Annotated in this window: 49 protein-coding genes and 1 pseudogene (1 of these 50 running past the window's edge); 12 read left to right on the forward strand and 38 right to left on the reverse strand. The window is 30.9% G+C overall.

Annotation, left to right across the window (positions count from 1 at the left end):
* Positions 1-118: 118 nt before the first annotated feature.
* Together LGK95_RS15690 and LGK95_RS15695 are read right to left on the reverse strand one after the other, a co-directional pair.
* Positions 119-1,204 (reverse strand): ABC transporter ATP-binding protein, encoded by a 1,086-nt coding sequence (locus LGK95_RS15690; protein ID WP_226125718.1) that lies wholly within the window; start codon positions 1,202-1,204, stop codon positions 119-121.
* Positions 1,205-1,590: 386 nt separating this feature from the next.
* Entirely contained in the window at positions 1,591-2,808 is a 1,218-nt protein-coding gene (locus LGK95_RS15695; protein ID WP_226125719.1) for a PucR family transcriptional regulator, read from the reverse strand.
* Positions 2,809-3,511: 703 nt separating this feature from the next.
* Here LGK95_RS15695 and LGK95_RS15700 point away from each other — a divergent pair.
* A complete protein-coding gene (locus LGK95_RS15700; RefSeq protein ID WP_226125720.1) occupies positions 3,512-4,903 on the forward strand; it encodes an amino acid permease in 1,392 nt (463 codons plus the stop codon).
* A gap of 183 nt (positions 4,904-5,086) precedes the next feature.
* On the opposite strand, the gene LGK95_RS15705 is transcribed toward LGK95_RS15700, so the two are convergent.
* The 9 genes from LGK95_RS15705 to LGK95_RS15745 all read right to left on the reverse strand — a co-directional run bounded on the left by LGK95_RS15705 (position 5,087) and on the right by LGK95_RS15745 (position 13,478).
* Complete coding sequence (locus LGK95_RS15705) at positions 5,087-5,224, reverse strand: hypothetical protein (RefSeq protein ID WP_226125721.1); 138 nt, start codon at positions 5,222-5,224, stop codon at positions 5,087-5,089.
* 43 nt (positions 5,225-5,267) lie between these two features.
* Positions 5,268-6,758: a nicotinate phosphoribosyltransferase gene (locus LGK95_RS15710; protein ID WP_226125722.1), complete on the reverse strand. Its 1,491-nt coding sequence runs from the start codon at positions 6,756-6,758 to the stop codon at positions 5,268-5,270.
* A gap of 44 nt (positions 6,759-6,802) precedes the next feature.
* Positions 6,803-7,171 (reverse strand): hypothetical protein, encoded by a 369-nt coding sequence (locus LGK95_RS15715; RefSeq protein WP_226125723.1) that lies wholly within the window; start codon positions 7,169-7,171, stop codon positions 6,803-6,805.
* A 255-nt stretch (positions 7,172-7,426) separates the two neighbouring features.
* Positions 7,427-8,080, reverse strand: coding sequence for an isochorismatase family cysteine hydrolase (locus LGK95_RS15720; protein WP_226125724.1), 654 nt, complete (start codon positions 8,078-8,080; stop codon positions 7,427-7,429).
* 31 nt (positions 8,081-8,111) lie between these two features.
* On the reverse strand, positions 8,112-9,035 hold the full coding sequence (locus tag LGK95_RS15725) for an NUDIX hydrolase (RefSeq protein WP_226125725.1): 924 nt from the start codon (positions 9,033-9,035) through the stop codon (positions 8,112-8,114).
* A gap of 198 nt (positions 9,036-9,233) precedes the next feature.
* A complete protein-coding gene (locus LGK95_RS15730; RefSeq protein WP_226125726.1) occupies positions 9,234-9,932 on the reverse strand; it encodes a hypothetical protein in 699 nt (232 codons plus the stop codon).
* On the reverse strand, positions 9,919-11,301 hold the full coding sequence (locus tag LGK95_RS15735) for an AAA family ATPase (protein WP_226125727.1): 1,383 nt from the start codon (positions 11,299-11,301) through the stop codon (positions 9,919-9,921). The genes LGK95_RS15730 and LGK95_RS15735 overlap by 14 nt, the downstream gene beginning before the upstream one ends.
* 298 nt (positions 11,302-11,599) lie before the next feature.
* The gene (locus LGK95_RS15740) at positions 11,600-12,439 is read right to left on the reverse strand and encodes a pirin family protein (RefSeq protein ID WP_226125728.1); all 840 of its coding nucleotides are present in this window, start codon (positions 12,437-12,439) and stop codon (positions 11,600-11,602) included.
* A gap of 262 nt (positions 12,440-12,701) precedes the next feature.
* The gene (locus LGK95_RS15745) at positions 12,702-13,478 is read right to left on the reverse strand and encodes an EFR1 family ferrodoxin (protein WP_226125729.1); all 777 of its coding nucleotides are present in this window, start codon (positions 13,476-13,478) and stop codon (positions 12,702-12,704) included.
* Positions 13,479-13,758: 280 nt separating this feature from the next.
* Between LGK95_RS15745 and LGK95_RS15750 the strand changes: the two genes are divergently transcribed.
* Positions 13,759-14,442 carry a LiaF transmembrane domain-containing protein gene (locus tag LGK95_RS15750; protein WP_226125730.1) on the forward strand — a complete coding sequence of 228 codons (684 nt, stop codon included), beginning with the start codon at positions 13,759-13,761 and terminating at the stop codon, positions 14,440-14,442.
* Positions 14,443-14,600: 158 nt separating this feature from the next.
* Here LGK95_RS15750 and LGK95_RS15755 read toward each other — a convergent pair whose 3' ends face one another.
* The 7 genes from LGK95_RS15755 to LGK95_RS15785 all read right to left on the reverse strand — a co-directional run bounded on the left by LGK95_RS15755 (position 14,601) and on the right by LGK95_RS15785 (position 24,195).
* On the reverse strand, positions 14,601-16,076 hold the full coding sequence (locus tag LGK95_RS15755; RefSeq protein ID WP_226125731.1) for a 4Fe-4S dicluster domain-containing protein: 1,476 nt from the start codon (positions 16,074-16,076) through the stop codon (positions 14,601-14,603).
* 424 nt (positions 16,077-16,500) lie between these two features.
* Positions 16,501-17,550 (reverse strand): aldose epimerase family protein, encoded by a 1,050-nt coding sequence (locus LGK95_RS15760; RefSeq protein ID WP_226125732.1) that lies wholly within the window; start codon positions 17,548-17,550, stop codon positions 16,501-16,503.
* A gap of 47 nt (positions 17,551-17,597) precedes the next feature.
* Positions 17,598-19,580, reverse strand: coding sequence for a transketolase (gene tkt / locus LGK95_RS15765; RefSeq protein ID WP_226125733.1), 1,983 nt, complete (start codon positions 19,578-19,580; stop codon positions 17,598-17,600).
* Positions 19,581-19,596: 16 nt separating this feature from the next.
* Positions 19,597-20,244: a fructose-6-phosphate aldolase gene (gene fsa, locus LGK95_RS15770; protein ID WP_226125734.1), complete on the reverse strand. Its 648-nt coding sequence runs from the start codon at positions 20,242-20,244 to the stop codon at positions 19,597-19,599.
* A 74-nt stretch (positions 20,245-20,318) separates the two neighbouring features.
* The gene (gene araA / locus LGK95_RS15775; RefSeq protein WP_226125735.1) at positions 20,319-21,785 is read right to left on the reverse strand and encodes an L-arabinose isomerase; all 1,467 of its coding nucleotides are present in this window, start codon (positions 21,783-21,785) and stop codon (positions 20,319-20,321) included.
* Between the two features lie 19 nt (positions 21,786-21,804).
* Entirely contained in the window at positions 21,805-22,506 is a 702-nt protein-coding gene (locus LGK95_RS15780) for an L-ribulose-5-phosphate 4-epimerase (RefSeq protein WP_226125736.1), read from the reverse strand.
* A gap of 3 nt (positions 22,507-22,509) precedes the next feature.
* Entirely contained in the window at positions 22,510-24,195 is a 1,686-nt protein-coding gene (locus LGK95_RS15785) for a ribulokinase (RefSeq protein WP_226125737.1), read from the reverse strand.
* Positions 24,196-24,377: 182 nt separating this feature from the next.
* Here LGK95_RS15785 and LGK95_RS15790 point away from each other — a divergent pair, with 182 nt between their 5' ends.
* A complete protein-coding gene (locus tag LGK95_RS15790; RefSeq protein WP_226125738.1) occupies positions 24,378-25,463 on the forward strand; it encodes a GntR family transcriptional regulator in 1,086 nt (361 codons plus the stop codon).
* 183 nt (positions 25,464-25,646) lie between these two features.
* Positions 25,647-27,044 (forward strand): sugar porter family MFS transporter, encoded by a 1,398-nt coding sequence (locus LGK95_RS15795; protein WP_226125739.1) that lies wholly within the window; start codon positions 25,647-25,649, stop codon positions 27,042-27,044.
* A gap of 90 nt (positions 27,045-27,134) precedes the next feature.
* Here LGK95_RS15795 and LGK95_RS15800 read toward each other — a convergent pair whose 3' ends face one another.
* From LGK95_RS15800 to LGK95_RS15810, 3 genes are all read right to left on the reverse strand, one after another.
* Positions 27,135-27,356 carry a CsbD family protein gene (locus LGK95_RS15800; protein WP_226125740.1) on the reverse strand — a complete coding sequence of 74 codons (222 nt, stop codon included), beginning with the start codon at positions 27,354-27,356 and terminating at the stop codon, positions 27,135-27,137.
* A 297-nt stretch (positions 27,357-27,653) separates the two neighbouring features.
* The gene (locus tag LGK95_RS15805; protein ID WP_404814464.1) at positions 27,654-27,866 is read right to left on the reverse strand and encodes an iron-containing alcohol dehydrogenase; all 213 of its coding nucleotides are present in this window, start codon (positions 27,864-27,866) and stop codon (positions 27,654-27,656) included.
* A 45-nt stretch (positions 27,867-27,911) separates the two neighbouring features.
* Complete coding sequence (locus LGK95_RS15810; protein WP_226125741.1) at positions 27,912-28,550, reverse strand: lactate utilization protein; 639 nt, start codon at positions 28,548-28,550, stop codon at positions 27,912-27,914.
* A 293-nt stretch (positions 28,551-28,843) separates the two neighbouring features.
* Here LGK95_RS15810 and LGK95_RS15815 point away from each other — a divergent pair, with 293 nt between their 5' ends.
* Complete coding sequence (locus LGK95_RS15815; RefSeq protein WP_226125742.1) at positions 28,844-29,110, forward strand: hypothetical protein; 267 nt, start codon at positions 28,844-28,846, stop codon at positions 29,108-29,110.
* A 30-nt stretch (positions 29,111-29,140) separates the two neighbouring features.
* On the opposite strand, the gene LGK95_RS15820 is transcribed toward LGK95_RS15815, so the two are convergent.
* Together LGK95_RS15820 and aspD are read right to left on the reverse strand one after the other, a co-directional pair.
* Positions 29,141-30,049 carry an MBL fold metallo-hydrolase gene (locus tag LGK95_RS15820; protein ID WP_226125743.1) on the reverse strand — a complete coding sequence of 303 codons (909 nt, stop codon included), beginning with the start codon at positions 30,047-30,049 and terminating at the stop codon, positions 29,141-29,143.
* A 719-nt stretch (positions 30,050-30,768) separates the two neighbouring features.
* Positions 30,769-32,394 (reverse strand): aspartate 4-decarboxylase, encoded by a 1,626-nt coding sequence (aspD, locus tag LGK95_RS15825; RefSeq protein ID WP_226125744.1) that lies wholly within the window; start codon positions 32,392-32,394, stop codon positions 30,769-30,771.
* Between the two features lie 359 nt (positions 32,395-32,753).
* Between aspD and LGK95_RS15830 the strand changes: the two genes are divergently transcribed.
* Both LGK95_RS15830 and LGK95_RS15835 read left to right on the forward strand, forming a co-directional pair.
* Complete coding sequence (locus LGK95_RS15830) at positions 32,754-34,649, forward strand: sigma-54-dependent Fis family transcriptional regulator (protein WP_226125745.1); 1,896 nt, start codon at positions 32,754-32,756, stop codon at positions 34,647-34,649.
* Positions 34,650-35,040: 391 nt separating this feature from the next.
* Positions 35,041-36,096 (forward strand): NAD(P)-dependent alcohol dehydrogenase, encoded by a 1,056-nt coding sequence (locus LGK95_RS15835; protein WP_226125746.1) that lies wholly within the window; start codon positions 35,041-35,043, stop codon positions 36,094-36,096.
* Positions 36,097-36,138: 42 nt separating this feature from the next.
* Here the strand turns inward: LGK95_RS15835 and srtB are convergent, their stop codons facing one another.
* The 3 genes from srtB to LGK95_RS15850 form a co-directional block, all read right to left on the reverse strand.
* Positions 36,139-36,900, reverse strand: a complete 762-nt coding sequence (gene srtB / locus LGK95_RS15840) for a class B sortase (RefSeq protein WP_226125747.1) — start codon at positions 36,898-36,900, stop codon at positions 36,139-36,141.
* Positions 36,897-38,060, reverse strand: coding sequence for a YibE/F family protein (locus tag LGK95_RS15845; RefSeq protein ID WP_226125748.1), 1,164 nt, complete (start codon positions 38,058-38,060; stop codon positions 36,897-36,899). Before LGK95_RS15845 ends, srtB begins: the two co-directional genes overlap by 4 nt.
* Before the next feature lie 94 nt (positions 38,061-38,154).
* Positions 38,155-39,834 carry a purple acid phosphatase family protein gene (locus tag LGK95_RS15850; protein ID WP_226125749.1) on the reverse strand — a complete coding sequence of 560 codons (1,680 nt, stop codon included), beginning with the start codon at positions 39,832-39,834 and terminating at the stop codon, positions 38,155-38,157.
* Positions 39,835-40,164: 330 nt separating this feature from the next.
* Here LGK95_RS15850 and LGK95_RS15855 point away from each other — a divergent pair, with 330 nt between their 5' ends.
* Both LGK95_RS15855 and LGK95_RS15860 read left to right on the forward strand, forming a co-directional pair.
* Positions 40,165-40,812, forward strand: a complete 648-nt coding sequence (locus LGK95_RS15855; RefSeq protein ID WP_226125750.1) for a hypothetical protein — start codon at positions 40,165-40,167, stop codon at positions 40,810-40,812.
* Between the two features lie 166 nt (positions 40,813-40,978).
* Positions 40,979-42,169, forward strand: coding sequence for a pyridoxal phosphate-dependent aminotransferase (locus LGK95_RS15860; RefSeq protein ID WP_226125751.1), 1,191 nt, complete (start codon positions 40,979-40,981; stop codon positions 42,167-42,169).
* A 172-nt stretch (positions 42,170-42,341) separates the two neighbouring features.
* Here LGK95_RS15860 and LGK95_RS15865 read toward each other — a convergent pair whose 3' ends face one another.
* The 6 genes and pseudogenes from LGK95_RS15865 to LGK95_RS15890 form a co-directional block, all read right to left on the reverse strand.
* Positions 42,342-43,532: a glucose-1-phosphate adenylyltransferase gene (locus tag LGK95_RS15865; RefSeq protein ID WP_226125752.1), complete on the reverse strand. Its 1,191-nt coding sequence runs from the start codon at positions 43,530-43,532 to the stop codon at positions 42,342-42,344.
* A gap of 444 nt (positions 43,533-43,976) precedes the next feature.
* Positions 43,977-44,519, reverse strand: a pseudogene (locus tag LGK95_RS15870) (glutathione peroxidase); the annotation flags it as partial.
* A gap of 643 nt (positions 44,520-45,162) precedes the next feature.
* Complete coding sequence (locus LGK95_RS15875; RefSeq protein ID WP_226125753.1) at positions 45,163-45,909, reverse strand: nucleoside phosphorylase; 747 nt, start codon at positions 45,907-45,909, stop codon at positions 45,163-45,165.
* Between the two features lie 35 nt (positions 45,910-45,944).
* The gene (locus LGK95_RS15880; protein WP_226125754.1) at positions 45,945-46,091 is read right to left on the reverse strand and encodes a hypothetical protein; all 147 of its coding nucleotides are present in this window, start codon (positions 46,089-46,091) and stop codon (positions 45,945-45,947) included.
* Positions 46,092-46,116: 25 nt separating this feature from the next.
* On the reverse strand, positions 46,117-46,764 hold the full coding sequence (ppaX, locus tag LGK95_RS15885) for a pyrophosphatase PpaX (RefSeq protein WP_226125755.1): 648 nt from the start codon (positions 46,762-46,764) through the stop codon (positions 46,117-46,119).
* Between the two features lie 41 nt (positions 46,765-46,805).
* On the reverse strand, positions 46,806-47,150 hold the full coding sequence (locus LGK95_RS15890; protein ID WP_226125756.1) for a phenylpyruvate tautomerase MIF-related protein: 345 nt from the start codon (positions 47,148-47,150) through the stop codon (positions 46,806-46,808).
* A gap of 186 nt (positions 47,151-47,336) precedes the next feature.
* On the opposite strand from LGK95_RS15890, the gene LGK95_RS15895 reads away from it, so the two are divergent.
* Together LGK95_RS15895 and LGK95_RS15900 are read left to right on the forward strand one after the other, a co-directional pair.
* Positions 47,337-49,424, forward strand: a complete 2,088-nt coding sequence (locus tag LGK95_RS15895) for an ABC transporter ATP-binding protein/permease (RefSeq protein WP_226125757.1) — start codon at positions 47,337-47,339, stop codon at positions 49,422-49,424.
* A 12-nt stretch (positions 49,425-49,436) separates the two neighbouring features.
* Positions 49,437-51,500 carry an ABC transporter ATP-binding protein/permease gene (locus LGK95_RS15900; RefSeq protein ID WP_226125758.1) on the forward strand — a complete coding sequence of 688 codons (2,064 nt, stop codon included), beginning with the start codon at positions 49,437-49,439 and terminating at the stop codon, positions 51,498-51,500.
* Positions 51,501-51,528: 28 nt separating this feature from the next.
* Here the strand turns inward: LGK95_RS15900 and gpmA are convergent, their stop codons facing one another.
* The 3 genes from gpmA to LGK95_RS15915 form a co-directional block, all read right to left on the reverse strand.
* The gene (gpmA, locus tag LGK95_RS15905; RefSeq protein WP_226125759.1) at positions 51,529-52,260 is read right to left on the reverse strand and encodes a 2,3-diphosphoglycerate-dependent phosphoglycerate mutase; all 732 of its coding nucleotides are present in this window, start codon (positions 52,258-52,260) and stop codon (positions 51,529-51,531) included.
* Positions 52,261-52,573: 313 nt separating this feature from the next.
* Entirely contained in the window at positions 52,574-52,801 is a 228-nt protein-coding gene (locus tag LGK95_RS15910; RefSeq protein ID WP_226125760.1) for a hypothetical protein, read from the reverse strand.
* A 239-nt stretch (positions 52,802-53,040) separates the two neighbouring features.
* Positions 53,041-53,892 carry a DUF1186 domain-containing protein gene (locus LGK95_RS15915; protein WP_226125761.1) on the reverse strand — a complete coding sequence of 284 codons (852 nt, stop codon included), beginning with the start codon at positions 53,890-53,892 and terminating at the stop codon, positions 53,041-53,043.
* Positions 53,893-54,305: 413 nt separating this feature from the next.
* Here LGK95_RS15915 and LGK95_RS15920 point away from each other — a divergent pair, with 413 nt between their 5' ends.
* The gene (locus LGK95_RS15920; RefSeq protein ID WP_226125762.1) at positions 54,306-55,577 is read left to right on the forward strand and encodes a dicarboxylate/amino acid:cation symporter; all 1,272 of its coding nucleotides are present in this window, start codon (positions 54,306-54,308) and stop codon (positions 55,575-55,577) included.
* Positions 55,578-55,620: 43 nt separating this feature from the next.
* Here the strand turns inward: LGK95_RS15920 and LGK95_RS15925 are convergent, their stop codons facing one another.
* From LGK95_RS15925 to LGK95_RS15935, 3 genes are all read right to left on the reverse strand, one after another.
* Positions 55,621-56,112 carry a GNAT family N-acetyltransferase gene (locus LGK95_RS15925; protein ID WP_226125763.1) on the reverse strand — a complete coding sequence of 164 codons (492 nt, stop codon included), beginning with the start codon at positions 56,110-56,112 and terminating at the stop codon, positions 55,621-55,623.
* Positions 56,113-56,361: 249 nt separating this feature from the next.
* The gene (locus tag LGK95_RS15930) at positions 56,362-57,213 is read right to left on the reverse strand and encodes a sugar ABC transporter permease (RefSeq protein WP_226125764.1); all 852 of its coding nucleotides are present in this window, start codon (positions 57,211-57,213) and stop codon (positions 56,362-56,364) included.
* Positions 57,214-57,224: 11 nt separating this feature from the next.
* Positions 57,225-57,671, reverse strand: the 3' end of a protein-coding gene (locus tag LGK95_RS15935) for a carbohydrate ABC transporter permease (protein ID WP_226125765.1). Its footprint extends 483 nt past the window's final position; only the last 447 of its 930 coding nucleotides appear in the window; the start codon falls outside the window, past its right edge; it ends in the stop codon at positions 57,225-57,227.

A 57,671-nucleotide genomic window follows, 5' to 3' on the forward strand; every position in this document is an offset into this window, starting at 1 on the left:
CAAACAAAACTGCATTGTATTTCTTCAAAGTATTTTTTCACTTTTCAACGTGCAATTAAAACCCTAATATTTACATTCCTGTTTTTTCATAAGTTAGTTAACACTATCTTAAACTAAATTAATCTTTGATTATTGTGCAATTATTTGAATCCCATCCCAGTATTATTTTATTTCCTATTACTAATGTTTCCTTAATGGACGGTGATGCCTTTATCATAACTTCAGTACTATTGTTAATAATTACTTTTACTTTTAGTGTGTCTCCAACAAATATGATTTCTTTTATAACCGCTTGTGACGAATTTTCCCACTCATTAGGATCTTTAATTATTGCTATATTTTCAGGTCTAAATACCAGTAACATATCGTCGCCTACAGAAAAATCACTATCATGGTCTATTATTACTTTAATTTCATTATTATCAAAAGCTGTTACATAAGCAACTTCCTCCTCTAATTCAATAACTTTACAATTTACCATATTTATTTCTCCAATAAATTCAGCAACAAATCTAGTTTTTGGTCTTTGGTATATTCGCTCTGGTGAGTCAATTTGTTCAACTCTACCTTTATTCATGATACAAACCTTATCTGACATAGTAAGTGCTTCCTCTTGGTCATGGGTAACACTGATAGTTGTTATACCCACCTTTTGTTGAATATGTTTTATTTCAAGTTGCATCTTTTGTCTTAAGTTTTTGTCTAGTGCACCCAATGGTTCATCCAGAAGTAATAATGGAGGATTAAATACAATTGCTCTAGCAAGTGCTACACGTTGTTGCTGTCCACCGCTTAATTGTTTTGGATATCTTTCCTCAACATTTTCTAGATCCACCAGTTTCAAAAGTTCAGTAACCTTTTTCTTTATGTCTACTTTAGAATATTTTCTTATTTTAAGTGGATAAGCTATATTCTCGAAAACAGTCATATGCGGAAACAATGCATAGTTTTGAAATAACATACCAATATTTCTTTCATATGGCTTTTTAGTTTCAATATTATCTTTATTAAGAAGTATCTCACCGGAGTTAATCCTCTCAAACCCTGCAATTAATTTTAATAAAGACGTTTTCCCAGAACCACTAGGACCTAGAATTGTTAAAAATTCTCCTTTATTAATATTTATGCATACATCATCTACTGCTTTAAAATTCTTATAAAGTTTTGTAACATTGCTTAATAGTAAATTTGCTCCCATTGTCATTTTGATCCACCCCCACGTATATAATGACATATATAATATTTTAAAATTCATTATACGAAATTAATTGAATTGTTTTAATAGTTATAATTTATCATAAATTCATACACTTTCATATGTCCACCATACACAAACATCGTAACACTTACTTGTTCATTGAGGATAATTCTATTGATACTACTCATTTATAGTAGTTATAACTATAAATAAAAACTATAATTTTTATATTTTAAATCATTTTACGCAATATAAAACCCACTTATAACTATAATAATTACATATCCTAAATTATTCCCTTAGTGAATGAAATAATTTATAATCTTTCAAATGTCATTAATAATACACATAAAAAAAAAGCATAATAATCATTTTTGATTAATATGCTCTCTTTATATGTTTAGAAACTTTCTAATTTTAATGCATAAAGTGATTTGAAATATTATATTGTCATCTTTTAAATCACATCCTAATATCTCTTCTATTCTATTTATTCTATATTTCATAGTATTTCTATGGATATAAAGAAATTCTGCTGACAAACCAATATTTTTTTGCTTTTCTAAATACATTTCTAGAGTTTCTAACAAATTTGAAGAGTTTTTAGTATCATATCTCTCTAATTTGTGAAGAGTTTCTTCATATAAGTTTCGCATTTCATCATAGTTACTCATATCAAAAAATAATCTGTATACTCCTGTTTTTTTATAATCGCTTACGTAATCTATCTTACTATTACGCTTAGAAATATCCAGTGCTTTTTGAGCTGAAAATACAATCTTACTAAAATATTTAATTTCAGTTGTTCCTCCACCAAGCCCCACACTTACCGTTAATTCTTTTATTCTTTCCTTGATAGTAAGTTTAATTTCTTTTGCAATAACAATGATTTCATCCCTATTGTTGTTTCCTTTGTACATAGGAACTAAATTTATAAAGGAGTCACTTTGAATCATACAAAGAGCTTTTTTATTATGTTTGTACATTATGGAATCAATAAGTTGTTGAATGAAAGTCTTTAATTCCTCAATTTCTTTTTCCTCACGAATATTATTTTTCTTTAAATATACTTTAAAACTATCTATATCAACCACAAGTGAATGATAACACTTTTTAGAGTTATACCCATATATAACAGCCTTGTTTAACGTTTCTGTCGTAATTTTTTCATTTCCAAATATCACTGCCTTCATAAAACTATTCATGGATTCTTCTTTAATTCTTGAATTAAATATTTCCCTACATATACTTTGAATAACATCAATGAGTTTAACCTCAAAGGGCAGTTCAAATATTGGAAAATTCATGGCATTAGCTAAATCTACAACTTCTTTTGGTGTTTCTTTTATATACCGGCCAACGTTAATTACTAGCCCTGAAAGATTTCTCGCTTCTATATCTTTCACTAATTTGATAAGTGCATTTAGATCATTTTGAATTGATACTCCTGTTATAAATAGTAATTCTCCACCTTTAACCCAATCTGCCACATCATCCAATTCTATTACATGAGCCCATGTTATTATCCTTTTAATTCCACCCTTACCTGCTACCAGTTTAATTTTTTCTAAGTGCGATAACTTAACCATTTCTTCACAGGTTAAGAACATTTATTTTCACCTTCAATCTCTCTATATTTTAATTTTATGCACATTATTAAACTTCCTTTCCTTTCTTTATTGCCCTTTTTATATATTTCACTTCTTATATTTTATCTTATTATATTTTTATTATTATACCATATTTTCAGATTTTCATAGTATCTCTCTATATAAAATTATAAACTCAGACGCAGTATTTTTGAAATACTGCGGTATTTCAATAAAAGCAAAATAATTAATTTAAATTTCCCATCTTAAAGCAACCATCCCTTCCTAAATATTAGTCCTAAATATCAAAACATAATATTCTAACTTACAAGTCAACCTTAGTGATGAAGTTATGATGACTTGTCTATAATTTAGTACCTCAAGCAATCTAACTTATATTTTTAATTATCTTGTCAATATTAAGAATCTATCATAAAACTTAGAATATGATAAAGAAATATAGCATGCGACATTCTATCACTGTATTAAGCCTAACTTTCTAAATTTTTACCCTTTCAAATTTTCTAAATATTCTATATAATGATTATTAATACTATTGAATGTTCAAATTATAGTATTATATCTTACTAATTTAATAGATTCGAAATTAAGGAGGACAAGTTAATTAAGAAGATTGTAATATTACTAATAATACATATTACATATTACATAATTGTAATAATTAAAACGCAGCTAAAGTTTAGCTTAAGAAGGGAAAGATATTATGAATATATGGAAAAAGAAGACTCTAGAACAGATGTTACATTCAGCCGAAAAATCTGATTTAAAAAAGAATCTTACAGCGTTTGACCTTGCAGCACTTGGAATAGGTGCGGTTGTAGGAACAGGAATTTTTGTTTCAACAGGTGTTGGTGCCCATTTAGCAGGACCCGCAGTTGTTTTGTCATTTATCGTAGCAGCTATTGTAAGTGGACTTTGCGCCCTTACTTATGCTGAACTTGCAACTATGTTTCCAGTTGCCGGCAGTACTTATTCATATTCCTATGTTGCTTTTGGTGAATTAATAGCCTGGATTATAGGCTGGGACTTAATGCTTGAGTATTTAGTTTCGTCAGCTGCAGTTGCATCTGGTTGGTCAGGAACCTTTATAGGACTGCTAAGTTCTGCTGGAATAATTTTACCTAAAGCAATAACTAGCACACCTGCTGCAGGAGGAATAATGGACTTGCCAGCTATTCTTATAACTGTGCTTGTAACATGGATATTATTTGTAGGCATAAAAGAAAGTGCAAAATTGAACAATAAAATTGTTATAGTAAAAGTTGGCGTAATTATTTTATTTATAGTACTAGGCGTGTTTCATATTAATTTGATTAACTATAAACCATTCGCCCCATTTGGTTGGAGTGGCGTTATGGCTGGTGCATCAATAATATTCTTTGCTTATATCGGTTTTGATGCAGTCTCAACTGCTGCAGAGGAAACTATAAATCCAAAGAGAGATGTACCTCGCGGTCTTGCTATCTGCTTAGCAGTAGTAATTATACTTTATATTGCAGTTGCGCTTGTTATAACAGGCATGGTTCCCTATAAAGAAATAAGTGAAAATAATGCCGTTCCCGGTGCATTGGCACGATTCGGTATTAACTGGGGAGCTGCTTTAGTTGGAACCGGTGCAGTTATTGGCATGATTTCAACACTTATAGTAATGCTTTATGGACAAATAAGGGTATTTATGGTTATGTCAAGAGATGGATTACTACCAAAGATGTTTTCAAACGTACATCCCGTCCACAAAACTCCTACTCTTTGCACTATAATCACAGGTACTATAGCTGGTTTAATGGCAGGATTCTTACCGTTAGATGAAATAATAAAACTATGCAATATAGGTACATTATTTGCATTCGTTCTTGTTTCAATAGGAGTTATAGTACTTAGAAAAACCATGGCAAATGTTGTAAGAAAATTCAAATGCCCATGGGTGCCAGTTCTACCTATATTATCTGCTTTAGCATGTGTGTATCTGATGTCAGCCTTACCACTCGTAACATGGATTAGATTTGTAATTTGGTTATTAATCGGAATAGTAATTTACTTCATGTATGGTAGATATCATAGTATACTTCAAAAAGAAGATCCAAAAAAGAAATAAATAAATTATAATACTAAAAAAAGACTGCCAGAAGGTAGTCTTTTTTTTAGTATTATAATTTAAGCTATAGTTAATTTAAATTACATTATACCGAAATGCCTCTTCTGGGGTTTTACTCCATTCTAATATTTTCTTTCCCCAATACATCCTTAAAACTTAATGTTCATCAAATACTTCTAACTTTTAATATCTTGCAGATAAATGAGTTTTTTGACCTATGAACAAATCATTTACCCCATAAATTACCTGTCCATCATTTAATGAAGCTTTGGCCATAGTTACTTCTTTTATTTCTCTTTTATTGTTAAATACATCAGTCATCAATATTTTTAAATCTTCTACCTGAAAAGCGATTGCAATTAGTTTATTTGTTATTTTTATCTTCTAAATTTCTATATTTCTCAATTAGTTCCTTCTTAACAAACCATAATTCTTTAGATAGATCCACAAAGTATTTATGAGGATTAGAAAATCTCCTAACTTCCTCCCATATGCTGTCTACTTGAGTTTTACAATATGCTCTAATCTCTTCTATAGTTGGTAATGCATATACACATTCCCCTTTAATAAAAATTGGCTCTTGAAGTCTTTTAGCATAAAAATTGGTAACTATTTTCTTTTTCCAAATGAATACTGGATCAAAAATTGTATATGGTTTTGTTTCATCTATAACTTCGCCCGATAATGTAATAACATCGGCAATTGCCTTATGTGAATCTTTATCATATAATCTCCAACACATTTTATATCCAGGATTAATAATTTTTTCTTCACTTTCACTTAGTTTTATTCGTGGAACAACTTCTCCTTCTTCTTCCACAGCCACTAATTTATAAACACCGCCAAATACTGGTTCTGATTTTGCCGTTACTAATCTTTCTCCAACACCAAATATATCTATTTTAGCATCCTGGTTTAATAATTCAGTTATAATGAATTCATCTAAACTGTTAGAAGCTACTATTTTACAATCTGTAAGACCTGCTTCATCAAGCATAATCCTTACTTTCTTAGAAAGATAAGCAAGATCTCCACTATCAAGTCTAATCCCTTTTAACCTTTTTCCAATTGGCTCTAAAACATTTTTTGAAATTTTAATAGCATTTGGTATACCACTTTTTATAACATTGTAAGTATCAACAAGTAATGTACATGTATCTGGGTAGGTTTTTGCATAAGTTTCAAATGCTTTATATTCATCTCCGAAAAATTGTACCCATGAGTGAGCCATTGTACCAGTAGCAGGTATTCCATATAATTTTTCAGCTATAGTTGTAGCCGTTCCACTTACGCCACCAATGTATGAAGCTCTTGCTCCCATTATTGCTCCATCAGCGCCATGAGTTCTTCTTGCTCCAAGCTCTAGTATTGGTCTTCCTTGTGCAGCTCTTACTATTCTGCTTGCCTTAGTAGCTATCAAACTTTGGTGATTAATTGTTAGTAACAACATAGTCTCAACAAGCTGTGCTTCAATAACCTTTGACTTGACTGTTACAAGTGCTTCACTAGGGAATACTACTGTGCCCTCTGGAATTGCGTATATATCTCCTGAGAATTTAAATGTTAGTAGATATTCTAAGAACCTTTCTGATAAAACACCCTTGTTTCTTAAAAAATCAATATCACCCTGTGTAAAATTTAAATTTTTAATAAACTTTACAAGCTGTTCGAGTCCCGCTGCTATTGAGAAACCTGCTCCGTCTGGATTCTTTCTGTAAAACATATCAAAATACACTATTGTATCTGAAAATCCATTCATAAAATAACCGTTTGACATTGTTAATTCATAAAAGTCCATTAACATTGAAAGATTTCTTTCTTCTTTAATATTAAAATTATTATTTACGTTACTCATTTACATCATTCTCCTTTAAATTAATTATTTTCTAGATTTATTATTTAAGCAATCGATTCCTTTAAGTGTTGATTATTTTGACTATCTTCGTTTTTATATTTTAGTATTTTATTTATTATATACTCAGTAACATTTTTAACAGGTCTTCTACTAAATATTTTGCTTTCTAAGCTATAATGTTTTATTACTTCAATTTCAGAGCTAAATGAATTTGTTGTTATTGTAAATGCAATGGTTTTTTTAAATAAATCTCCTGTATCAACTAAGAATATTAAATCCATACTGTATTCTTGATACTCGCCGCCTTCAATATAAACTTTTCTATTATTATCCTTACAAATTCCATGGAGACTACTTATTCGCTCATCATTTATCAATTCATTTAATATTGTTATCATATAATAATTCATCATATACTCTCTCTCCTTCTATTTAGTATTATAATGATACAAAGGGTTATTAAAAAAATAATTTTCATTCTCTTTCACTCTATTAGTTAAAATGTACTTTGTACCTATTTGGTACTATCATTATAACATACACTTTTCCATTGTCAATGTAAATTTTTACTATATTTTATATACTATGACCATGTATTAAATTTAAAAGGACGTTCTCTTACTTTTACAAGAAAACATCCTTTTAAATTACTACTTATAAGTTACTTTTTATATTATAGTATCAACTACCTCTATACCATTCGACTTCATTTCCCATAGGGATATAACTTTCATTAAATCACCATCATGAGTTCCATAATCAAATGTTTCTACTGAGTCTATTGGTACAATAATTCTTCTATCTAGGTTTTTTTCGTTGAAATATGTTTTTAGTGTTTCTGTAAAATGCTTAACACATATATCAGTTGAACATCCTTCTATAATATAATTTTCAATTTGCGCTTCATTATCTTTAAGCCATACCTTGAATTCTGGTGCATGAAACCCATTAGTACTATTCTTGTGTATTATTGTGGTATTACTATGTAGCGTAGCTCCACAATTTAATGATGGAATAAGCTCTGCTTCTTCACTATTTTTTACGCAATGCCTTGCATATGTTTTAAACTCCGTAGAATCTTCATCATGTTGTTCTAAAAAGAATACCTTCTTATATCCATAAGTTCTCTCATTAATAGACACAACATTATCTATGATTTTTTCAACTCTTGGTGAAGACATTACTCCTACATGAACAAATCCATTTACCATGTCCATAACTATTAAAGCTGTCTTTTCTTTTGGAAGATCCGTTAAATTAACTACCTTACCTTTTATTTCATTTTGCATATCAAATATTTTATTTATCAGTAAATTTATCATATATATCTTTTCCCCCTCAAAATATTCTTAATTATTCATCCATAAAACTATGTTCCCAATTTTCATTAAACATATAACATGTTGCAGGTCTTCCAGCAGTTAGTTTTTCTTTGTCAGTTTCTATAACCATTTTCTTGATTTTCCTTCTAAAGTTAGCTCTTGATAAAGATTTTCCCGAATGGAGAATAGCTTCATATAATTTTTGAGCTTCTCTTAACGTAAAGTATTTTGGAAGTAATGAAAAGGCTATTGGAGTATATTCTATTTTATTTTTTAATCTCTCTAATGCACAATATACTTCGTCTATATGGTCAAAAGCAAGTTCATCTGTGCTCCAACCAAGTGGCTCATAAGTTGGTACTTTAATTGAAATAATACCATTTTTAACAAATCTCTCAGTCACAAGATATCCTATCTTAACCTCACCATCATCGGAATTCAAGGTCAAATTGTACATATCAACTCTTTCTATTCCTGAATTATTTGAGGATATGAATTCTTTTTTCACCGTAAACCATTGTGCATAAGTAGCGTCATCTCCCGCTACTGGTCTAATATTAGTTTTATCTGCTAAGGCTAAAAATGCTATTGAAATAACTCTCATTCTTGGATCTCTTTCTACTAGATCACCGAAAGTTTTTAACTGTTCAAAATATACACTATCAATACTAGTTTCTTCTCTTAACTCCCTATAGCATGCAGTGCTTAAGGCTTCGTCAATATTTACAAAACCTCCTGGTATTGCATAACATCCCATGTATGGATGATCTCCCCTTTTTATCAGGAGCATTTTTAGTGCTTTATCAGGATCCTTTCCATCTATTGGTACATCATCTACCGTAAAAAGCAACATATCCACTGTATTAGATGGTCTATCATAATTTCCTGGTACGTAACTATCTAAAAACTCCTTTTCAGTTAATCCATCTTTATCTTTTATATCCATATTTCTCATAATCATTATTCCTTTCTTATTTGTTATTATTATGACTATGTGCAGCTATTTATTCTTATATTGGTCTAATGCTTTTACCTTAGCACCATTACAGTACAAAGTCAACTAGTTTTGCATAAGTGATTTATTTAACCGTACCTTTAAATAAGAGACAACTTAAAATACCGTAAAATTCTAATCCTACGGTATTTTACTAATCTATTCTGTTTTTATTGTATTTAGATATAAATTGAAGTTAGTAAATCTTTTTAGAGAGTTTGTATCTTTTTTTATAAACTCCCAGGTATCCTTATATTGATCATTAAGTGCAAACTCTGTGCTATTCATAAATTCAATAAAACTAACAGGATTAATTACAAACTTATCTTCAAATTTCTCAGAATACTTACGTTTTTCCTCTGGGCAAACACATTGCTTGTTATGTATCACGTGTTCTAAATTGGAAGAAAAAAAATATATTCCATAAGGTAAATTAACATACACAGTATTTGTAGCTGATAGTTTACTAAGTATTTGTGACTTTTGTTTGTTTCGTCTTTTTATATTATCTATATTTCTAGCATATATATTTTGAGTATTATACTCAATATTTTCAACATCTTTTTTTAAAACTAAGTCGTCATTAATATATGCCCCATCTGTATCTACTAAATGAATAACATTTAAAATATCAGTTTTTTTATATATATTACCATCTATAAACTCTTTTATATAATTCGTAATTTTCTTATGTATATTACTTGCATTTACCCCGTTTTGCGCCGTAATATCACCATTAATAATCTTAAATTTTACAATTTTATCTTTTTCAATAATTTTAGAAAGTACCAAAGCCAATGAGTTTTTATCAGTAAACCCTTCAACAATAAATAAAACTATTTTCTTACTCTTCCCCAAAAATGTCACCTGCTTTTCTAAACGCATGTGCAATTTCAAAACTATTCGTTTCCTCATATATGCACTCATTAAGTCCACCCAAATCAACACCACGTAGATATACATTTCTAAGGTTATTATTACTCTTTATATTAGTTATTCTTATAAATCTATTCTGAGAATTGGCTGTACTAAATACTAATGATTCCTTCTCAAGCATTTCTAATGCACGTAAGTTATGCGATGTAAATATAAACTGACCTTTACCTTCTTGCTCAATTATCTTTAATAACTCCCCTAATAAATATTCAAATATACCAGCATCAAGCTCATCAACTATTAAACAAATTGATGGATTATTAAACATAGATATAAGTGTACTTAAAATAGAAATTATCTTTTTTATGCCCTCTGACTCATATTTAAGAGGAATTTTTATATCCTTTTTAATAGAAAGTAGTTGTATCTTAATCATTTCTTTTCCATTCTTAGATAATTCATTTCCTAAGTTATTGATTTCTAATTGTAAGTTAGGAATAATAGTGCTTAACACAACATTTAACTGTCTTATTATCCTAACAGCTATATCATATCTTTTTTTATCTATATTGGATGTACCTAATAAATTAATGGCAATATCTCCACTAGTTACGCCATCGTTATCTTCCATTCTAAAGCTTAAGGGCATAAAATTAAGGCTTATAGTGGCTGAATGTTCATTTGTTATTACAAACAAATTTACTCTAGCAAAACGTTTTATAGCATTAATGATAAAGAAATAATCAAGATTTGTAGAATTGCTTTTAAATATTTCTTCCACGCTATCGTTAAAGATAAAAGATGTCTTTTCCTTAATTGATAGTCTTTTACAGACTTCAAGATTGAATTCATTTTCCTTATTATTTTTTATCAATTCATTATAACGTAATTTAGGTAAAATAGAGGCATGGTCTGTTTCTATAACATATTCAATTATATCTATTTTTCTTTTTTTATTTTCTTCGTTTATTTGAGAATAACTTAATTTTTCATTATATAATTCTGCTCCATCATCTTTTTTCCTTAAAGAGAATTCATAATACACTAGAAATTTTTGTTCTTTTTTTTCAACATAGAAAATAAATTTAAGTGTCGCCTTATCTTCTAGTTCATGTATATAATTTTTAATATCATCTGGTAACTTTTCACCACTTGCAATTATTTTAAACAACCTAAAAGCTTCTATTATAGTTGTTTTACCTGAACCATTTTGTCCATAAATTCCAACTATATCTGACTTCCCAGTATAATATTTTTTCTGTCTATAACCTAGTAAATCAATAGTTCCCTTTTGTATATTCTTAAAACCCTCTAATTCAATACTCTGTATTCTTATAATTGTCTCTCTCATAAAGCTCACTCCCATATATATAAATCATACACTAACCAGTTTGATATATTAATATTTTCTATTATATTGATACAAAATGTTCTTTTTTTCTATTTATTTATATTATATCACAATCAAATTTTATTATTCATAATACTCTAAATTGGCAGTTTTAGGATAATATCTTTTTTATAAAAGGAAATTTGATAAAAATGTAGAATAAAATGATTACATATCAATAGGGAAAAAGGAGCAAGTAATAATTTATAATTATTACTTGCTCCTTAAATTAATAGGTTTTATATTGACTCATAGTTATTTACTTTACAAACGTTCCATCATCAATTTCTTTAAATGCTAGCTTAAGTTCCTCTTGTGTATTCATTACAATTGGGCCACCCCACGCAATTGGTTCATCTAACTTAACTCCTGAAAACAAAAAGAAACGAACTCCTTTGTCTGTTGCTCTGGCTAATAACTCATCACCATCATTGAAAAGCAACGCCCTTTTGCTAGAAATCAAATTCTCATCAGATTCTTCAAAAAAGCCTTCACCATCCACTATATATATAAAACAATTTGTGCCTTTATTGGTTTCTAATTGCCACCTTGCTCCAGCTTTCATATTTACATCCAAAAAAAGCATCTTTACATATTCTCCTTGAACTGCTCCTTCATTACCTCTATAATGTCCAGAAATAATCCGTATACTGCAACCTTCTTCCTCAATTATAGGGACCATGTTTGCTCTGATATCTCTGTATTTTGGAGTTGTCATTTTATCTTTTCTCGGTAGATTAAGCCAAAGCTGAACCCCCAACATTCGATTGCTTGGTAGTGGCATCTCTTGATGAAGTATTCCACTACCTGCTGTCATCCACTGACAGCAACCATCTAATATATTTCCTTTGTTCCCTATATTGTCCATATGCTCTATGTCTCCACTTATCAAGTAAGTAACAGTTTCAATTCCTCTATGAGGATGCCATGGAAACCCTTTGGTATAATCAGCTGGATCATAGGAGTCAAAGGCATCTAGCATCAAAAACGGGTCAAAATCTTTAACATCCGGTGCACTAATTACCCTAACAAGTTTAACTCCAGCTCCATCATATTGAGTGGTTCCAGTTACTACCTTACGTATTTTCCTAATTTGCATAATATCCATCCTCCCTACACAATTTTATGATTGTTATATTAGTAATTTTACTTCTTTAATAGGTTCTCAATGTCAGCTTTTATCTTTAATGTTGCTACTGTCGGTGCATATTTTATACAATTTATATTTTATGTAACTTATATAAACTTGTGCGTTACTTAAGTACATATTCCTTAAAATGACTTATGACAATCAGCTGTTTTTTTTTGCAATTCCTTTTCCTATTTTCATTTTCTAGATTGAATCAACCAATAAATCTACCTTACAAATGAAATAGTTCCTTCGCCGATATATCTGGATGATGATAACGGCCCCTTTTTACTGTTACTTTTTTATATTGAATTGATTTTTGTGGACACCATTGCATACAAGCAACACATTGCTCACATTTATGTTGCCATTGTGGTTTACCCTCATTCATTTTTATATTACTCGCAGGACACACCTTTACGCATGTACCACAACTATTACATTTTTCATTAGTCCAAAAATCTTTATCTTTTTCATAAGGTTTAAAACTACTGTAAATCATGCCACCAATAGTCTTCATTATATTTTCTCCAACTCCACTAAATTTAACTATTTCGTTATTATTTATGCTTTTAACAATTTCAGTAATTTTTTCTTTTTCATTTTCAAAACATTTTTTTTGTTTCTTCTCTGAGTAAGGCGCGTAAATCACTTGATAATTTCCTGGCATCTTCATTTTAAATGCTGCTGAAAGCTTAAGACCCTTATCAGTTAGCAGCATTTCTAATTGAGAAATAGAAGCCCCTGCTGCTGCTCCAAAAGTTACAACAGTATAAACATAGGCTTCCTTTGGGATATTGACTTTTTCAATGAATTCCTTAACTAAAAGAGGCATTCCAGAAGCGTATACAGGAAAAACAATCCCAATTTTGTTTAATGTTGTTCCATCTATATCCATGTTGTTTTTAGAAATTTGTATAATTTCAGTATCTTTTAATCCAGCTGCAATATCCTTTGCAACCTTTAAAGAATTACCTGTACCACTAAAACAGTAAATTATTGTCTTCATAGAATAACACTCCTATATCAATTTTATTTTAATTAAAACAATTCCATATGAAACTTTAAATTATATTTAATATTATAATATATATTTCTTACTGTCAAGATGTTACAAAAAGAGCAACAACAATTAATGTCCTATACATCCATAATATAAAGATATTTATATGTTTTTTATTAATACCAAATAAACTTATGTCATAGTATAATAATATGCATATAATTTAAGGGGGGAGGAACAGTAAATAACTGCTGCAACCTCACAATAAATATGGGAGGGGATTATTTTGAAAGATAAATTTTATTTAGGTATTATATTCATACTAATAGGTATTAGTGTAGCATTTAAACAACTAGGACTTTGGGATTTGAGTAACTTAATATGGACTTGGTGGCCACTTCTACTTGTAGGTGCTGGAACACGTCAGTTAATCAGAAAACCTATTTCTAAAACTTCAGGCATTACATTGCTTGCACTTGGTATATTATTTCAAATGCGAGAACTCAATATTATTAATGTCAGCCTAATGAGTTTTTTTTGGCCTGCCATTATTATAGCTATCGGTGTATCATTGTTATTGCCTAAGTCATTAAAAAAAGAAGATTATGAATTTAGTAAAAAAGAAGTTGACCAAGATGTGGTGGATGATTTATCAGTTTTCTCAGGTGTAAATAGTAGAAATAACTCTAATAACTTTAGGGGTGGTAGCCTCGTTTCTATATTTGGTGGTATTAACATGGATTTGAGTAATGCTAATCTTTTAAATGATGCTGCAAGAATAGATGTAACAGCTGTTTTTGGTGGTGTAAACGTAATAGTTCCTAAAAACTGGACCGTTGTAGTAAGGGGCATTCCTATATTCGGTGGATGGTCAAATAAAACTAATAGCAAAAATTATGATAATCCAGATGCACCAGTTTTAACTCTGAATTGTTTTGTAGCTTTTGGTGGTGTAGAAATAAAAAATTAGACTATTATAATTAAGTATAATAGGTAAGAAACTAATAATGTAATAGTAAGGACAGTTAATCTATGTAGTTACAGACTGAAATATAATTTATAAAATAAAAAATGATATAGAACTTTTCTTCTAAAGAAAAGTTCTATACCATTTATACAAATCAAATGTTATTTAGACATAAAATCTTTACCACGGTGCATGTCAACTTCTTTTACTTTTATTATTCTAAGTGATTCACTATCAACTTTATCTAAAGCTAGCTTCCCATATTTAGTAACTTCATTTTTATCTTTAGGACCATGTCTAAGTGAAGCAGCACCACCTATACATCCACCAGTGCATGCCATTCCTTCAATAAAATTACCAGCTGATCTATTAAATTTTAATAGTTTTAGTGCTTTCTCACATTCAATTAAGCCATCACAACTTATAGGTTTAAATTCAACTGAAGTATCCCTAGTATCGACTAAATGTTTTACTGCCTCAGTAAGGCCACCTGATTTAGCAAATATTCTTCCATAAAAAGAAGCATTGTTTAATGCAAGTTCCTCGCATTTTTCAATATCTATTTCAAATGCATCAATCATTGCTTGAAGCTCTTCAAAAGTTAATACATAATCAGTAATTCCTTTTATATCATCTTGCTTTATCTCCATTTTTTTAGCAGTACAAGGTCCTATAAACACAATTTTAGCTAAAGGATCTGTATTTTTAATTAGTTTAGATATTGCTATCATTGGAGAAACTGTACTTGAAACGTGTTTACCAAGTTCGGGGTAATTTTTCTTAATGTATGAAACAAAAGCTGGGCAACATGAACTAGTCATTGTTTTAATTTCCTCAATAGTTTCTATAAATTCCTGTGTTTCATTTTCTACCACCATATCTGCACCAATGGCAACTTCTATGACATCATGAAAACCCATCTTTTTTATGCCTGAAACTACTTGTCCAATGCTCGCATAGGTAAATTGACTAGCAATTGCAGGTGCAATAACAGCATATAAATGCATATTATCATTTTCTTTTGCTTCTAGTAGTTTATTAGTAACGTCTACTACTGAGGATTTATCCATAATTGCGCCGAAAGGACATTGGTATACGCAAGCACCACATTGTATACATTTATCATTATCTATTACTGCTTTTTTATCTTCATCAATACTCAATGCTCCTGCACTGCAAGCTCTACGACAAGGTCTCATAACATCAGAAATTGCATTATACGGACAAGCTGTTTTACATTTACCACATTCAATGCATTTATTCGTATCAATGTAGGATCTTCTATTTATAGAGTGAATTGCGCCCACAGGGCATGCTTGAATACATTTATGAGTTAAACAACCTCTACAGGCCTCTGTAACAGAAAAGCGTTGAATTGGGCATTCGTCGCAAGCAATACTTATTACTTCAATAACATTTTTATTCTTTTTATTTCCACCCATTATAAGTTTTATTCTCTCTCCTATAATTGCTCTTTCTTTATGAATGCAACAACGAGTCCTTGCTTTAGGTCCTGGAACAAGAACCTTGAATAGATTTTTATGTTCTTTCTTTAGAGTTCCTTTAATAGCAAGCTTAGTTACTTCCCTTATTACCTCATATTTTATAAGTTGTATATCATTATCAAAATTCTTCAAATTATCACTTCTCCTATTTTTATAATGTTAAGATACAAATATCATTTTAGAAATTCTAATAAAACGTCAAAAGTTATTTATTTCTTATCATTGAGAATTTACCCATATATACTATGTTTGAGTTATTTATAATTCCATCAATTAAATCATAAACTTCTTATAAATAGCAACTACTATCAATATCTAGTTATTGTTATCATATAGAACGTTACAAGTAATGTTTTTATTTACATTAGAATAATATCATTATGTTAATAGATTATCAAGTGAAGTCCATTGGCATTTTAAAAGTTTTGAAAACTTATTGAAGCATTCAGAAAATTTACACACCAATAAAATTGTTGATTATAAATCAAATCATATTAAAACTTAAAAGGGAGTAAATTTCTTAATGAAATTTACTCCCTTTTTTAGTGCTACCATATTATTTTATTGAAAACTTAAATATAGTTGAGTTCTTATACTCATCCCCTGCCCTTAATATTGGGGAAGGAAAATGTTTATGTTTTAATGAATTTGGGAAATATTGAGTTTCAAAACATAGGCCACTACGCCTTGCATAATTAGCACCATCCTTGCAATTCTTACTTTCATATATAAAATTACCAGTATAAAATTGTATTCCTGGCTCAGTAGTATAAACATCCATAACTCTTCCACTAGATGCATCAAATGCCTCTGCAGCTTTTTCTTTGCCCTTATTCAATATCCAGTTATGGTCATAACCATGCGCAAATTCTATTTGTTGGTATTTACTATTTATCCCATTTTCTACTGGAATTAACTTTGTAAAATCCATTGGAGTATCAAATACGCTTTCAATTTCACCAGTTGGGATACTATTTTTGTCATTGACAGTAAACTTATTTGCATTAATCATAACCTCATGCTTAAGAATATTTCCTGACGCATGGCCTGATAGATTAAAATATGAATGATTTGTTAAATTTACTACAGTATCTTTGTCTGTTGTTGCAAAGTAATCCAGTTTAAGTTCATTATCGTCAGTTAGTGTATATGTGACTTTAACATCAAGATTTCCAGGATAACCTTCCTCGCCGTCAGAGCTATAATAACAAAGATTTAAACATTCATCTTGTCCTCTTGTAGATACCTCTGCTTTCCAAACAACCTTATCAAAACCAATAAGCCCGCCGTGAATATGATTTTCACCCTCGTTTTTAGTTACATTATATTCAGTACTATTAATTATAAACCTAGCATCTTCAATTCTGTTTGCATGTCGCCCTACGATTGCACCAAAGTATAATTTGTTTGCAATATAATCATCAAGTTTATCATAACCTAATACAACATCATCAAACTTACCGCTTTTATCAGGTACTATAATAGACGTTATCGTAGCACCATAATTCATTATTTTAGCAGTCATGCCATTACTATTACTTAATGTGAACATATCAACCTCTGTGCCATCTGGTGTTTTTCCATAAAATTTCTTTGTAATACTCATCATTTAACCTTCCTTTCGTAATTCACTTAATGTATAATATAAATTACTTATTTATTAACCACTTTCAATGATTTTTCTACTACATTATCTACTGTAAATCCAAATTGTTCAAATAGTATTTTAGCTGGTGCAGAAGCTCCAAAATGATCTATTGATACTATATCTCCCTCAAAACCTGTATATTTATGCCATCCAAAAGATGTACCAGCTTCAACTGCTAATCTTTTAGTAACTTTTTTAGGTAGAACACTTTCTTTGTAATCTTCATCTTGTTTTTCAAAAACTTCCCAAGATGGCATACTTACAACGCTAGCATCAATTCCCTTTTCCTTTAATACCTTAGCTGCTTCATATGTTAATTCAACTTCTGAACCAGTCGCCATTAATATAAGATCTGGAACTTTCTTTTCACTTTTTCTTATTATATAGGCTCCCTTTAATGCATCTGCTCCGCTTTCATCATATAAAGGTAAGTTCTGCCTTGAAAGTACTATCGCAGTAGGACCATCTTTCCTATTTATTGCTGAGCACCAAGCAGCTGCTGTTTCTTTAGAGTCAGCAGGTCTAAATACTTCAACATTCGGAATACTTCTCAATGCTGCTAATTGTTCTATCGGTTCATGAGTTGGTCCATCTTCTCCCACTCCTATACTATCGTGAGTTAATACATACACAACTGGAAGATTCATTAATGCTGCAAGTCTTATAGATGGTTTCATATAATCTGAGAATATAAAGAAGGTAGATACGAAAATCTTTAGTCCTCCATGTACACAAACTCCGTTAGCTATAGCTGCCATCGCATGTTCACGTACACCAAAGTGAAGATTTGCACCACTTCTATCTTCTTTTGAAAAGTCTCCTTTTCCATTCATATATGTTTTATTAGATGGTGATAAATCTGCAGACCCACCTATTAAGTTTGGAACTATGTTAGCTAATCGATTTATTACTTCAAAAGATGCAACTCTAGTAGCTTTTTTGCCTGTAAACTTCCAGAATCCTTCATCCTTTAATAAATCAACAGATAGTTCATTTTTATACCACGAGTCCCATTCTGAGGCAAGATCAGGATATTTTTTCTTGTAATTTTGGAGCAATAAATCCCACTCATTCTCAGCATTTGCTCCACTTTCTATTACTTTGTTAGAATTTTCTTTTACTTCCTTTGGAACATAAAATTCTTCTTTATAATCCCATTCTAAAAATTCTTTTGTTTTTTTAAGATTTTCAGCACCTAGAGGCTCTCCATGTGCTGCAGCTGTGCCAACTTTTGGAGATCCATAACCTATTTGAGTTTTAATTACTACAAGTGTTGGCTTTGATAATTCATTCTTGCCTTGATTAATAGCAGCATAAATATCTTGTACATTGTTACCATCTTCTACTGTTATAACTTGCCATCCGTAAGATTTATATCTAGCTCCAACATCTTCTCTAAAAGCAATAGTTGTACTTCCTTCAATTGAAATATTATTTGAATCATATAATACTATTAATTTTCCAAGTCCAAGAGTACCTGCAAGTGATGCACCTTCAGAAGTTATACCTTCCATCATATCTCCATCACCAGAAATCACATAAGTAAAGTGATTAACTACTTCAAAGCCTGGTCTATTAAACTTATTAGCCAAATAACTTTCAGCTATTGCCATACCTACACCATTTGCTTGTCCTTGCCCGAGTGGTCCTGTTGTTACTTCTACGCCTTTAGTATGGCCGTATTCAGGATGTCCTGGTGTTTTACTTCCCCATTGCCTAAAATTTTGCAAATCTTCAATAGTTAATCCATAGCCATATAGATGAAGAAGTGAATATAAAAGCATAGAACCATGTCCTGCAGATAAAATAAATCTATCTCTATCAGTCCATTCTGGGTTTTTGGGATTATGTTTCATAATCTTTGCCCAAAGAGTGTAAGCCATAGGAGCTGCTCCCATTGGAAGACCTGGATGACCAGAATTTGCTTTTTCAACACCCTCTGCTGATAATAATCTTATAGTATTTATTGATAAATTATCTACATTCATTATGTTCTCCCCCTTATTATTTACCGAAAGTTTCTTTCCAATCTTTAGCAAATTTTTCTATTCCGTTATCTGTTAATGGGTGTTTTATCATTTGTTTAATTATTTTAAGAGGTACTGTAGCAATATGTGAACCTGCAACTGCAGCATCTGTAACATGCATTGGATTTCTTATACTTGCAGCAATTATTTCAGTATCTATTTCGTGTACTTTAAATATTGTAACAATAGTTCTTATTAAGTCCATAGCATTAGCATTTATATCATCAAGTCTTCCGATAAAAGGACTTACATAAGCAGCCCCTGCCCTTGCAGCAAGAAGAGCTTGCCCTGCACTAAATATTAATGTTACATTAGTTTTTATTCCTTCTTTTGAAAGTACTTTAACAGCCTTAAGACCATCTTCTGTCATTGGTATTTTAACAATCATGTTTTCATGAATTTTAGCTATTTCTCTTCCTTCTTTTATCATACCCTTTACATCTAATGAAATAACTTCTCCACTAATAGGTCCGTCAACAATAGAAGCTATCTCTTTTATAACCTCATTAAAGTCTCTACCTTCTTTAGCTATTAGAGATGGATTAGTAGTTACACCACAAATAACACCCATTTCATTAGCTTCGCGGATATCTGCTACATTAGCTGTATCAATAAATAATTTCATATACTTTTCCTCCTCGTAAAGGGTTAGATAAATCATACCTAACCTCTTATTTTTTTAATCTTATATATTACTTTTTATCTCGTTGTATCTTTTATAATGTCTCTTAAGTTTGTGTTATGATCTATTATAACAGTTTCTAGCCCAACCATGCGACTCCAATCATAAATTTGATCAACTGTTAACTTTAATGTAATAACTGTATGATGACCACCACCAGCATAAATCCATGCTTTAACACCATCACTGAAATTTGGTTCTGGTTTCCATACCATCTTTGCTACAGGTAGGTTTGGCATATCCTCAGTAGGTTTAACCGCTGTTAATTCGTTAATAATTAGTCGATAAGATGATCCTAAATCAAGCATAGATATTGCAACTCCAGCCCCAACTGATCCGTTAAATATTAAACGAGCTGGATCCTCTTTATCGCCAATGCCTAATGGCTTAACAACTACGCTAGGCTTGTCTGAGGCAAATGTTGGGTCAACTTCAAGCATATGTGCGCCTAAGATTCTTTCATTACCAGTACTTAATTCATACATGTAATCTTCCATAAATCCTGTTTTCTCATTACTTGTCATAACCTTAAATAATCTAGACATCGCTGCAGTTTTCCAATCTCCTTCTCCAGCAAATCCGTATCCTTCAGCATTTAATCTTTGAACTGCAAGTCCTGGTAATTGTTTCATGCCATATAGGTCTTCAAAATTTGTTGTAAATGCCGTGTAATTTCCTGCTTCTAAGAAAGTTCTTAATCCTTTTTCAATTCTAATTTGTTCTTTTACCTGTTTCTCATAGAACTTAGGATCATTATCTCCTATGTCCATAATATATATTTTCTTAAATTCTTCGTAAGTAACATCTACTTCTTTTTCTGAAACTTTACTTATTGACGCAACTAAATCACCAATAGCAAAGTAATCAACTGTCCAACCAAACTGAATCTGAGCCTCAATTTTATCTCCTTCAGTAACAGCAACATTACGCATGTTATCACCGAATCTGGCAACTTTTATTTCCTGACTCATAATATAACCAACGGCTACATTCATCCAATCAGCAATTTCTTGTTTTATTTCATCTTTTTTCCAGTACCCTACAACTACTTTGTTATGTTTGTTTAATCTCGCATTAATAAAACCATATTCGCGGTCCCCATGAGCACTTTGATGTAGATTCATATAATCCATATCAATTGTTTTCCATGGAATATGTTCACTAAATTGTGTTGCTAGATGTAATAATGGTTTCTGTAATAATTTTGTTCCAGCAATCCACATTTTAGCAGGTGAGAATGTATGCATCCAAGTGATAACACCAGCTACCTCATCATTATAATTTACTTCTTTCATTAAATGTGTAATTTCATCAGCAGATGTTGCAAGTGACTTAAATACTATTGTGTATGGTAATTTTCCACTCTTATTTAAACCATCTGCAATTGCTTGTGAATCCCTTTTTACTTCATCTAAAGCATCCTGACCATATAAATTTTGACTACCTACGATAAACCAAAATTCCATTTTTTTATTTTTAAGCATTGTATATTACCTCCTCATCCTATTTTTTATTTTGACCATAATATGCATTTTTTCCATGTTTACGATTAAAATGTTTGTCTAATAACACTCCATCCATCTTAATATTATGTGGATTCAACTGCAGAGAGTGATATGCCATTTTTGCAACTTCTTCAAGTACTACTGAATTATGAACTGCATTTTTGGGACTTATTCCCCAAGTAAATGGTCCATGGTCATTAACAAGTACTCCTGGCACATAATCTGGATTTATATCACTATTATTAAAAATTTCAACTACAACATTACCAGTTTCTTTTTCATAATCTTTATTTATCTCTTTTTCGCTCATTGACCTCGTTACTGGTATGTCCCCATAAAAGTAATCACCATGTGTGGTGCCAGCAGCTGGAATAGAAACACCTGCTTGAGCAAAAGAAACAGCCCAAGGAGAATGAGTATGAACTACACCCATAATGTTTGGAAATGCTTTGTATAACACTAGATGAGTTGGTGTATCACTTGATGGATTTAATTTGCCTTCAACTATATTTCCATCAAGATCAACAACAACCATATCACTAACACTCATTTGTTCATATTCAACTCCACTAGGTTTTATTACTATTAAACCCTTTTCGCGATCAATTCCGGATACATTACCCCAAGTGAAAGTTACTAAGTTATACTGAGGTAACAATAAATTTGCTTCCAATACTTTTTGTTTTAAATCCTCTAACATAAATTAACCCTCCTTAGATACAGATTCCTTAATCTTTTTCAAATGTTTCATTACATCATTTGCACCACGTCCAAAGTAATCGTGTAATTTTACATACTCTTTATAAATTTCTTCATAACGCTTCACATTTTCTGAAATTGGCTTAATTGATTTCTCTTTAAGTCTTGCCATTTGCTTTGAAGCTTCTTGTATTGTGTCAAATCCATTTGCCTGCTTGCCTGCTGCAACAGCTGCAAACATTGCGGCTCCAATAGCGGGTGCTTGATGATGCTCTGATATAAACATTTCTTTATTAGTAATATCCGCATATATTTGATTTAACATCTGATTTCTATGAGGTAATCCTCCACAAACGGTTAAAGTATCAATTGGTACACCATTTTCTTCAAATGTGTCTATAACAAGACGTTTACCAAATGCTGTTGCTTCTATTAAACAGCGATATATTTCTTCTGGCTTTGTCTCAAGATTCATACCTAATATTAAACCAGTTAAATCTGTATCTACTAGAACAGAACGATTCCCATTCCACCAATCTAATGCTATTAATCCACTCTCACCAATTTTAAATTTATTAGCCTTTTGTTCAAGTAATTGATGAATATTTAAATCTTTCTGTGCTGCTTCTTTATAATAACTTTCTGGTACTTGATTTTTTACAAACCATCCAAAAATATCTCCAACTGCATTTTGACCAGATTCATAAGCATAAAATCCTGGTACAGCACCATCTTTAACTACTCCACACATTCCAGGTACTGGTATTTCTTTTTCTCCAAGTGTTATATCACAAGTAGATGTACCCATTATATTAAGCATTGTTCTTGGTTTTACAACTCCTGTTGGAGCAACTGAAACGTGAGCATCAACATTACCAACAGCCACAGCTATGCCTTTATTTAAGCCAGTAGCCTTAGCTACTGTTTCAATTAATCCACCTGCTTTAGTTCCTACAGGATAGAATTCAGTTCCAATTTTTTCTTCAATTACATTTTCCATTAGAGGATTTAGTTCCTTAAAAAATTCATTGCTTGGAAATCCAGTTTCGGCATTCCATATTGCTTTATAACCTGCTGTTGTTGCATTTTTTATTTTATTTCCAGTTAACTGCCAAGTCAACCAATCTGTTGCTTCCATAAAAGTGTCCATAGCTTTGTATACATCAGGTGCTTCTTCAGCTATTTGCATAAGTTTTGGGAATACCCATTCTGAAGAAATTTTACCACCATAATACTGAAGCCATGGTTCGCTACGTTTTCTTGCTATTGCATTTAATCTATCTGCTTGATCTTGTGCTGCATGATGTTTCCAAAGTTTAACCCATGCATGTGGATTATCGTGCCATTCTTTTATATTCATTAAAGGAGTACCATCCTCTTTAACAGGAAGTACAGTGCAAGCTGTAAAATCAATAGCTACACCTATAATATCATCCTTTGAAATTGTCTTTGTTGCGTCAATAACTGCTTGTTTAACTGTTTCTATAAAACATTTATAATAATCATTTGGATCTTGCAATGCCCAATTATTACCTAATTTAATCTGAGTTCCAGGTAAAGTTTCATCAATTACCGCACTTGGGTAATCTTTCACTGCAGAGGATACAACCTTTCCATTATCTAAGTTTACAACAACTGCCCTTGAGGACAAAGTTCCATAGTCAACTCCAACTGTATATTTCGTAGTCATTTTACTGACCCCCTTCTTAGTAATCGTTCTTAGTAATCGCTTTCAATACAAACTATAGTATTTATTCGTATAAATGTCAATACATATTTATTATTTATACGTACTAATTTTATTATATCATTGTGAATGCTCTCGCCATCTGATATAATATTTAGTGAAATAAATTATTATAGGAGAAATATATGAAACACAAATATGAAGAAGTAATAGAAGCAATTATTAATTGGGCAATTACTGAGAAATATAAGCCTAACGAGAAGATCCCAACTGAATCTGAGCTAATGTCTCTCTTTAACGTCAGCAGACATACAGTCAGAAGAGCTATAAGTGATTTAAGCGCTCAGCAGTATGTATATAGGATACAAGGAAGTGGCATATATCTATCTGATTGGAAACAAAATAGTATACATTTAAAGAAAAATAAAAATATAGGTGTTCTTACAACTCATATATCTAATTATATATTTCCAGATATTATTAAAGGTATTGAAGATACACTCTACGCTGAATCTTATTCTCTTTTATTGTCGTCCACTAGCAATAACATAATGTTTGAAAATAGTAATTTGAAAAATTTGCTCGCACATAAAATAGATGGTCTTATTTTAGAACCAACAAAAAGTGCGTATCAAATTCATAATCTAGAATATTTAAATAGTATAATATCTCAAAATATTCCTATCATTATGATAAATGCATCCTATTATGAAATTAACGTGCCCAGCTTACGTGTTAATGATTTTAATGGGGGCGTAATGGCCACTAATCATTTAATTTCTTTGGGACACAGTAATATAACAGGTATATTTAAAGTTGATGATTCTCAAGGTATCCATAGAATGAATGGATTTATTACAGAATGCCAAAACAATGACATTCCACCGTCGAAAAATCAAATTTTAACTTATCTTTCAGAAGAAGTGGAAACAATACTTCCCCAAAGAATAGAGGTTGTACTCAAATCAGAGAAACGCCCTACAGGTATTTTTTGTTACAATGATGAAATTGCATACATGGTATTAAACATCGCACATAAATTAAATTTGAGAATACCTGAAGACCTCTCAATTATCGGCTTTGATGACTCTATGCTCTCAAAAATTATGGACCCCAAACTGACTTCCATAACACATCCAAAAGAACAAATGGGCATTGATGCAGCTAAGCTAATTATAAAATTAGTAAATAATAATAATCAATTTGAGGACAGTGATTCTATATTATATGAGCCGAGTCTTGTTATTCGTAATTCTACTGTCTCACTTTAAACGATAAACCATAAGCCGTTATACAATTGTATAACGGCTTATGGTTTTTTTACATTTTATTTGTACCAATGAATAATATATTTTTATTGACATTTGTACGTATATATATTATTATAATGATGTAATCGCTTGCAATTATTAATAATACAAAACTTAGGAACAAATATATAAGGAGGAATTAAAATGTCAGAAAAGCATAAAAAAAACCGTTCTTTGTTATTTATCATTCTAATATCCTGTGCTGCTGGTTTAGGTGGTTTGTTATACGGGTATGATACAGCCGTAATTTCGGGAGCAATTGGCTCCTTACAAAAATTATATAATCTAACACCAATGATGGAAGGTCTAGTAATTTCAAGTATCATGATTGGTGGTGTAGCCGGTGTTGGTATTTCAGGGTTTTTAGGTGATTTCATCGGTAGAAAGAAGGTATTGATGTTTGCTGCTGCTTTGTTTGGTGTATCAGCATTAGCATCTGCACTATCACATTCAGTTGAAGCTTTAATTATTGCTAGAATAATTGGTGGTCTAGGTATCGGTATGGCTTCTGCATTATCTGTAACTTATATTACAGAGTGTGCTCCACCAGCTATTCGTGGTAGACTTTCTGCACTATATCAATTGTTTACTATATCAGGAATGTGTCTTACTTACTTCATTAACCTATGGATTGTAAATATGGGTAGCGAAGCTTGGCTAACAACAACCGGGTGGCGTTGGATGCTTGCTTGTGGTATATTCCCATCTGTTGTGTTTTTATTAACGTTATTTTTCGTTCCAGAAAGTCCACGTTATTTAGTAAAAGCGGGAAAATTAAAACAGGCTTCTGCCGTACTTAATAAAATTAATGGACCAATAATAGGAAAACAAGAATTTGATTCAATTTCTAACTCATTAGTAGTTGAAAAAAATTCAACTCTTAAACAACTTTTTAAACCAGGGCTTCGTAAAGCGTTGGTAATTGGAATTTTCCTTGCCATCTTTAATCAAGCAGTTGGCATGAATTCAATAACATATTATGGTCCTAAAATATTTGAAATGATTGGTTTTAAAACTAATTCAAGTTTTCTCGCTACAAGTGTAGTCGGTGTTGTAGATGTAATAGCTACTGTGCTTGCTATGTTCTTAATTGATAAAGTTGGTCGTAAGAAGTTAATGGCAATTGGTTCCGCATTAATGGCTTTCTTTATGCTTTTTATAGGATTAGCGTTCTATACACATTATGCAAACGGAATGGTGATTTTATTCTTGATTCTTGGCTTTGTTGCTTCATTCTGTATTTCAATGGGTCCAATTCCTTGGATTATGATTCCTGAAATATTCCCGAATTATTTAAGAGCAAGAGCAACCGGTATTGCAACTATGTTCCTATGGGGTGCTAACTGGGCAATCGGTCAATTTACACCAATGTTACTAAGTAGTATTGGCGGTGCATTTACCTTCTGGATATTCTGCGGTTTAAATGTTATTTGTTTCATATTCGTTACAACAATGGTTCCAGAAACAAAAAATAAATCTTTGGAAGAAATTGAAAAATTCTGGATTCCTAAAAATATTAAAAAGGTAAATGCCAAAGTTTAGTTAATTCTAATAAACGAAAAATAAGATAGGACCAATATATTGGCCCTATCTTATTTTTCGTTTATTATAAAAATATTAAAAGAATAACTACTAATTTTCTTTGTTCTCTTCCTTTTTATCCATAACATCATTAATCTTTTTAGCAATCTTTTCCTTGACGTTACCAAGTTTCTCTTTTAGATCACCCTTTTGTGACTGAACCTTTCCCTTAAGTTCTGTTTCTTCACTTCCAGTAGCCTTTCCTACATTCTCCTTAGTTCTTCCCATAATTTTATCTTTTGCAGAATCAAACTTATTTTTTATATCTGACATTTCACACCTCCACTTATTTTATATATGTTTTTTGTCTCTTCATTATATTTTCAATCATTAAACCATTTTATTAACCTATCATCATATATGTATACACTACCATTACTACCATAATTATTCAACCTATTTGTTAGAATATACTGAATACTTTGTATCCTTAATTAATTCTATGATTTATTATCAAATTCAAACTAAATATTATGCTCCCCAGTAACCCCCTTCTTTCATTTTGCAGATGAAAAGAGGTATAGCAAAATCTTGCTATACCTCTTTTCATGAATTGTGCATTACTTAAACTTATTTAAAAGCTTTAGTATAAACTCCTAATATATCTTTAACGCTAGCATCTCTTGGATTTCCTGGAGTACAAGCATCTGCCATAGCTGATTGTGCAAGTGCTTTTAAATCTTCTTCGCGAACTCCAATTTCTTTTAGTACCTTTGGTATCTTAACATCCTCTGAAAGTTTCATGATCGCACATATTCCATCTAAGATTACCGCTGTCTGGATTTCTTACATCAATAATTTGTTTGAGTGAAGATTTACCGGTATAAATTAATAGCCACAGCTACTACCTACAACTACCACCGTAATATCTGTCATCATTGGTTTCTTTCTCATTATAGAATACAATCTACATATTCTAGTTTTAGTTTGACAGTTAACACATACACCGGTTGTTGTACAAGGATTTTTGTATCCAAGTCTTTTATTGTTCATTGGTGATGCTATAGTTTGTAACCTTTCAAATGCAGCCGCTTCATTCTTGCAAACTTTATCAACACTTACTACGATTATAACTTTTTCCGGACCAAAGTTCATCGCTGCAATCCTATTTCCCATACCATCTACATTTACAAGTATTCCATCCATTGTAATCGCATTACTACTACATAAATATAGATCACTTAACAGTTCTTTTTTTGCTGTAGCTAGCACTTCTTCACGACTAAGACCAATTGCACCATGATCTAAAACAATGCCACCAACAGCCTGTACCTTATCTTGAATTCCCATGTTTTTTATTGTCATAGACCCACCAAAACCTACTTTAGATCCAAATTTTACATGTTTAATAATAAAATCTGAAACTTCCTCCGTAGTTTGTAAATATACAGCATCAAAATCATTTTTTATTAAAGCCTCTACCACTTTTTGTCCAACTGTATCTTTATGCCATTTTTTAACTTCCATATTTATTCCCCCATATTTTTTATAGTAATTATAGATAAATTAAAATATTATTTCCGTGCTAATGTAAATAGCTAATGTCTTTTAATTGTATACTAAAATTTCTATAAGTATTTATTTTTGGTAAAACTTCATAAAATCTACACAACTAATTATTATAATAAATGCTAATTTTATATTTGTTCCATACTTAACCATGTATTAATATAATAATAATGGTACAAGTTCTAGGAGATTTTACCTTTGCTAAAACATAGAGTTTAAGTTATAATTTTATGAATAATGGAGGTGTGTTTATGAACATTGATTTTTCTAATATTAATATGAATACCATTATTATGTTTGTGTTAGCTATATTACTTGCCTATCTTGGTATTGCAGTATTTAAAATAATTGGAAGGATATTAAGTATTACACTTGGTATATTTCTTTTAGTATATGTGCTTCAACAAATAGGTATTACAATACCTATTTTATCCGATATTCTTAGCTATCTTTTGCAATTAATTAGTCCAATCATAGAAGTTATAAAGAATTTAACTAGTTCTGTAAAACTCAAATAGCAGAGGGGTATACCCTCTGCTATTTGAGTTTTACTTAATATTTAATGGATTTTTTGAATATTTAAGAAATCCATTATCAATATTTAATATTATAACTCCTGTTTCATTTAAGTATTCAACATAAGACTTTAACATTTTTTCTATTACTAAATATCGTTGTTTAGTTCTTACATTAATATTAAAACATTTAGTCACGGCATTCATAATCTCTTCCATTGTCATTGCTCTGTCTATGACATCATATATTCTTGATGCTCTATTCTTATAAAAATCTATGTTATCACCTATAAGTTTTGTAATATCTTCATACATACCTTTATGGGCCACTACATATTTGCTACATTCTAAGTCACAAAGCTTTAATTTACTTAATAAGTCCTGACTTAGTATATATGCATATGGCATTTTAGCGCCTCGCATGACCTCATAACTTATGAGTGAATCTCCTAAATATGCAACATCATCTGGAGTAATAATACATATATGTTCAGGACTATGTCCTGGTGTATGAATAATTTTAAAATTAACACCTCGTATAGATATACTATTTTGATTATTAAGAATCATAACATCTGTTACACAAACCATACTTCCATAATGCTCTAAAACATCGGCTAATGTTTGGCTACTGTAAAAAAGCTTGAGATTAATAGTCGAACTGCAGATAAGAGCCTCACAGGCTGGCATAGCAATAATACAATTATATTTTTTTTTAAAATATGCATTATTCCCTACATGATCTATATGAGCATGAGTGCATATTATCCCAACTACCTTAAAGTTGTTTTTCTCAAGAATTTCATCTATTCCTTTTCTTTCACCTTGTGCCCATCCTGAATCTAACATAATAATTTCTTCATTATTAATTTTATAAAAAGGTATGTATGTCATTCCAGTATTTATGCAGAATGTATTTCCCTTTATTTCTTTTATCTCCATATATTATTTTTAGCTAGAGAATGCGTTTGAAATACACAATCCACTAAATACTCACTTCCTTTCTTTTATTAAATCTTTTCAGATAAATTACCCATCATTTCAGCTATTGAATTTAATTCCTCAAGAGATGCTGCTCTTTCTTGGAGTGTGGCTACTTGACCCTCGAATACTCCTGTTGACTTACTTGTTTTTTTTCTACAGATTCTGTCCTAAACAATGTGTGAAAAATCAGATTAAATATTTCTAAATATTCTTATAAGACGATTCATATATTTATTCATTGCTTCTAAAAGGTCATATTCTCCATTATAAAGACACCAATTATATGTAATCACTATAGGCTCTTTTTATAATTACTTCAAGTCTAAAAACGACATTCTCATAGAAATATATATAAATGCTGATGAATATTTTCTTAAAGAGGTTGCTAATAATTCGTCTAGTATGCACGCTATAGATAAAGTTATTGAGTATTTCGATTACTATGCAAAGTATAATACAAAGGTTGGTATTAATACTATGAAACTATTGTATAATTCAAATAATAAGTTATTTATCTCTAATATATGATGGAAGTTTAAGAAACAGGTTAAGATTTGCTATAGAAATGCCTATGAGGTATTAAGAAATATCTAAACTAATAGCTTGTTAGATACAATGATTAAATTAAAATACAGACCAGTATTTGCTGGTCTGTATTTTATTCTATATAATATTATCTATATATTTTTCCAAGATGTCACATATTCCTCAAGTATTTTATGAAGTACCTCTCCAATTTCAGAATAGTGCTCATCATCAAGGTTTGCCAATGATATTCTAATTGACCATTCTGGGCCATGAAATCCACCACCACTTAATAAGACTATAGATGACTCTTGCGCTAAACGGAAAAGAATATCCACTGGTTTATAGCTTTCTTGTAAATACTTAGCAAATTCATCACCATAATAGCGACATGCCCATTCCATTAAATCAAATTCTGTATAATACGCGGCATCATAAGGATCTTTTCGTAAATCTAACCCCAAACCTTCAAATAAGAGTCTTTGACGGTGGCGACAAATATCTTTTGTAAGTTGCTTATATCTATTTTCTTTATCAAGGAGTGCAAATACCGAAAAAAAAGCCATCTGTATTTGCTGAGGTGTTGATAAACCTGCGGTATGGTTTAGTGCTACCTGCCTACTATCTGCAACAATTCTATCGATAAAAAGAATTTCTTCAGTACTTGTGGATAAAGTGGAATAACGTCTCCTTGCTATTTCTTTTTTATCTTCAGATAATTCTCTTAATAATTTATCAAATACATTTTCTTCATAAAGGGCAATAGTACCAAGGCGCCACCCTGTTACTCCAAAATACTTAGAGAAGGAATATACTCCTATTGAGTTATATGGCAAATCGGCTACTAATGAACGAAATTCATCAACAAAAGTGCCATAAACGTCATCTGAAACAATCATTAAATCGGGATTGTCTTCTTTAACTATACTTTTTATGAGTCTAATTGTTTCAGGTTTCATTGCTACAGATGGTGGATTACTAGGATTTACAATGAACAAAGCTTTTATAGATGGATCCCTAAGTTTCTCAATTTGGGAATTAGGATATTGCCATGTGTGCGTTCCATCAGAGGTCTTCTCTTCTGCTAAAAGCTCCACAACATCAAAATTGTAGCGAGGTAAATGTGGAATCTCAAGATAAGGAGTAAAAATGGGTGCCATAAGCGCAACTTTATCACCAATTGATAGTATGTTATTAGCAATTAAGCTATCAAATATATAACACATTCCTGCAGTAGCACCTTCTACAGCAAATAAGTTGAATCTCCCAGCTGGCGGCGCATTATAACACAATTCTTGAACGAGGTAATCGTGAACAACTTTTTCAACATGAGTAAGCATTCTATCAGGTTGTGGATAGTTATCACCAATAATTCCATCTGCCAGTTCATATACCCAATCATCTGGATCAAATCCTTTAGATATTATTCCATAATTAATAATGTTTTTAAGAAGTTCTGCTCCTGGGTAAATAGAATTTTCATTTATAAAATCCTCAAAACGTTTTGCAATTCCTGATTTTTCAGGCATTCCAGCAAGATCATTATTATTCCATACTCTACGTGTTTCTAGAGTAGAAAAAATACCAAATGTAAAAAAGGCTTCACGAGGAGTTGCTGCTGTCCAGTTAGGATTACCCCTACCTGCGTCTAATAGTGCATGGGCGCCTTTTTCTTTTGACTCTTCTGCAAGACTTATTAATTTGTTTCTGAGTTCAAATGGACTTACCTTACCATAAATATGTTCTATTTCTTTGCGACGAACATCAAATGTATTCATGTGCAACCTCCTCATATACGAATATACTTCCTTGCAACCTATTCCTCTATAATGATGACAAATCCTTTTTAACAACATACTCCCTCTTTTATTTTAACCTATTTCTTCAAACTTATTTAGATACATTTTATATGGAAAAGGTAATAAAAGTTCAAATAATTAAATTTTAAAAAATCTATTATAAACGCCAGTCATTGTGTCAATAGTAAAACTATGTTTTAAAGATTGTAATATGATAAAAAATTACAGTATTCGATATTTTATAATTGATAATCATATAGCTTCAACTGAAAAATTTATAGATGTCCCAAATGATTATGATATACTTATATTATCTTTAAACTAAAGAGGTGAATTTTATGATTGAAACAAGTAATTTCAAAGAAATAATAAAAAAATCTCAAAAAAGATGTACCAAATACCAAATAAGTAAGCAGAGAATATTTCCCACAAGAACGCTCGAAGGAAAGGAATTCTATAAAGCTTTGGAGATAAATAGTACGTTAATAAAGATATCTAGACCATTTATGGAGATACTATATGACTTTTTGAAAGGATCAGGATTTTCATTGTATCTTACAGACAAGGAAGGTTTCGTGCTCAGTATTATAGGTGATGAAGATATAATTAATTCTATTTCAAAAGTAGGTATTGTAGAAGGTGCTGATATGAGTGAGAAAAGCACTGGTACAAATGCAATTGGAACTTCAATTTATGAGGATTGCTCAGTTCAAACTTCAGGTGGGGATCATTACATTAATGCATATCATACATTCACATGTTCTGCAGCGGTTATTCACGATGAAGAGGGATATATTACTGGATGTTTAAATTTAACAGGGAGATTTCATTTGGCTCATCCTCATACCTTAGGGCTTGTTGTGGCTGCAGTTAAATCCATTGAATATCAATTAAAAGTAGAAAAAGCTCAAAACGAATTATTTATTGCTTATCAATATTTAAATAAAGTTATGAACTCACTTAATTCAGGAATTTTTGCTGTTGACACAACTGGCGTAATTAAGGCTATAAATAAAAGCGCATGCAGCATGCTTGATGTTACAGAAGAAGAAGTAATATATAAAAATGCGGATAAAATTTTAGATAATTGGAAATATATACTCGGCGAAATTATAGCTGGTAAGGATTATGAAAATAGAGAAGTAATTTATCCCTATAAAGATAAAAGTAAAAAATTCAACTTTAATGCATATCCTATAAAAAATAAAGACAATAAAGTTATAGGAATAGTAGCAATTTTTAAGGATATTAAAAATATATATAGTTTGGTTAATAAGTACACAGATAAAAATTCAAGCTATAATTTCCATGACATAATTGGTAATAGTCAGGAAATTATAAACGTAATAGAACAATCAAAAACCATCGCAAATAGCCCCTCTACCGTTCTAATTCAAGGAGAAAGTGGAACAGGAAAAGAGCTTATTGCTCAATCAATTCATAACAATAGTAGTAGAAATGATAATAGTTTCATTGCAATTAATTGCGGAGCAATACCAACGAGCTTAATAGAAAGTGAACTTTTCGGATATGAAGATGGCGCTTTTACAGGTGCAAAACGAGGTGGACAACCAGGTAAATTCGAGCTTGCAAATGGAGGTACCATATTTCTTGATGAGATAGGAGAAATGCCCTTTGAAATGCAAGTACACCTTTTAAGAGTACTTGAAGTTTCATGTTTTAATAGAGTAGGTGGAAACAAATGTATAAGTATAGATGTAAGAATTGTTGCTGCAACAAATAAAGATTTAAAAAAAGAAGTGGAAAAAGGAACCTTCCGAGAAGACTTATACTATAGATTAAGTGTAATCCCTATATTTGTTCCGCCACTGCGGGAAAGAGGGGGAGATATAGAAATACTTATTGAGTATTTCCTAAAAGCTAAAGCTATCAAACTAGGCAAACCCGTACCAAAAATACCAAATGATATTTATGAAATGCTCATAAATTACACTTGGCCCGGAAATGTTCGTGAATTAGAAAATTGTATTGAAAACATTGTAAATATGGATGGAAATACTTCATTTAAATTTGAAAATAAATCATTAGAAAAAAATGAAACTCGTCTTTCAAAAAAACCCTTTGAATATGATATGTGTACTTTAGAGCAGTGGGACAAAAGGGCAATACAAAATTGTATAAAAAAATGTAGTGGTAATATAACTAAGGCATCTAAAATATTAGGAATAAATAGAAGTACTATTTATTCAAAAATAAAAAAGCACGATAGCTAACTCTAGGATTGTTTATTATTTAACTACATAGACTAATGTTAATTTTTTAAAACATACTAATGTTAATCTATAAAACTAAAAACGTATAAAATTACAACGGTGTTGTAAAATACAACAACATTTCGCTACGAAGTGACGTATTTTACAACACTTTTATATTATTAATAATATAACTGGCTAAATACCGGTCCCATTAATGTAAACTGTTATGGCATGATTATTGCTATAGTTATATTATGTAAGTTGATAAAATTTTATCAAAGATTAGCTTTAGGTACGTTTGTAAGAATCTATCAATAAAATTATTATAATTAAATAGTTAATAAAATATCAAAATCATCCAAAAGAAAAACTGTAAGTTAAAATACAAAAATAATAGGAGGTTTTTTTAATGAAAGGTTTTGCAATGTTAAGCATCAACAAAGTAGGTTGGATTGAAAAAGAGAAGCCAGTTGCAGGTCCATATGATGCAATTGTCCGTCCATTAGCAGTTTCCCCCTGTACATCAGATATTCACACTGTATTTGAAGGAGCACTTGGAGACAGACATGATATGCTTCTAGGACATGAGGCTGTAGGTGTAATAGACGAGGTAGGCTCTGAAGTAAAGGATTTCAAAGTAGGAGATAGGGTAATCGTTCCTGCAATAACTCCTGACTGGAGATCACTCGAGGTTCAAGCAGGTTTCCCACAGCATTCAGGTGGAATGCTTGCAGGTTGGAAATTTTCAAACTTTAAGGATGGTGTATTTGCAGAATATTTTCATGTAAATGATGCAGATATGAACTTAGCTTTAATGCCAGATGATATGTCTTTAGAAAGTGCTGTTATGATAACAGACATGATGACAACAGGCTTTCACGGCGCAGAACTTGCAAATATCCAAATGGGATCAAGTGTTGTTGTTATTGGAATTGGAGCAGTTGGTTTGATGGCAATAGCTGGTGCTAAGTTGCGTGGTGCTGGTAGAATAATAGCAGTAGGCTCTAGACCGATTTGTATTGAAGCAGCTAATTTTTATGGAGCAACAGACATAGTAAATTATAAAACTGGTGATATCGCAAAGCAAATAATGGCTTTAACTAAGGGGAAAGGCGTTGATCGTGTAATTATTGCAGGTGGCACCCCTGAAACCTTAATACAAGCTGTAACTATTGTTAAACCAGGTGGAGTTGTTTCCAATGTTAACTACCACGGCAAAGGAGACTTTCTTCCAATACCTCGTCTCGAATGGGGATGTGGAATGGCACATAAGACAATAGTTGGAGGTCTTTGTCCTGGAGGACGTCTTAGAATGGAAATGCTAATTGACCTTGTAAAATACAATCGTGTTGATCTAAGTAGATTAGTAACACATGTTTATCATGGCTTTGATAAAATGGAAGAGGCTCTTCTCACAATGAAAGTTAAGTCAAAGGATTTAATCAAACCTGTAGTAATAATATAAACATAATTAACCAATAGCAGTAACCTTAAAGGGTACTGCTATTTACTCTTTTAAAACCGCACATACAATTGTCTTTGCATTAGCAAACTCATAACTACATGTATATAAAGTTATAATTTTGTCATAATTATTTCCCTCAATATTTTTTTTATAAATAGATTTTTCTTTTAAGTATTTAATATAATTCATATAATCTTTATCCTTTGTAAACCTAATGCTTAAATTATCATGTCTTTCATCTAATACAAAGACAGAAAAAACTACATAATCATATTCCTTATTGTTTTTTATAATTTTTATAACTCCATTGTTAAAATTATCAACTTTTTTAAATTTATTTATCTGGTTAAACATAGTTCCATCTTTCATATGATGGCCATATAAAATTGTGTTCTTGTCCCCTTTTAAATTATTCCTATAATCAACAAAGATACTACCTGATATACTTTTTTCTTTATAAAAATTATTATGTAGGTAAAACTCATTGTCACTTCCTTGGACAACCGGGTAATCTATATTAGTATTAGGAATCTTAATCCATAATTTATAATCAAAGTTAATATTCTTAAGCTTATTCTCTTTAGATGCTTCAAGAGTACTACCTTTTTTCTGTATGCTATCTTTCTCTTTTGTATTAGTTTTATTCGTGGTTTTAATCCCTACTATTGGTTTAATTTCATTAACCTCAGAGTAAGTTTTTCTATCTTTATACGATAGAAAATGTTTATGCACAATTTTAGAACAACAAACTATAACAAGCACTATAAGAACTACTTTCATTAATTTTATCGTGTTCTCTCTCATATTTCCTTTCTAAAGGCATCTTGAACTGGATTATTGGTTAGTAATTCAGATGCTATAAATGATACAATTGGCACTGTTAAAATTACAGCAATACTTCCTGATATGCCCTGCATAATCTCTATTCCAATCGAATACATATTAATTATTTGATTATATTTCATACTATATGCATATATTAATATTAATGTATTAAGTGCCCCTCCTGTATATGCCAATATAAGTGTATTTGCATTTGCCCCCATTATATCTCGGCCAACATTCATTCCTGAAGAAAAAAGTTCCCTCTTAGATAAATTCTTGTTTGTATTATAGATCTCATTTATTGCAGATGCTACCGATATACTGACATCCATGACTGCACCTAGTGATGCTATTAGTATCCCAGCAAATAAAATTCCCCCTATCTTTAAGTTTGTATTATTAGAAACAAATACTAAGTCCTCAACTGCTGATACATTGTATCCATTTATATGTGCAACATATCCAAAGCCAGCAGCAACACCACCTGCAATCATTACACCAATTACAGTACCTAAAATTGATGATAGTGTTTTTATACTATACCCACCAATTAGATAAATAGTAACAATTGTAATTAGTATAGCTATAATAACTGCTGATAAAAATGGGGAATATCCCTTATATAACATCGGTATAAATAAAAATATAATACAAATGAATGTGAAGATAATTCCCATTGCTGATTTAAAGCCTCTTGTCCCACCTATAGCCCAAATTATTAAAAGAAATGATGCTACAAAAGCATATATAATGGGCGCCCTATAATAACTGTATACTGAAACTACAGAACTATTGCCAGATGTACTTATAGAAATGATAACTTTCATGTTTTTTGTGCAATTTGCCCCGTAAAGATATCCCGAGACGCTAGTAGCCTCAAGCCCTTTCCCTTTAAGGTCACCCGTTAAGATTCTAACTTTAACTCTTTGATTACCAGTACGTGAACCATCTAACTGTAAATTATCACTTAAAATTTCTTCAACAACGGCTTTCTCATATCCAGTCCCTTTTTGATTAGTCAACTGAATTTTATCGACCTTATTGAAAAAAACTAGGAACATACAAAACCCGATACCTAACAATAGAATAATTATTTTTCTAATAGCTGTTGATTTATTGATAACCAATTTTGCAAACATATTATATCTCCTTAAATTACAGGGTTATGTAATACATACTCCTGTAAATATCAAATAAATTTAAATTTTAAATATTTTCAAATACATAACCGTACTAACAAATTTCATGTTTGTATAAGTATGCTAGTCCTACTAATGATAAAGTAAGGATAGCTATAGTTCCAACACTAAAATCGTCTCCAGCTTTAACACTACCAATACTTATAGAAGAATTTGACGTGCTAGTTACTTTTGTTGATTTTGACGGTTTAGTTGTTTTTGCACCATTAGAGGTTTTTATAATTGAATAAGTATTATCAATTTTGGCTCCGGTGTCTGTTCTATAAGTGTTTATAGTAAATTTTGTATCGTTAATATCTATATCAGAATAAGTTGGTACATCCTCCTGCCATCTCGCTGCAATGTATGATTGTTTGTGTGGAACTAAATCATAATATTTACTACCTGATCCAGAATTAGCAGTCATATATAGGATACCTTTTGGATTTACTACGCTTCCACTTTTAAGTGTAACATTCTGCACTGCATTAGTATCTTCTATACTTGATAGATAATCATTGTATTTTGAGTCAGTTGCAGTTTTTCCATCTGTGTAATTATCAAACTCATCAGCAGTTATGGATTTAGATTTGTCTTGTACTCCACCATTTAATATTAATGATCTTGAATATGTGTGGTCATGTCCAGTAAGAACAACATCTATGTTATTTTTCTCGAGAATTGGTATTAGTTGGTATCTTAGATTTACTATATCTGGTTCATTAGAATGTTCGCCTGAACCATATATATCTTGATGAATTGTTGTGATACGCCATTTCGCATTTGGATTTGATTTAACAGCTTGCTCAATAACCTTTTGATGCTCGGCTATATTAGTATTATTAGTATTTAACATAATAAATAAGGCATTACCATATGAGTAGTAATAATCCCCACCCGCTGGGGTAATTCCTAATTTGGTGGCATTGGGATTATTGAAATGATTTGAATAGTTCGTATTAGGAGAATCATGATTACCAATAGATGTTGCAACAGGTAATGATTTTAATGCTGAAGGACTTAAATATCCTGCATACTCAATTTCATTTCCGGTGTATACTGGGTTTTTCTTATCGCTTGATTGAATTTGATCTCCTGCTGATAGCATAAAACTTACATTAGGATGGGATTTTAATGCTGTATTTATTGTGTTGTTCCAATTAAAACTATCATTTCTTACTGCAACGTCTTGACCTTGCTCTGCACTTGCACCTTTAGCAGTGTTAGAACTTGAAGAACCTATTTGTGGATCTCCAACATATAAAAAGCTAAAACTCTTCGTACTCTGCGTTTTGTATATTGTAGCATTTGTCCATTTGCCATCTACTTGATAACTGTAGTAGTAAGTTGTATTTTCGGCAAGATTTGTTACGGTAGCTTTATTTGATTTATATCCAGTAGTAGCAGGGGTAGTAGCAACTACTAGCTGTTTCGAATCAGTCATTTGTTTGTTTTTCCCAATTTTTAATTTAGGAGCGGTCTCCTTATCTTTGGAATACCAAGTAAAATTTAATTCTGTTGCGTTCTTACCAGTTGTTAAGGACATTTGAGTCGGATTGTTTTTAATTGTCTCCCAATTACTACACCACTTAGACCATATACCATCCTTTGCAGCTTGCGTTTGGTTGACCTGAGTCCAACCATCATTATCTCCTGCAAATACTGTCATACCTGTCGTAGTTAAAATTGCTGCAACTAATAAAGCTGCACTAACATTTCTTCTTATTTTTAGCATGTTTTATTCCCCCTAAATTATATAATTGATATTAATTGATAATGGCTTTTATTACCTTAGCTCTTCTTAATAATAAACTTACAAGTTTACTAAAATATAATGATTGTGTTATTTTTATGTAAAGTTGTATGAAATGTATTATACTTAAAGAAAACAGTTACTAATTATAATGCATATAATAAATATATAGACCTCATCTTATTTGCATGGCATATTTAACTTGTTTACACCTTCTAAAAACTATAGTATATTAGATTATAAGTATAATTAATTTTAGGTATTATATCATCAATTGAAACATTGTAGAAATAATAAAAGGGGGTGATAACAATGGGAAGTATCATAAAAACTAACTATACTCACCTTGAGGATATTCAATTTAATATACATGACTCAGAAGTTTCATATTATGGTGGAAGTCAGTACTGGTTTCCTAAAAAGTTTAATCAACTTAGCGGTTGTGGTCCTGTTGTCGCAGCTAATATAACTGCATATTTATCCCAAACCTTTACAGATAAATATTACAATTTATATCCTTACAATGGTATTGTAAATAAGAAGGATTTTACTCTGCATATGATTGAAATCAGGAAATATGTAAAGCCAGGTATATTTGGACTTACCTCTGTTAATAAATTTTCTGATGCTGTTTTGGCTTTTTCAAAAAATAGAGGTGTATCTTTAACCTCTCATATTCTGGATGAAAAGGCTGATAGTATTCAGGAAGCTATAGATTTTATTTTAGAGGGTTTATCCCAAAGAATACCGGTTGCTATTCTAGTTCTTAAACATCAAAATAAAGATTTTAAAGAATATACTTGGCACTGGATGACAATTACTGGTTTAAATCTAAACTCTCAATCTAATAAATGTTTTATTTCAGTCTCCACCTATGGAGAACACCGAGAGATAAATTTAGATTTACTTTGGAATCAAAGGCGCTTAAAAGATATAATTAGACTAGCATATTTCACTTAATATTATATCCAAATTCACTTCATGAGGCTTATCTGTATATAGTTACTTTTATGAGGTGAATTTGGATGTTTTTTAATTTAATAATAAATGGTAATTATTGTGAGTATTATAATTTTACAATAGTTATTTAAAAAACTATATTAACAAAATATAAAGGAGACTAAAAATGATATCTAATAAAATGAAAGATCTAGTGGCTAATAGTTCTATAATAAGAGCTATGTTTGAGGAAGGCAAAAGATTATCTGATATTTATGGAGAAGAAAATGTTTTTGACTTCAGCTTAGGAAATCCGAACGTTGCGCCACCCGAAAACATTAAAATTGAGATTAACAAAATATTGAGTGAAACTGCGCCTAAACTTGTACATGGGTATATGAATAATTCTGGATATGAAGATGTAAGATCTAAAATAGCTGACCATTTGAATAAAAAACATAACATAAATATTTCATTTAATAATATAGTTATGACCTGTGGTGCAGCTGGAGGATTAAATATTTTGCTTAAAACATTGCTTAACCCAGAAGATGAAGTTATTGTTTTTGCACCATTCTTTGGTGAATACAGAAACTATGTAAATAATTTTGATGGTAAGCTTGTAGTCGTTTCTACAGATATCGATTCATTTGAACCTGATATGCAGGTATTAAAAAATAAAATAAATAGCAAAACTAAAGCAATTATTATCAATTCTCCAAACAATCCAACAGGTATTGTGTACTCAGAAAAGGTGATACAGGATTTATCAAAATTACTTAGCGAAAAAGAAGAAGAATTTGGTACAAGCATATTTCTAATATCAGATGAGCCATATAGAGAAATAGTTTATGATAATGCTTTTGTTCCATATATTTTAAAATACTATAAAAACTCGTTTGTTGGATATTCATATAGCAAATCATTATCACTACCTGGAGAAAGAATAGGATATGTTGTTGCAAATACAAGTGTGGATTGCTTTGATGATATAATGACCTCACTTAATGTTGCTAACAGGATTTTAGGCTTTGTTAATGCACCATCACTTTTTCAAAGAGTTATTGCAAATTGCCTAGAGTCTGAAGTTGACGTGAGCATATATCAAAAAAATAGAGATCTTTTGTATAACCATCTTACAGAAATAGGATTTAAATGTGTAAAACCACAAGGGGCATTTTATCTGTTTATGAGAACACCTATAGCCGATGATAAAAAGTTCTGTGAGGATGCGAAAGAATTCAACTTATTATTAGTAGCAGGATCAGCATTTGGGTGCCCAGGGCATGCAAGATTATCTTACTGTCTTGATTACAAAAGAATACAAAACTCACTCCCCGCTTTTGATAAGTTAGCTAAATTATACAAACTAAAATAATATTTAGTCCAATTTAAATTAAAATTTATACTTTCAATAAAAATTAAAATGCGTACAAACCTATTATCAAAGGAAAAAGGGCTCTTATAATTATATAAGCCCTTTTTCCTTTAAAACTATCATACTCTTCCCTACACCAGAAATAATACTTTCATACTTAACCTAATTAATTTTAAAATTGGTATGGTTGTACTTTATTCTCTATAACAACTGGGAATTCTTCATTCTTTGAGTAAGCTTTAATCTTGCGCCCTTCTTCTATAACAATAATATCATGTCCATTGCCAATTCTAGTATTATATCCTATTATGACATCGCTTCCTATAATAGCTTTATCTATAACCACATTATCACCTATTTTAGTATTAGGTAATATAACTGAATTTGTTATCTTAGTATTTTTCCCTACATGTACACCTTGGAAAAGCACACAATTGCTTATTTCTCCAAAAACAATACAACCCTCATTTAGCAGTGCATTGTTAATTTTAGCGTTTGCCCCTATATATTGTGGTGGTAACATAGGGTTTACCGTGTATATCTTCCACTCGTCATCATGTATATCTAATTCATTATTGTCAGATATCAAATCCATATTAGCTTCCCAAAAGCTTTCAATAGTACCAACGTCTCTCCAATATCCAACATAAGGAAAGGCATATAGTTTCTGATTATTATCAAGCATCTTTGGTATTATATTTTTCCCAAAGTCATTACTAGAACTTTCATCAAAATTGTCCTCCTTTAAAAGTTGTTTAAGAACTGACCAGTTAAAAATATAAACCCCCATAGATGCTAAATTACTTTGAGGCTCTTCTGGTTTTTCTTCGAATTCAAAGATGCTGTGGTCTTCACGAGTATTCATTATTCCAAACCTATTAGCCTCGTCTAAGGGTACTTCTATTACTGCGATAGTAACATCACTGCCCTTTTCTTTGTGATAATCTAACATTTTAGAATAATCCATTTTATAAATATGGTCCCCTGATAAAATAAGCACATATTCTGGTTCATAACTATCAATATAATTTGTATTTTGATATATAGCATCTGCCGTACCATTATACCAATTACCCCCATCTTCACTTTGGTAAGGTGGGAGCAATGTTACACCTCCGTTTCGCCTGTCTAAATCCCATGGCGAACCTATACCTATATGTGAATTCAGCGCTAATGGTTGGTATTGAGTAAGAACTCCTACTGTGTCTATATCCGAATTAGAACAGTTACTCAAAGAAAAATCTATAATTCTGTACTTTCCTCCAAATGGTACTGCAGGTTTTGCGGTCGTTTTTGTTAATTGTTTTAGCCTTGATCCCTGACCTCCTGCGAGTATCATAGCTATCATTTCTTTTTTTTTCACAATAGTACTCTCCTTTCTGCATCTACACTAATTTAACTATATTAGCTTTAATAAAGCTTTTCTATTTTTTAATTAACCATTATACATCAGTTTAAGCGATAACATATACCATATTATTTACTTTATTATATATAAAGTATACTAAATAAAAAATATGCTGCTAGCCAACATATAAATTTATATTTCATAAATTGGAATTATATAGATGTAATAATTTTTAAAAAAATAAAGAAATGTTTAGAGTTGTAAATTTCATTCACTTCTCCAAGCATTTCTTTAATATTATTTTTATTATGAAATTTATTTATCTTTGTATACAAAATTGCAAGGGCTTCCTTCACAATTTAAAACCTCTTCATCATTTTCACCAGTATATATTTTTTTAGTGCTTACACTATCTTTAATTTGGTCAACTGTAGGAATATTTTTTCCCTTTGATTCTACTAGTAATTTTTCAATATCTGCTGACATATCCACTGGTTCAGTTGTAGGTTCATAGCGATAAGCTATATTGCCTTCCCTTCCAATAATGAATTTTGTAAAATTCCATTTCACTGAATTTCCTTCTAGAAACTGTGGAAATTTTTCTTTAAGCATGTCATTAAGTTTTTTCCCATTAGGGTGATTAAGATCAAAACCGTCGAAAGTTGTTTCCTTTGTAAGATATTTAAAAATCGGCTGAGCAGTTTCCCCTCTTACATCACCCTTCTCAAATAATTGAAAGCTCACTCCATAATTAATTGTGCAGAAATTCTGTATTTCAGTGCTCTCCCCTGGTTCTTGCCCAGCAAATTGATTGCTCGGAAATCCCAGTATTTCAAAATCCTTATCTTTGTAACGCTCATAAAGCTTTTCCAAACCCTCGTACTGTGGTGTAAATCCACATTTGCTTGCAGTATTGACTATAACTAATACCTTTCCCTTATACTGATTTAAAGATATTTCTTCACCATCGATTGTAGTTGCTTTAAAATCATAAATTGACATTTATTATCCCTCCATTATATACAAATTTAATTTTATTTTCGTTTTTGGTAATAATTTATTCCTGGTTTAGTAATTTTAATATATTCAAACTTATATTATCTTTCTTATATTTAGCTTCAAATAAATTTTATAAATATTCTCTCAAATCAAATTAATTTTTATACTTATTACTATTATCATAACAGATAATCTTTATTAGTCAATACTTATTATCTAAAATCACGTTATAGATTTTTTTATATATAAAAAACTTATTAAAAGACTATAAATATAATTTGCAATTAAATTTAATTAAAGGTCTCTAGTTAAATTTAATTAGATTTAACTACAATATTAACTGCTACGCAACCCCTATAAATCAATGGTTTCATAACTTTACTAAATATTAAAGTTCTATCCTTATATTAAATTTTACAAAATTTAAATTAAATTTGATTCACTAAAAATACTCTAACATATTATTTTTTCATTTTAATAAACTACATATATTGGACTGTCCAACGTTTCCTTCCACAGGCAGCACGACTTTTTCGTCAGTTTACTATAGATTATTTTACAAAACTTGCTTTAGCTAATACAACAAAAGAACTATCATCTAACGATTCTTAGCAATCATTAGATGATAGTTCTTTTTTCTTATAATTTATAATCTCCTTTTTTCTAACTTTACTATAGCTTCAAGAACAGTGAGTATTTCTTTCTTTTCACCGAAAGCAGTAATACTTTCACCATCCACATAACTATTGATGTCATCTAAATTACCGTCATTTTCAACTACCACATTAAGTACGGACGCTGTTTTTAAGTTTCTCAGAGCCCCTATTACTAGCAGAGCAGCACTTTCCATATCTGCTCCTAGTATTCCTTTTTTACTCCAATATTCATCTATTTCCTGTTCTTTATCTGTATAAAAACTATCATGACTTCTAATTTTACCGCAATAATAATTAAACCCTAGCTCTTTAGCACTTTCAATTAAACTTATAAGAACATCTGTATCTGGCACTGCTGGATATGATACTTCTACATAGGCTTTTGAAGTCCCCTCATCTCGAACGACACCATTTGCTATAATAAGATCTCCAAGTTTAATGTTTGGTTGAAGTGCGCCACAGCTACCAATCCTTATTAGAGTTTGTACACCTATGTTTTTTAACTCCTCTACTGCTATACCTGTGGACGCCCCACCAATACCTGTAGAAATAACCATAACTTTAACACCCTTATAAAAGCCGCTGCAACTTTTAAATTCTCTGTTAAATGCTATGTCTACTGAATTATTTAAAAATTTTTTAACTCTATCAACCCTTTCCGGATCACCAGGCATTATTGCGTATAATGCAGCATCATTACTGGAGCATCTTATATGTGGTTGTATATCATTTAACATATTTCACCCTCCATTTTATAATACTTACTAATCATCTAATATGCTGAAATATCCAAATTATGTTTCTTTGCCAATCTAAGAAGTTCAATTTCATCTGCATTATCAACTGAATCAACTAGTAACATGCTGCCTGATATATCTGCCTTATTTAACAAATCTTTTTTTAATTTCTCATAATTCATATTATTCACCATTACCTTTCTTCTTTTAGTATTTTAGCTTTTGAACTAATGATATTAATTCTTCCATGCTCTCTACAATATAATCAGGCTCATACTTAAGGATCATATCTCTAGGAAGCGCACTCCATCCAACGACTACAGAGGTAATCCCCGCATTTTTGCCACATAGTACATCAAATTGAGTATCTCCCACAAGGATAGTCTCTTCCAGTTTACCTCCCAATTCTGCGAGGGCCATAAATGCTGGAGTAGGATCAGGCTTATGTATTTCTGTATCATCAGCTCCTATGATACTATCAAAATAATCCATTAATCCAAAATGTTTTAATCCCATAATTGCTGAATTATTCAAACGAGAAGTGACTACTCCCAGCTTATATCCTAGCCTATGAAGCTCTGCTACACCTTCCTTTACCCCCTCATGAATGGTAATCAGCTTCTCAAAGTTTCCAAGTTGGAAAGTTCGATAAGTTTTAATTGCCTCGTAGCTATCATCGCCAAATTCCCTATCTATAGTAAATTTTAAAATCTCTCCAAAGCTTTTAATAATCTGTTCTTTACCAACCTGTTTATTCAAGTGTTTTTTATAAGTATGTTGAAAAGATTGTATAATTAATTCGTTTGTATCGAGCAAAGTTCCATCTACATCAAATAAAATATTCTTAATTGCCATAAAAATATGCCTCCTAACTAAACTAATTCTTTATTTACGATTTAGAACATATTACCGTTCCATCCCCAATCTTTTATTTCATCGAAAACTAAATAAATACTATCTTTATTTATAGAAAGTTCTTCTTCAAATAAGCTACATACCTTAGCTGTAATAACTTCCTTATGTTTTCTTTCAGCTGTTCCAGCTATTTTTATCTCAACGAAAGCGGCCTTGTCTTTTTTGATTCCCCTAAAATATAGAGTATGATCATCATTAAAACTTACCATTAGCCATTCTTCACTTTTACCTGGTATTTCGGTTATTATTTCACCTAACTTAGATTTTATTTTTTCTTTCTTTCCCTCTGTTAACTTTACAGTTAAAGTTGAATTTATGTATGGCATAATAATTCCTCCTCCAAATATTTATTGTTGTTATATGTAAATTTCTTTCGTCACTAATTATATTATTAACTGATGGGGTAAATAAATCAAGCCTTATGAGTAATTAATCTAGTGTTAACATTTATTTGTTATTATATATGTATAAGCTATAAATGGCAATTATTTATGAATCGAAAGGAGTTATCTATGCTTTTAACATTAAACAAACTATCAAAGAAATATACAATCGAAAAAAAGAAAAGTTTTAGTGCTCTACATTGCATAGATCTTAATTTTGAAAAAGGAGAATTCGTATCAATTCTTGGTCCTTCTGGTTGCGGCAAATCCACCCTTCTGAATATAATTGCTGGTCTTGATCAACCAAGTGAAGGTGATTTGATTATAGATGAAAAGTCTACTAAAAAATATAAGAAGAAAGATTGGGACTTATATCGAAAAAATAATATTGGCTTTGTTTTTCAATCTTTTAATTTAATTGAACATTTATCTGCACTCGAGAATGTTGAAATTGTAATGAATTTGATTGGTCTATCAAGAAAAAATAGAATTGATCGTGCAAAAAAATTATTAAGGCAAGTCGGACTCGAAAAACATATGGAACACAAGCCTGGGGAATTATCTGGAGGACAAAAACAACGCGTAGCCATTGCAAGAGCCCTTGCAAATGATCCAGATATAATATTGGCAGATGAGCCAACTGGAGCCTTAGATAGGAAAACAGGTATTCAAATTATGCAACTTCTAAAAGAAATCTCACAAAACAAGCTAATTATTATGGTTACTCACAATCGTGAATTAGCCTATGAATATTCTTCACGTGTTGTATCTATTTTGGATGGTAAAATTCAAAAGGATGAAATAATTAATGAATCTAGTAAAAATATTAAGAAATCAAAACTCAAGAAAAAAGATGGCAGTATGTCCTTTGGTGATGCAATGAAATTATCCTTTAGAAATATTAAGCAGAAGATGGGACGCGTTGCTATAACAACTATTGCAGGTTCAATAGGGATTGCAGGTATTCTGTTAGTTATTGGACTTAGCAGTGGAGCAACTGATTATATAGATCTTCAAACAAATTCTTTTGCTAGTGCTAACATAATACAAACATCTATGAAATTTAAGAATGATGCTATTCAAAAGACTAATTATCCAAAAGATATAAAAATCTATGACAACATTAAGAAAAATCCTGATGTACTAAATATTAGAGAAGACTTAAATGTTAAAGATATCACTTCTTTTAACGTGAATAATAAAACAATAAAAGATATTAGCTTTAATTCTTTAGCTGGTCAAAATAATCATTCAAACATAGACCATGTACTCAAAGGTAATGTACCAAAAGACAATAAGAATGAATTAATAGTAAATAAAGATATGGCTAAAAACATCATTGAGAACTATGGAATGAATCCAGATAAAGATGATTATACAAAAGCTATTGGTAAAAACATAGACGTAGTAATCCAGAGCAAAGCCACAAATCCTGTTACAGGAGAAGCCATCTCAGGTAAAAAATATACACAGAGTTTTAAAGTTGTTGGAATTGTAAATGAGATAGCCTTAAGCTCAGCCGCTGTATATTATTCTTATGATTCAGTACATTCATGGCTTCAAAAGGATGGCTATTTTGTAGGAAAAGAAAAGCGAATGGTAAATGCAGAAATAGTTATAAAGGATGTTCACAACAATGAGAAAGTACTAAACTATATTAATAACAAGGAGAATGGCGGTATTGGCGAGGGTAAAATGACTAAAGATAAAGGTTTCTACGCAACCTCTCAAATAGTTATGGTTAAAATTGCTATTAAAACTTTAATTGATTTAGCTCAAGCAGTTATGATTATATTTATTTCAGTAGCATTAATAGTTTCAGCAATTTTAATAGGCATTGTAATTTTCTCAAGTGTACTTGAGCGTAAAAAGGAAATAGGAATATTAAAAGCTGTAGGAGCAAGGAACAAAGATATTGCTAGAATTTTCAAAGCTGAATCTGCGTTAATTGGCCTTTTTGCAGGAATAACCGGAGTCATAGTCGCTTTTATAATACAACCAATAGCAAACAAAATGATTAATAATATTTTAAACATTAATGCGAATAATATTGTAAATATTCCACTATCAAGTATTCCTTTTACAGATATCAAAATCCCCTTTATAACTATTATCGCTCTAATATGTATAAGTGTATTAGTCGCAGTTTTAGCAGGACATTTTCCATCTAAAAGAGCAACTAAAATTAAAGTTATTGACGCATTACGTGATGAATAGGAGGACTAACAAATGTTAAAAATTAAGAATTTAAGAAAAACATATAAAATTACAAAACACAAAATTATAGCATTAGATAATATTTCTTTTGATTTACCTAATGGAAAGTTAGTAGCAATTGTTGGACCTTCCGGTTGTGGAAAAACAACAATGATGAATCTGATAGGAGCTTTAGATGCTGATTTTGAAGGTGATGTAATTGTTAATGGAAAATCTTTAAAAGCTGCAGGTGAAAAAGAAATTGACACTTATAGAAAAAACACAGTTGGGTTTATTTTTCAACAGTTTAACTTACTTAATTCATTAACAGCAATTCAAAATATTGATATAGCCTTAGATTTATCCGGCACTACCAAGGAAAATAAAACAAAAAAAGGACATAATCTACTCTCAAGAGTAGGACTAACAGATCAAATAAATAAGAAAGTAAACCTGTTATCTGGAGGACAACGTCAAAGGGTAGCTATTGCGCGCGCTCTAGCTAATGATCCACAAATTATTTTAGCAGATGAACCAACTGGAGCTCTGGATGTTGAAACGGGAAAACAAGTTATGGAATTATTAAAAGAGATATCAAAAGAAAAGCTTGTATTAATGGTTACCCATGCACCAGAACTCGCAAAAGCTTATGCTGATATAATTGTGGAAATGGAAGATGGAAAAGTAATTTCAATTGAAGAAAATACGGCTTCGATTTCAACCGCTGCGTCTAGTTCTAAAAAAATAGAAACAAAATCAAAAATGTCCTTTTATACCGCCTTTAAGATGTCACTTCGTAACGCATGGCTTAAAAAAGGAAGGACTCTAGCAACAGCTATTGGTACTTCTATAGGCATTTGTGGAATTTCCTTAGCTTTAGCTATTACATCTGGTACTACTCATTCGGTTAACACTCAAATCAAAGGTATATTTCCATCAAACGCTATAACCGTAGGCTTAAAGGAGAATGGAGACAAAATAAACAATATCAAACCTTTAAAATATAGTGATATAAATTCAGTTTTATCTTTAAATAGTAATATATATGCTTATAACTTTGAAATTGAAGGCAAAGGAATGCCCCTTTCATATTTTTATTCTTTAGATGAGAACATAATAAAAGATAAAGATTTAATGAGCAAAATGTCAGATCAAACTACTAAAGAAAAATTGGCTACAATAATGTCCCCATCAGTGCTCGCAGATGTTAAAAATGATATCCAGTATGGCAACCTTCCAAAGAAGGGTTCCACAAATGAAATTGTTATTTCACTTTCCACTGCTAAGAATTTAGAGAAAAATGGTGGCAATCTTAAAGCCTTAATCGGTAAAAGCATATATGTTCGCTATCTAAAGAATGGATTTAACCCTAATAGTAACCAAGTAAGCAACACGGAAACACCTATTGTTAGAACCTGGAAAATAGCTGGGATTGCTAATACTACAACTTTAATAGATACATATTATGCAACAAGTCCTTGGTTAATTAATTTTTATGAGAAAGAGTTTAAAATAGATAAAAAGGCGCTAAAAAGCGATTTTTTAGTTGTATATTTAAAAAACACTAAAAATCTAGACTCCGATTTACAAACATTAAATAAGTCCCAAAATAAATATAAATTTGAACTAACAGGTAAAACTATATCAGCTCAAGTTGAAGGAGCAATGAAACAAGTGCGTTATGCATTGCTAGGATTTGCTGGAGTATCAGTTGTTGTAGCTGCTCTCATGATATCAATTGTTGTGTATATTTCTGTTCTTGAAAGAACTAATGAGATAGGCATTCTTCGTGCAGTGGGGGCCCGAAAGAGAGATATTTTGAACGTTTTCGTTGCAGAATCCTTCATTATTGGTGTGTTATCTGCAGGCATAGGACTACTGCTTACTTTAGGTATATCTAAAGTCATAAATTCAGTAGTTTATGGTTACTTGAAAAATGCTATTCCAAATGCTCCTTATATGGAAGTAGCTAAATTACCCCTTAATGATGCTGGTTTAATTATGTTATTCTGCATAGTATTAAGTATGATTGCAGGTTTTTATCCATCTTTAAAGGCTTCAAAAATGGACCCTATAGATGCATTAAGAGGTAAATAATAGAAAGGGGAGAATGCTTTTCCTCCCCTTAAATATTTTTTAATATTTTTTCTTCAGGTAGTTCACCATCTATCCCTAAATAATAGTGCCTAATAGGCTTCAAATTATCATCTAGTTCATATACAAGTGGAACTCCTGTAGGTATATTTAAACTTACAATATTATCACTTGATATATTATCAAGGTATTTTACTAAGGCTCTTAAAGTATTTCCATGTGCAGAAATTATAACCTTTTTACCTTCTTTAATTCGAGGTTCTATTTCCTTAAACCACTCATCCATTACCCTCTTTACTGTATCCTCTAAACTCTCAGTTGTAGGAATTTCTTCTTGTCTTAATCCTTTGTATTTTAACTCATTGCCAGGATATCTATCATCAGTTTTCAAAAGTTCTGGTGGTCTTACAGCTACATATCTTCTCCATTTGTGAACTTGTTCATCTCCATATTTCTGTGCAGTTTCTGCTTTATTTAAGCCTTGCAGAGCACCATAATGCCTTTCGTTTAGCTTCCAAGACTTATATACAGGAATCCACATTAAATCCATCTCATGCAATACAATCCAAAGAGTTCTTATTGCCCTTTTTAGTACTGAAGTATATGCTAAGTCAAAAATATAACCATTTTTTTTAAGTATTTGTCCTGCTTTTCTTGCTTCAATTAACCCATTCTCTGATAAATCTACATCTGTCCAACCTGTAAACCTGTTTTCCTTGTTCCAATCGCTTTCACCATGTCTTATTAATACAAGCTTTATCAACTTAATCACTCCCTATTCATTTAACACATTGTGTTCATTTTAGAATTTTATAATTATAATATACTATACCTTGTTATATATTTCCATTAATGACTAAAAATTATTAAAGATAATACTCTAATTATCTTTAATATTACTCGAAGTAAACAATTTTGTTAGGTATGTTATAAAAAGCCCAAAATTATTTACTGCCTTGAATAGGTGTAAGATTAGCAATAGCATTAACATACTTTACTCTTACTATTAAACAAATTTTGATATATGGCATAGTAAAACAGGCATACTCCCTAAGATATGCCTGTTTTACTATAGCTTATAAAAAATTTGCAATTTTATAACTTCCATCACTGTTATCCTCTGTGCTATCTTGTTTTAGTCTAACCTTACTCACATTTTCTAATGATGTCGCATCAGTGCGTTTTTCAAGAAGTAGATCTCTTATACTATGACTTTCTGCTATCTTATTTAGAGCCTCTATTGCATTAGATTTTTGCAATTTATCACGCTCTTCATTATAATTTATATAATTATTGTGTGGCATATAAATCCCTCCTCTTTCTTTAAATTTTAATGCTATTATCTTATGCTTTTTTAATTATTAGAATACTATGAGATTATTGGAACTTATCAAATATTTTTAAACTTTATGCCGTATATGCAAGAAAGCCAGGAAAATTTAATCAATTTCAGATTAAAAATTCCTGACTTTCAATATAGAACATCTTTAGCCACACGTTTAGTGCCATGGCGACCTATATAACGAGGCACTTCGCCATCCCACTACTTTTTTCTTTGCTTCTTTTTAGTAGCTTTAACATGCTTCTTTTTAGTTTTATTTTTATTTTTGTTCATCTTATTAATTCCTTGCATAAATTGTGATTTAGGCTCACTAGTATTTCTAGTAAAACATCCCCAGCAACCTAATTCTTCTATAGTATCCTTAAAGAATGCGTATCCTTCTTCTTTTAACTTTGGAAATTTTTCTACGTCGTGGATTTTAATAGCTCCATCAACCTCTTCTAGAGATATACACTCCTCATCTACTAACTCATCTTCATAAGCTTTCTTTATATGTTCATATAATTCACTAGGGCCTACTTCACAAGAATCATATATAAGTTCATTCCAAACTTGTGAAAATTCCCTTTCAAGTTTTCCTTCAAATAAACTTTTATAATATTCAATAATTTCACCTTGGGATAAAACGCCTTCTCCTAAAAGTACAATAAAGGATTTTATAGCAGCACATCTAACATATTCATTAACACTGTTGTCTTCAACTAATCTTTTTAATGGCTCTGTGTCTCCACCACAAACTGATGCTAAAATTTTATGTAAATCTTCTGTAAGATACTCACCAAAAATATCATCTGGAATCTCCTTTGGCAAACTAACTAAATCTACAATTAGCTTAAAACTTTTATTTTCTTTGAACTGTGCTAACAAGAAAGTTGCATATATGTGTGCAAAATAATTATGATTTTCTAAAACATCTTCATAATTTTCCTTTGCATTTTTTAATATATCAAGTAATTCAGGTATGAGTTCCTCTTTGCGGTTTATTATTTCCTTTAATTGTGCTTCTGGAAATTCCCCATTATTATACTCAATTTCTTTAAGTATTGCATTCATAAAATAAAACTCCTTCTTCATTTGAATTTTAACCGTTTGTATTATTTTCTTGATCTTTTATATTCTCCGGATGTTGTTATCCTTTTATAACTAAACTTGCTCATGGATCTACTTTCAACTTTATTATATCCTCTTTTCATGTCTTATGCACTATATACCTAAACACTAATATAATATGTTCAATATCCCTATTTAATAATTCAAATTCCTATAATTCCTCATGGAATCCATTATTCATTTTTTCATTTATCGTAAGTTATAGCTCCACTCTCATTACTTATATTGTTGATTTCATATCGATTTAATATTCAGAATATTTCATTATGTAATTTTTGTATGTTGACGTTTATTCGTTTTTTTGATAAAATATTCATGTCAATCAATCGAAATCAAACTTACATGGAGGAAAATACATGAAACTATTTAAAATGAATCTTACCAAGAAAATTTTTATTGCTCTTGTTCTTGGTATTCTTTACGGAATAATATCAAATCTTTTATTACCTAAAGGCTTTAACATAGGAATTAATAAATGGATATTAGCTCCTGTTGGAACCATCTTTTTCAACTTAATTAAAATGGTAGTAGTTCCATTAGTTTTCTTTTCTCTAATTTGCGGTTCAGCAAGTATTGGAGATACTAAAAAATTGGGACGAGTTAGCGGTAAGATAATATCTTTTTATCTGACAACAACAGCCTTTGCAGTTGTTATTGGGTTAATTTTTGCAAATCTACTTAAACCTGGCGTTGGAGTTGTAATTCCAACAGATGCTGCAATCCAAACAACTAAACCACCATTTATTATGGACATATTTGTGAATATGGTTCCTACAAACCCTTTCGACGCACTTGTGAAAGGTGATATGCTTCAAATCATTGTATTTGCTATTTTTGTTGGTGTTACAATTAGTATTATCGGAGAACCTGTGAAACCTCTTCTTAATATATGTAATCAACTTAATGATGTTTTTTTAAAGATTATAGGATCAGTTATGAAACTTGCTCCATATGGAGTATTTGCACTTATTGCAAAGGTTATATCGCTTCAAGGCCTTGATATTCTTATGAGTCTCTTAAAATTAATTGGAGTTGTATATCTTGCACTTGTAGTTCATTGCCTAGTAACATACTTTGGTTCATTAAAGTTGATAGGACATTTAAGCCCAATAAAGTTTTTCAAGAAATTTTGGCCTGTAATGATGTTTGGATTTTCAACATCAAGCAGTAGTGCAACAATACCTGTAAATCTTGAAGCATGTGAAAATAAACTTGGTGTTAAAGGGAGTATTGCAAGTTTCACTATTCCTCTTGGCGCCACAATAAATATGGATGGAACTGCAATAATGCAGGGAGTTGGTGCTGTATTTATTGCACAAGTATATGGAATAGAGCTTACTTTAACAAGTCAACTTATGATAATATTATCGGCAACACTTGCTTCAATTGGAACAGCAGGAGTCCCAGGAGCTGGAACCATAATGTTGTCTATGGTTGTTACACAGGTAGGGCTTCCTATTGAAGGAATTGCACTTATACTTGCAGTAGATAGAATTCTCGATATGGGAAGAACAGTTCTAAATATTACAGGAGATGCTGTTGGTACATGCCTCGTTGCAAATTCAGAAAAAGAACTTGATCTAAATACTTTTAATTCAGAGGATACAAATGTGACAGTAAATATGTAAAAATAAAGAAGCTGATAAGATTAATAAAATCTTATCAGCTTCTTTAATCTATCGCTAAAATCATATCATACCATTTAGCGCCACCATGTACTGATTCAGATATACCCATATTTATGTATCCAAACTTTGTATAATAATGAATAAGTTTCTCTTTACAAGTTAAAATAACACCTTTGCGACCTGTTACCCTTGATTTCTCTATCATATAATTCATTAACTGTGCTGCAATTCCCTGATTACGATACTCTGAAATCACATCGAGTCCAAAAATAGTCTGGTAATTTCCATTTGGAATATGTAGTGTAGAATTTTCATAGAGTTTATCATAGATAACAGTTCCATTAATAGCACATCCATTGATAAACCCAATGATTTCACCCTCTGTTTCAGCTACAAAAAAACTTTCTGAAAACGTCTTAATCCGTTGCTCTAAAGATAACCTCGTAGCTGCTTCTGCCTCTGGAAAACAGCTTGCTTCTACTTTTGTTACTGCATCTAAATCTTCAATGCATGCTTGTCTAATTTTAAGATTCATTATAATTCCCCTTTCATAATCATTATTTGCAAACTATTTTTACTAGACATTTGCTATAATTACAACCAACGCCTTTGAGTAAAAAAATTATAGCATATTGTTCATGTTATTACAATTCTGTTCCAACCTAGAAAAGCAGGTTAAAATAAGCTAAAGGTTGTAGCATTAAACTAATGCCACACTTTTAGCTCATATATTTAGATGTATTAATTATCAATTGCGGTGCTACTACTTTTATAATTTTATACACTAACCCTTAACACTACCTACTGTAAGCCCACCAACAAGGTATTTAGATAAGCAAATAAATAATATCATTACAGGAAGCGCTGTAATTAAAGCCCCTGCAGAATATATACCCCATGCAGTATTAAATTGTCCTTGCATACTTACTAGTCCAACAGGTAAAGTTAGTTTCACCGCATCATTTATGATTACACTTGCAACTATATATTCAGACCAAGCTCCCATGAAGGAAAATAATGCTGTTAATGCAACTGCTGGTCTTGCAAGTGGTAATATTATCTGGTAAAAAGACCTAAATACTGAAGCTCCATCTACATAAGCACTCTCCTCAAGTGACTTAGGAATGGTATCATAAAATCCTTTCATCATCCAAATATTAAAAGGAATTGATGTAGATACATAGATTACTGCCAACGCAATATAACTATTTGTCATATTCAAATTAATTATCATTAAATATAAAGGCAACAAAGTCATGGCTAATGGAAACATCTGAGTAACTAAAATTAAAGATAGTCCCATATTTTTACCTCTAAATTCAAACCTAGAAAATGTATATGCAGCTGTAACAGAAAGCATTACGCTAAAAATACAGGCGCAACTTGATACAATTAAACTATGCAAAAGCCAATGTAACATATCATATTGTATAAATGCTTGTTTAAAATTATCAAATGTTGCATTTTGTGGAATTATATTTAGAGATTTAGTGAACAAGGCATTTGATGGTCTTAAAGATATTGTTAATATATTTAATATTGGATATAATGAGCATATGCATGCAACTACTAAAATTGCATATATCAATATTATTTTACCAAGAGAATCCGTTTTATTAAATTTTTTATTTTTCATGCATTTCACCTCTAATCATCTGATTTTTGAGCTCTAATAAAGACGGTACTAAATGCTAGCAAAATTAAGAATATAATTACCGAAAGTGCTGCTGATTGACCATACCTGAAATATTGGAACGCTCTCTTAAATACCATAGTTATAAGAATTTGAGATTCATCTGAAGCTGAACCACTTGTAATTATATATATTACATTAACCATATTAAATGTCCACACTGTTCCGAGTATTATAGCAGGAGTAAGTATTGGTTTTAAAAGTGGTAAAGTTATACCTTTAAATTTTTGAAAATTCGAAGCCCCATCCAATTCTGCAGCTTCATATAACTCTTCTGGAATACTTGAAAGGCCACCAAGTGATATCATCATCATAAAAGGAATACCAAGCCATATGTTAGTTATAATACAAGCCACAAAAGTCCAGCTCGGTATAGATAACCATGGAATGGCTGCCGCATT

It is taken from the genome of Clostridium algoriphilum (assembly GCF_020443705.1).
GTDB lineage: Bacteria > Bacillota > Clostridia > Clostridiales > Clostridiaceae > Clostridium_AD > Clostridium_AD algoriphilum.

What these genes read in the sequence shown, in the direction of transcription:
- LGK95_RS15910 (WP_226125760.1), bottom strand. Translation starts at nt 52,801, where the DNA reads ATGCCACACAATAATTATATAAATTATAATGAAGAGCGTGATAAATTG.
- LGK95_RS15860 (WP_226125751.1), top strand. Translation starts at nt 40,979, where the DNA reads ATGATATCTAATAAAATGAAAGATCTAGTGGCTAATAGTTCTATAATA.
- LGK95_RS15890 (WP_226125756.1), bottom strand. Translation starts at nt 47,150, where the DNA reads ATGCCATACATAAATTCAACTTTAACTGTAAAGTTAACAGAGGGAAAG.
- LGK95_RS15700 (WP_226125720.1), top strand. Translation starts at nt 3,512, where the DNA reads ATGAATATATGGAAAAAGAAGACTCTAGAACAGATGTTACATTCAGCC.
- LGK95_RS15915 (WP_226125761.1), bottom strand. Translation starts at nt 53,892, where the DNA reads ATGAATGCAATACTTAAAGAAATTGAGTATAATAATGGGGAATTTCCA.
- LGK95_RS15705 (WP_226125721.1), bottom strand. Translation starts at nt 5,224, where the DNA reads ATGACTGATGTATTTAACAATAAAAGAGAAATAAAAGAAGTAACTATG.
- ppaX (WP_226125755.1), bottom strand. Translation starts at nt 46,764, where the DNA reads ATGGCAATTAAGAATATTTTATTTGATGTAGATGGAACTTTGCTCGAT.
- aspD (WP_226125744.1), bottom strand. Translation starts at nt 32,394, where the DNA reads ATGAATACATTTGATGTTCGTCGCAAAGAAATAGAACATATTTATGGT.
- LGK95_RS15930 (WP_226125764.1), bottom strand. Translation starts at nt 57,213, where the DNA reads ATGAAAAATAAAAAATTTAATAAAACGGATTCTCTTGGTAAAATAATA.
- LGK95_RS15895 (WP_226125757.1), top strand. Translation starts at nt 47,337, where the DNA reads ATGCTTTTAACATTAAACAAACTATCAAAGAAATATACAATCGAAAAA.
- LGK95_RS15900 (WP_226125758.1), top strand. Translation starts at nt 49,437, where the DNA reads ATGTTAAAAATTAAGAATTTAAGAAAAACATATAAAATTACAAAACAC.
- LGK95_RS15760 (WP_226125732.1), bottom strand. Translation starts at nt 17,550, where the DNA reads ATGAGTATTACAAAGAAATTTTATGGAAAAACACCAGATGGCACAGAG.
- LGK95_RS15820 (WP_226125743.1), bottom strand. Translation starts at nt 30,049, where the DNA reads ATGGAGATAAAAGAAATAAAGGGAAATACATTCTGCATAAATACTGGA.
- LGK95_RS15790 (WP_226125738.1), top strand. Translation starts at nt 24,378, where the DNA reads ATGAAACACAAATATGAAGAAGTAATAGAAGCAATTATTAATTGGGCA.
- LGK95_RS15695 (WP_226125719.1), bottom strand. Translation starts at nt 2,808, where the DNA reads ATGTTCTTAACCTGTGAAGAAATGGTTAAGTTATCGCACTTAGAAAAA.
- LGK95_RS15785 (WP_226125737.1), bottom strand. Translation starts at nt 24,195, where the DNA reads ATGACTACGAAATATACAGTTGGAGTTGACTATGGAACTTTGTCCTCA.
- LGK95_RS15740 (WP_226125728.1), bottom strand. Translation starts at nt 12,439, where the DNA reads ATGCAAATTAGGAAAATACGTAAGGTAGTAACTGGAACCACTCAATAT.
- LGK95_RS15690 (WP_226125718.1), bottom strand. Translation starts at nt 1,204, where the DNA reads ATGACAATGGGAGCAAATTTACTATTAAGCAATGTTACAAAACTTTAT.
- LGK95_RS15925 (WP_226125763.1), bottom strand. Translation starts at nt 56,112, where the DNA reads ATGAATCTTAAAATTAGACAAGCATGCATTGAAGATTTAGATGCAGTA.
- araA (WP_226125735.1), bottom strand. Translation starts at nt 21,785, where the DNA reads ATGCTTAAAAATAAAAAAATGGAATTTTGGTTTATCGTAGGTAGTCAA.
- LGK95_RS15845 (WP_226125748.1), bottom strand. Translation starts at nt 38,060, where the DNA reads ATGTTTGCAAAATTGGTTATCAATAAATCAACAGCTATTAGAAAAATA.
- LGK95_RS15720 (WP_226125724.1), bottom strand. Translation starts at nt 8,080, where the DNA reads ATGATAAATTTACTGATAAATAAAATATTTGATATGCAAAATGAAATA.
- LGK95_RS15735 (WP_226125727.1), bottom strand. Translation starts at nt 11,301, where the DNA reads ATGAGAGAGACAATTATAAGAATACAGAGTATTGAATTAGAGGGTTTT.
- LGK95_RS15830 (WP_226125745.1), top strand. Translation starts at nt 32,754, where the DNA reads ATGATTGAAACAAGTAATTTCAAAGAAATAATAAAAAAATCTCAAAAA.
- LGK95_RS15780 (WP_226125736.1), bottom strand. Translation starts at nt 22,506, where the DNA reads ATGTTAGAGGATTTAAAACAAAAAGTATTGGAAGCAAATTTATTGTTA.
- LGK95_RS15815 (WP_226125742.1), top strand. Translation starts at nt 28,844, where the DNA reads ATGAACATTGATTTTTCTAATATTAATATGAATACCATTATTATGTTT.
- LGK95_RS15725 (WP_226125725.1), bottom strand. Translation starts at nt 9,035, where the DNA reads ATGAGAAATATGGATATAAAAGATAAAGATGGATTAACTGAAAAGGAG.
- LGK95_RS15850 (WP_226125749.1), bottom strand. Translation starts at nt 39,834, where the DNA reads ATGCTAAAAATAAGAAGAAATGTTAGTGCAGCTTTATTAGTTGCAGCA.
- LGK95_RS15855 (WP_226125750.1), top strand. Translation starts at nt 40,165, where the DNA reads ATGGGAAGTATCATAAAAACTAACTATACTCACCTTGAGGATATTCAA.
- LGK95_RS15710 (WP_226125722.1), bottom strand. Translation starts at nt 6,758, where the DNA reads ATGAGTAACGTAAATAATAATTTTAATATTAAAGAAGAAAGAAATCTT.
- LGK95_RS15880 (WP_226125754.1), bottom strand. Translation starts at nt 46,091, where the DNA reads ATGAATTATGAGAAATTAAAAAAAGATTTGTTAAATAAGGCAGATATA.
- LGK95_RS15795 (WP_226125739.1), top strand. Translation starts at nt 25,647, where the DNA reads ATGTCAGAAAAGCATAAAAAAAACCGTTCTTTGTTATTTATCATTCTA.
- tkt (WP_226125733.1), bottom strand. Translation starts at nt 19,580, where the DNA reads ATGAATGTAGATAATTTATCAATAAATACTATAAGATTATTATCAGCA.
- LGK95_RS15875 (WP_226125753.1), bottom strand. Translation starts at nt 45,909, where the DNA reads ATGTTAAATGATATACAACCACATATAAGATGCTCCAGTAATGATGCT.
- srtB (WP_226125747.1), bottom strand. Translation starts at nt 36,900, where the DNA reads ATGAGAGAGAACACGATAAAATTAATGAAAGTAGTTCTTATAGTGCTT.
- LGK95_RS15810 (WP_226125741.1), bottom strand. Translation starts at nt 28,550, where the DNA reads ATGGAAGTTAAAAAATGGCATAAAGATACAGTTGGACAAAAAGTGGTA.
- LGK95_RS15715 (WP_226125723.1), bottom strand. Translation starts at nt 7,171, where the DNA reads ATGATGAATTATTATATGATAACAATATTAAATGAATTGATAAATGAT.
- LGK95_RS15920 (WP_226125762.1), top strand. Translation starts at nt 54,306, where the DNA reads ATGAAACTATTTAAAATGAATCTTACCAAGAAAATTTTTATTGCTCTT.
- fsa (WP_226125734.1), bottom strand. Translation starts at nt 20,244, where the DNA reads ATGAAATTATTTATTGATACAGCTAATGTAGCAGATATCCGCGAAGCT.
- LGK95_RS15800 (WP_226125740.1), bottom strand. Translation starts at nt 27,356, where the DNA reads ATGTCAGATATAAAAAATAAGTTTGATTCTGCAAAAGATAAAATTATG.
- LGK95_RS15745 (WP_226125729.1), bottom strand. Translation starts at nt 13,478, where the DNA reads ATGAAGACAATAATTTACTGTTTTAGTGGTACAGGTAATTCTTTAAAG.
- LGK95_RS15835 (WP_226125746.1), top strand. Translation starts at nt 35,041, where the DNA reads ATGAAAGGTTTTGCAATGTTAAGCATCAACAAAGTAGGTTGGATTGAA.